A 57,671-nucleotide genomic window follows, 5' to 3' on the forward strand; every position below is an offset into this window, starting at 1 on the left:
TTGCGGGGTTAAGGCCCCCTACAGACCATGGGGTTGATAGGCCAGAACTGTACGCACAGCAATGTGTTCAGGTGACTGGTACTAATCGGCCGAGGACTTACCAACAACACCCACAACATCACCAAACAACAGGTTTTGGTGTGTTCGCATCCACTATGCATCTTCTGAGACAACACACAACAAACAAACAAACCGTTGTGGATTGTTTCATAAAGTTACGGCGGCCATAGCGGAGGGGAAACGCCCGGCCCCATTCCGAACCCGGAAGCTAAGCCTCCAGCGCCAATGGTACTGCACCTTAATCAGTGTGGGAGAGTAGGACACCGCCGAACACAACATCCCATTGTGGCCCTACACGAGTAATCGTGTAGGCCACAATGCATTCCACACCTATCCCGGCCCACCAGCGGTAGAAACACTACGCCGACAACCCGTACCACTCCCACACCATCCCGGTGCCGGCGGCAGAATCAGTGGGTGCTCTTCGGCACCACGATGATCGGGACCGAAACAGCTCGGAGTATCTTCGCGGCGGTGGTCCCCAGGAACAACGTGTTCGGGGCGGCCAGCCGGCTCGAACCGACCATCACCAGATCGCCGTCGTGCCACTCGAGTGACTCCACCGCTTCCTCGATGGTGGAGCCCTGTGCGACCGTCGACGTCACCGGGAAGTCCTCCGGCAGTTGGGTTCTCGCCTCATCAAGGGCCCGCTGGGCGTGTGCTCGGGCAGATTCGACAGCGGTGTCCTCAGGGACGTTCCGCCAGGGCTGCATGTCGTCGATTGCGAGAATCGACACCAGCCGGATAGGCCGATGTGCGCGGATGCCACTGCGGATCGCGGTTTCGAACAACAGTGGCGCACCCGGACGGTCGCCGATGGTCACCGTGATCTCGCGTACCTCGTCGGCGCCGAGATGTGCGAAGCCGGGCGGCGCGAGGGCCACCGGGATCGGTGATGAGTGCAGGATGTCGTTCACGACGGTCCCCAGAGTGTGCCGGCCGCGGATGCCACCGCCGGCTCCGCCGATGACGAGGATGTCGGAATCGGTGCGTCGGGCCTCGATGATCAGCCCCTCGGCGGGGTTGGCGTGTTCGGCGATCGTCGTCGTGGTCTCGATGTCGTCGGGCAGTCGGGCGGCCGCCTCGTCGAGCCAGCGACGAGCGGCGCTGTCGAGGGCATCGGAGAGTCTCTCCACCGCGTCGTCGGCCCCGGCCGGCTCGGGTGGGATGACGATGCAGATCTCGAGCTCGGCGTCGAAGGTGCGTGCCAGGCACGCACCCAGGGCCACCGCGTCCTCGCCCCCGGAAGTGGCGATGTATGCGACGAGCAGCTTCATCAGTGCTCCCAACTGTCTCCTCGGGGCGAACACAATCAGGCACCAGCCTAGTCACGTCTGTGCCGAATCCACGGCTGTTGTGTGCTCCGTCGCGTCACCCGCCGCGTCGGCTACCCGATCACCGCTGGACACGCTTAGATTGCCCCATGGAATCCCTTGTCGACGGCTACCTGCGCCACATCATGGACGAAGTCCGGGGCGACCGGTCGGGCGACGTCGCCGACTACATCCCGGAACTGGCCGTCGTCGATCCCGAGGGCTTCGGATTGTCGCTGTGCGTCCATGACGGATACATGTACTCGCATGGGCACTCCACCGAGACCTTCACCATCCAGTCCGTGTCCAAGCCGCTGACCTACGCGATGGCACTGCGCAAGCACGGTGTGGCCGCGGTCGACGCCAGGATCGGCGTCGAACCGTCCGGTGAGGCGTTCAACGAGATCAGCGTCGACGACCGGCGTCGTCCGAAGAACCCCATGATCAACGCCGGTGCCATCTTCGCGGCGTCCATGCTCCTGCCCGCCTCGCGCGACGTGAGTCGCGACGACGTCGACGCGGCCTTCGCCGAGATCGTCGAGTTCTATTCGGGTTGTGCGGGCCGGCGCCTCACCATGGACGAGGAGGTGTACGCCTCCGAATCCGCGACCGGATCGCGCAACCGTGCGATTGCCTACATGCTCGACAGCTTCGGCGCATTCGACACCGATCCGGACGCCGCGATCGACCTGTACTACCGCCAGTGTTCGATCCGGGTGACGACCGACGACCTGGCCGGTATCGGTGCGACCATCGCCAACGGCGGCCTGAACCCACGCACGGGCCGCGTGGTCTTCTCCTCCGAGATCGCGCAGCGTCTGCTCAGCGTGATGACCACCTGCGGGATGTACGACGGGGCGGGGGACTGGGTCACCTCGGTCGGACTGCCGGCCAAGAGCGGCGTCGGCGGCGGAATCCTCGCCGTCCTCCCCGGACAGCTGGGCATCGGCGTGTACTCGCCGCGACTCGACGAACACGGCAACAGCGTTCGCGGCGTCGAGACCTGCCGGCACCTGTCGAAGGACCTCGGGCTACACATGTTCAACGTGACCCGCGAGAGTCGGGTGACGATCCGCGCGGTCCACGACCTCGCCGACACCCCGGTGAGTGCCGAATGGAGTGAACGTGAGCGCAGCTATCTCCGGACCTGCCGCGACAAGATCCGTGTCTACGAGCTCCAGGGCGATCTGACGTTCGCCGGAGCCGAGAGCGTGCAACGACGCCTCGAGGTTGACCTCGACGACTACACGGTGGTCATCGTCGAGATATCGCGTATCGGTGTCATCGACGCGGTCGCCCGGACAATGGTTCTCAGCATCAAGCGGTTGCTCGACGACAGTGGACGCCGGGCAGCACTCGTCGATCCCGATGGTGTGGTGCGGGCCAGTGTGATCCGCCATCGAGCCGACGGTACCGCGCCCGATCTCGACGCGCCGGCAGACCTGAAGGGCTTCGATCCGGCGCTGCCGCACGTGCACGCCACGATGGAGGATGCCGTCATCGACGCGGAGACGTTCATGCTCAAGCACTACTACGACCAGTGAGTCCGGACGCTCCTCAGGGATCACACGACCCCCGGCGCGGGGGCGTGAGAACGGTGCAGCCGATGCCCTAGGGTGGGCTCGTGCGTCTCGTCATCGCGGAGTGTCAGGTCGATTACGTCGGGCGGCTGACCGCCCATCTGCCCATGGCCAAGCGGCTGCTCCTGGTCAAGTCCGACGGGTCGGTGAGCGTCCACGCCGACGACCGCGCCTACAAGCCCCTGAACTGGATGAGCCCGCCGTGCTGGCTCACCGAAGCCGCCGTGCCCGAGGGCACCGAGGCGGAGGCCTACTGGGTCGTCACCAACAAGGCCGGCGAGGAACTGCTCATCACCATCGCCTCGATCGAGCACGACTCGCAGCATGAACTCGGTATCGACCCAGGTCTGGTCAAGGACGGTGTCGAGGCGCACCTGCAGGAACTGCTCGCCGAACACGTGGAGACCCTCGGGCCCGGCCACACCCTCATCCGCCGCGAGTACATGACGGCGATCGGACCGGTCGACCTGCTCTGCCGCGACGCCACGGGCGCCACCGTCGCCGTGGAGATCAAACGGCGCGGGGAGATCGACGGAGTCGAGCAGCTCACGCGCTACCTGGAACTGCTCAACCGCGACACCACACTGGCCCCGGTGGCAGGCGTCTTCGCCGCGCAGCAGATCAAGCCGCAGGCCCGGACCCTCGCCGAAGACCGTGGAATCCGTTGCGTCGTACTGGATTACGAAGCGCTGCGCGGTGCGGAGAGCACGGAGTTCCGGCTCTTCTGAGCCGGACGCAGAGTCCTGACCCGTAGAACGCCGCTCAGGCGTTGGCGCGGGCCTCCGGCGACAACTTGCGATTGAGCAGCTCGAGATCGTCGGTGTCGGAAAGCACCGCGTACTCGGAGTCCTCCGGCTGGGCCAGCAACTCGGGCAGTCCGGCGAGCTTGTCGCGGAGCTGACCCAGGTTGGCCGCGATCTCCTGACGCGCACGGTCGGCCGCTTGCGCCATCTCGCGCGATCGGTTGAGGCGTTCGCCGGCGATGTCGAGCGCGGTCTGCCGGATGTGGTTCGCCTCGTCGAGGGCACGCTCACGCTGGTCGGCGAGTTCGGCATCGTGACGTTCGCGTTCGGCGGCGCGTTCACGGGCGCTGACGGCCTCGAGTTCGGCGACCTCCGACTTCGCCTTCTCGACGATGCGACGAGCCTCGTCGTTGGCTGCCTTCATCGTCTTGGTGTGCTCGGCCGCCATTGCCGCGGTGCGCTCGGCGATGAGGCGTGCAGACTCGGACTCGTTGGCCGCGGCGGTCTCCTTGACCTGGCGGGCGCGGGCCGAGGCCTCGTCGACCAGCTTCTTCGCCGCCGCCTGCGCCTCGCTCCGGATCCGCTCGGCCTCGGCGGACGCGTCGGAGCGCATGTCGGCGGCTTCCTGGCGTGCGATCGAGAGGGTCTCGGCGGCTTCGGCCGAGGCCTCGGCACGCATCTCCGAGGCCTCGTCGGACGCGAGTTGGAGCATGCGGGAAAGGCGCTCGCTCATTCCCTGGGCGGTGGTGGGGGGCACCGAGAGCTTGTCGATCTCGCGCCGGAGTTCGGCGATCTCGTCGCGCGCCTCTTCGAGATGAGAGGCGAGCTCGTGGGCGTTGGCGGTGGCGGCGTCGCGATCGGCGGCGAGAACCCGCAACTCGGCGTCGAGTCGCTGAAGATGGTCGGCGACCTGCTCACGGTCGTAACCGCGCATCACGATCGCGAAGGGCAATTGCCGTGCGGGACCTGGCATGCGGGCCAGTGTATCGGAGACGTTCGGAGGTCGAAGCTCGGTCGAGCGACGTAGGACCGCGGTGTCGGCGTTATCGGCGACGAGGCCCCCGGCGGCGGCGCGTGGGCGACCACTCGGGTGTCCACGCGCCGGCACCGGCGTTCGCACCGGAGTGCCGGCCGGGTGCGAACGGAGGGGATTTTATCAAGCGCCCGAACGGTTTTCGGTTCGGGCAGAGCGGTCCGAGATCAGTGTGCGGCGTCGGCGGCCGGCTCGACGAGTTCGAGGAGGACGCCACCCGCATCCTTGGGATGGACGAAGTTGATGCGCGAGTTCGCGGTGCCTCGTTTCGCGGCGGGGTAGAGGACGCGGACGCCGGCCTCGGTGAGGCGGGTCATGACGGCGTCGACGTCGGTCACGCGTACCGCGAGCTGCTGCAGTCCGGGGCCGTTGCGACCGATGAACTTCGCGATCGTCGACTCCTCGTTCAGTGGCGCGAGAAGCTGGATGACGGCGCCACCGCCGGCGGGGCCGACCATGGCCTCCTCGACACCCTGCTCGGCATTGGTCTCCTGATGGAGCGTCTCGAAGCCGAGATGTGTCGCATACCACTCTTTGGCGGCGTCCAGGTCCGGAACGGCGATACCGACGTGGTCGATCGCGACGACCAGGTCGGAGATCAGGGCGGTCGCGCCGGCAGAAGTGCTGGGGTCAGATGCAGAGGTGCTCATGTCACAACGGTAGCGTTGAGGGTCAGAGCGCACAGAGCGGGCGCTCGGTAGCCCCCCGCACGACCCACCCCCGGAGGTTCCTTTCCATGTCCTCGACTGCTGACAACACGACGGTCATCGTCGCCGGTGCACGCACGCCTTTCGGCCGTCTCCTCGGTTCGCTGAAGGACTTCAGCGGCGTCGACCTGGGTGCGGTGGCCATCAAGGGCGCACTCGAGAAGTCCGGTGTCCCGGCTTCGGAGGTCCAGTACGTGATCATGGGCCAGGTTCTGACCGCGGGGGCAGGTCAGATGCCGGCTCGTCAGGCCGCGATCAAGGCCGGCATCGGTTGGGACGTCCGACCCTGACCATCAACAAGATGTGCCTCTCGGGCATCGACGCCATCGCGCTCGCCGACCAGCTCATCCGCGCCGGTGAGTTCGACGTCGTCGTCGCCGGCGGCCAGGAGTCGATGACCCAGGCCCCGCACCTGCTGCCCAACAGCCGCGGTGGCTTCAAGTACGGCAACACCGAGCTCGTCGACCACATGGCCTTCGACGGTCTGCACGACGCCTTCACCGATCAGCCGATGGGTGCGCTGACCGAGCAGGGCAACGACAAGGACGGCTTCACCCGCGAACAGCAGGACGAGTTCGCCGCCCGCAGTCATCAGCTCGCCGCCGCCGCGTGGAAGAACGGCGTGTTCGACGACGAGGTCGTGCCGGTGTCGATCCCGCAGCGCAAGGGTGACCCGATCCAGTTCGCCGAGGACGAGGGCATCCGCGCCAACACCACCGCCGAGTCGCTCTCGGGCCTGCGTCCGGCCTTCCGCAAGGACGGCACCATCACCGCGGGCAACTCCTCCCAGATCTCCGACGGTGCGGCCGCGGTCGTCGTGATGTCCAAGGCCAAGGCGGAGGAGCTGGGCGTGACCTGGCTCGCCGAGATCGGCGCCCACGGCGTCGTCGCAGGTCCGGACTCCAGCCTGCAGGCGCAGCCGGCCAACGCGATCGCCAAGGCCTGCGCCCGTGAGGGCATCGCCCCGGCCGACCTCGACCTCATCGAGATCAACGAGGCCTTCGCCGCGGTCGGCCTGGCCTCGGCGCAACAGCTCGGTGTCGACGAGGGCAAGATCAACGTCAACGGTGGAGCGATCGCCGTCGGCCACCCGATCGGTACCTCCGGCGCCCGAATCACCCTGCACCTCGCCCTCGAGCTGCAGCGCCGTGGCGGTGGCGTCGGCGCGGCCGCGCTGTGCGGTGCCGGCGGCCAGGGCGATGCCCTGATCGTCCGCGTCCCGAAGGCCTGACACACCCGCTGAAGGAGACTTCTACGACACTTTGTCGTAGAAGTCTCCGCCGGCAGGCAGAATGGTGAACATGCTGTCTTTCTTCGACCTGACCACGCCCGCCAAGCGCTTCCGCCTCGTCGCCGTGGCGGAGGCGATCACCTGGGCGTGGCTGATCGTCGGGATGATCCTCAAGCGCGTCAACGACGACCCCGAGGCCATCGCGCTTCCCGGCGCCACCCACGGTGCCGTCTTCGTGATCTTCGTGATCGTCGCCCTGATCACCGCGTTCCAGCTCAAGTGGAATTCCGTGAAGTGGGAGATCCCGCTCGGCGGGCGACGCATCGGCATCCCGATCGTCACCCTGCTGGCGCTCGCGTCGAGCGTTCCGCCGTTCGGCACGATCGTCTTCGAGTGGTGGGCCAAGCGCAACGGCCACCTCGCCGAGTTGTCGGCCGAACAGTCGCCGCAGCAGGCCACCGCCTGATCCCGGAGGTGGTCCCCTGATCGTCGCATTCAGCCTCACGCCCTCGGGCGGAACCGCCGTCGACGCCGACGGCGGGATGAGTGCGGCGGTCGCGGCCGCCGTCGAGGTGGTACGTGCCTCCGGGCTCCCGCATCAGACCACGTCGATGTTCACCTACCTCGAGGGCGACTGGGACGAGGTGATAGCGGTCGTCAAGGCCGCCACCGATGCCGTCGCCGCCCATGCGCCACGCGTGGGACTCGTGCTCAAGGCCGACATCCGTCCCGGGCACACCGGCGAACTGACCGGCAAGGTCGAGCGGGTGGAACGCCACCTGGGTTCGGGCTCCTGAGTGCAGGTGCACCCCGCGACCGAACCTCGCCGCTCTCGGCGGGCGGTCGCCACGATCTTTGCTCTCAACGGCTTCCTCGCCGCCATGTGGGTGGCGCACATCCCGGTCATCAGCGGCCGCACCGACGTCGGACACGACGAGCTCGGCGGCCTGTTGCTCCTCCTGGGTGGTTCCGCCTTCGTCGGCATGCAACTGTGCGGCCCGCTGATCGACCGCTGGGGTTCCCGGCCGCTCACCGTCTTCGCCGCATCGCTGCTCTCGGCTGTCATCATCACGCCGGTGCTGGCCGTCGACACTCTCACCCTCGGCGCCGCCCTCGCGGCCTTCGGCTTCGCGAACGGGTGCCTCGATGTGTCGATGAACGCCCAGGCCGTCGCGGTGGAGCGCGCCTACCGCCGGCCGATCATGTCCTCCTTCCACGGCTTCTTCTCCGCGGGAAGCCTCGTCGGGTCCGGCGTGGTCGCGGCGACGCTGTGGGCCGACGCCGGGGTCGTGCCGACCGTCGCCTGCGCGGCCTTCGCGGGCTTCCTGGTCGTCGCCGCGGTCGCGCGCCAACTCACCGGAGACGACAAGGCGCCGGCGGGCCCGGCGCCGGACACATCGTCTGACATCGGCGCCGGCTCGTGGTGGCACGGCATCGACCGGCGCCGGCTCGTGCTCCTGGCGGTCGTCGCCTTCGGACTGATGCTCGCCGAGGGCACCGCCTACGACTGGAGCGCCCTGCACATCGTCGAGAGCCACGGGACCAGCGAGGCGATCGGCGCGATCGCCTTCGGTGCCTTCAGCGCGACCATGACGGTCGCGAGATTCGTCATCGACCCGGTGGTCGCCGCGGTGGGTGCGGTTCGCGTGCTCAGGGTCGGCGCGCTCGTCGGCATGGCCGGTATGGCGATCGCGATCGCCTCGCCGATACCCGCACTCGCGGTCGCCGGGTGGGCGGTCTTCGGCCTGGGACTCGCCGGCCTCATCCCGCAGATCTTCACCGCCGCGGGCAACCTCACCGACTCCGCGGGTGGCCGGACGATCTCGGTCGTCGTCGGCTGCGGGTATCTCGGCATGCTCGCCGGTCCCGCCGTCGTCGGGTTCATCAGCAGCCGAACGAGTCTCGACATCGGACTTCTCGCGGCACTGGCCGCGCTGTTGCTCGCCGTGTTCTTCGCCGGGGTCGTCCGCCCTCGCGAACAACCGGTGTCCGCGCTCGGCGAACCTAGGTCAACGAGCCCGTGTGGTCGTGCCACACTAGAGGAGTGACGCGACCAACCAATCGTCAGCAGGCCGCCGCGGCGGCCCGTCAGCAGGCTGCCGCCGCCATGGCCATGACCGGTGCCGTCGATCTCGGCGGGATCAAGGAGCGGGCCGAAGCCCAACGCGCCCATGCGCAGCGGGCCCAGGCCACCCAGCGCGCCCAGGCGCAACCCGACGAGGCTTCCGGGCCCGGCGCGCCGCCCCCGCCCCCGCCCCCGGCTCCGGCCGGTGCGAGCGTCATCGATGTCACCGAGGAGACGTTCGAGGCCGAGGTCCTCAACCGGTCGATGCAGCAGCTCGTCGTCGTCGACCTCTGGGCCGAGTGGTGCGGGCCGTGCAAGCAGCTCTCGCCGGTCCTCGAGCGTCTCGCCGCCGAGTCCGGTGGCCGCTGGGTGCTCGCCAAGGTCGACGTCGACGCGAATCCCCGTATCTCGCAGGCCTTCCGCGTGCAGTCGATCCCGATGGTCGTCGCGATCGTGCAGGGACAGCCCGTCACCGCGTTCAACGGCGTCCGGTCCGAGGCCGAGATCACCGCGTGGATCGATGAGATCTTCGCGCAGGTCGGCGACGCGCTGCCGGACGCCCCTGCCGGTGCGGCGCCCGAGACGGAGCAGACCGATCCGCGCATGCTCGCCGCCGAGGAGAAGCTCAACGACGGCGACTTCGATGGAGCGCTGGCCGCGTACCGCGCCGTTGCGGAAGCCGAACCCGAGAACGTCGAGGCGGTGTCGGCGGCGCGGAACCTCGAGTTCATCCTGCGCGCGCAGGCGCACGACCCGAACATCGTCGAGACCGCGTCACCGCGCGACATCGACGCCCAGCTCGCGGCCGCGGACGTCCTGCTGCTGTCGCAGCAGCCCGAGGCGGCCTTCGATCGGATCATCGACGTGGTCCGCGTGACCAACGGCGAGGAACGCACCCGCGCCCGGACCCGGCTGCTCGAGCTGTTCGAGCTGTTCGATCCGGCCGAACCGTTCGTTGTGTCCGCTCGACGGAAGCTGGCCAGCGCGCTCTACTGATCCGCAGAATCTCCACTTTTCGGCAAACCCAGCACCTCCGAGGTGCTGGGTTTGCGCATCGAGGGGGGTTACGGGCTGCGGGGAGCCAGCCAGATGGCGGAGTTCGCCGGCAGCATGACCCGCGCCGAGGTGGGGCGCCCGTGATACGACGGCCCGTCGGCGGTCACCGCGCCCAGGTTGCCGCGGCCGGCACCGCTGTAGGCGTCGGCGTCGGTGTTGAGGATCTCCTCCCACACCCCGCCCTGCGGCAGGCCGACCTGGTAGTCGACGCGATCCGAGCCGGAGAAGTTGAAGACGCACGCGACGACCGATCCGTCCTCCCCGAACCGCAGGAAGCTGATCACGTTGTTCGCGGTGTCGTTGGCGTCGATCCACTCGTAGCCGAGCGGCGTGATGTCCTGGGTGTGGAGGGCAGGGGAAGCCCGGTAGATCCGGTTCAGGTCGGTGACCAGCGCCGAGATCCCGGAATGCAGTTCACCCTCCCAGCCCTCGAGCTGATGCCAGTCGAGGCTGCGATTGTCGGCCCACTCGCCTGTCTGGCCGAACTCCTGGCCCATGAACAGCAACTGCTTGCCGGGATGCGACCACATGTACGCGAGGTAGACGCGCGCACCGGCGGCCTTGGTGAAGGAGTCACCGGGCATCCGTGTCCAGAGCGTGCCCTTGCCGTGGACGACCTCGTCGTGCGAGAGCGGCAACACGAAGTTCTCGCTCCAAGCGTACATCAGCGAGAAGGTGATCTCGTGGTGGTGGAAGCTGCGGTGGATCTGATCACGAGACAGGTAGTCGAGGCTGTCGTGCATCCAGCCCATGTTCCATTTGAAGCTGAAACCGAGACCGCCGAGATCGGTCATCCGGGTGACGCCCGGCCAGGCGGTGGACTCCTCGGCGACGGTGATGACGCCGGGGAAGTGCTTGTGGACCGTGGCGTTGGTCTCCTGCAGGAACTGCACCGCCTCGAGGTTCTCGCGGCCGCCGTGGATGTTGGGTCGCCACTGTCCGTCGGGACGTGAGTAGTCGAGGTACAGCATCGACGCGACGGCGTCGACGCGCAGCCCGTCGATGTGGAACTCGCTGAACCAGAACAGCGCGTTGGCGACCAGGAAGTTGCGGACCTCGTGGCGTCCGAAGTCGAAGACGTAGGTGCCCCAGTCGAGTTGCTCGCCGCGCATCGGGTCGGCGTGCTCGTAGAGTGGCGTGCCGTCGAAGCGGGCCAGGGCCCACTCGTCCTTCGGGAAGTGGGCGGGGACCCAGTCGACGATCACCGCGATGCCACGCGAATGCAGATGGTCGACGAGGTACCGGAAGTCGTCGGGGGTGCCGAAGCGGGCCGTCGGCGCGTAGTACGACGTCACCTGGTAGCCCCAGGAACCGCCGAAGGGGTGTTCGGCCACCGGCAGGAACTCGACGTGTGTGAAGCCCTTCTCGACGACATAGTCGGCGAGCTGGTGGGCGAGTTCGCGGTAGCCCAGACCCTGACGCCACGACGCCAGGTGGACCTCGTAGATGCTCATCGGCTCGCGCTCGGGCGAGGAGGCCTCCCGTCGCGCGATCCAGGCGTCGTCGGACCAGACGTACCGCGACTGTGTGACGACCGACGCGGTCGACGGCGGGGGTGTGGTCCGGTAGGCCATCGGGTCTGCCTTGTCGCGGATCACGCCGTCGGCGCCGTGCACCCGGAACTTGTAGTGCGCGCCGTCGCCGACGTCGGGGACGAACACCTCCCAGACACCGCTGACCCCGACCTTGCGCATGGGAGCCACGCGGCCGGTCCAGTGGTCGAAGTCCCCGATGACGGCCACTCCGTGCGCGTTGGGCGCCCAGACCGAGAACGCGGTGCCGGCGACCTCGCCGTCGGCCGTCGTGTACGAGACGACGCGGGCTCCGAGTGCCTCCCACAGCGTCTCGTGCCGGCCTTCGCTGAACAGGTGGATGTCGACGTCGCCGAGGCTCGGCAGGAAGCGATAACCGTCGGCGACGACGAACTCGGCGGTGCCGCCCGAGCCGTCGGGATAGACGATCCGGTAGCGGTAGTCCATCAGGTCGGCGATCGGCACGGTGACGACCCACAGGTCGTCGGTCTGGCGGGTCATCGGGTGATCGACGCCGCCGATGACCGCGGACACCGACAGCGCGTCGGGTCGCAGGGTGCGCAGGATCGTGGAACTTCCCGGAGCGTCGTGCGCCCCGAGAAACGCGTGCGGTTCGGGGTGGGTCAGCGCGTCGAGCCGACGCAGATCGTGATCGGACGCCTTCGGGTCGGGGAGGGACTCGAGATCGGTCACGGGCACCTCACTGGATTCGATAGGCGAGTCGCGCTGCGGCAGCGGGGTCGAGTGGCGGCAGGGCCAGAATGTGGGCGACCGCGCGCCACGGCTCGAGCCGGACGTAGTTGTCCTGCCCCCACCAGTACTCCTCCCCGGACACCTCGTCGCGGACCGAGAAGTGGTCGTACCACTCGAATCCGAGTGCGGGGAGATCGAGCCACACGGTCGATTCCTCAGCGGCGTACGGGTTGAGGTTGATGACCACCACGACACGGTCGCCGGTCACCGGATCGATCTTCGAGTACGCGATGAGCGACGGGTTGTCGACGTGGTGGAAGTGGATGTTCCGCAACTGCTGCAGGGCGGGATGCCGGCGGCGGATCTCGTTGAGCGAGGTGATCCACGGTTCCAGAGACTCGCCGCGGCTCGTCGCCGCCTTGTAGTCGCGCGGGCGCAGTTCGTACTTCTCGGAGTCCAGGTACTCCTCGCTGCCCTCGGCGACCGCCACGTGTTCGTAGAGTTCGTAACCGCTGTAGACGCCCCAGGTCGGGGCGAGGGTCGCGGCCAGGGCGGCGCGCAACGCGAACATGCCCGGGCCGCCGTGCTGCAGGCTCTCGTGGAGGATGTCCGGGGTGTTCACGAACAGGTTGGGGCGCGCCTCGTCGGCGTGCTCGGCCAGCTCGCGACCGAACTGCTCGAGCTCCCACTTCTCCGTTTTCCAGGTGAAGTACGTGTAGGACTGGGTGAACCCGAGGCGGGCGAGACCGTAGAGACGTGCCGGTCGGGTGAAGGACTCGGACAGGAACAGCACGTCCGGGTTCCGTTTCTTGACCTCGCTGATCAGCCACTCCCAGAAATTCGGGGGCTTGGTGTGCGGGTTGTCGACGCGAAAGATGTCGACGCCCAGACCGACCCAGTGCAGGACCACCTTCAGCACGGCTCGGTAGATGCCGTTGCGGTCGTCGTCGAAGTTGAGCGGGTAGATGTCCTGGTACTTCTTCGGCGGGTTCTCCGCGTAGGCGATCGTGCCGTCGGGCTGGATGATGAACCAGTCGGGGTGTTCGGTCGCCCAGGGATGGTCGGGTGCGCACTGCAGTGCGAGGTCGAGGGCGACTTCGAGACCCAGCTCCCGCGCCCGTCCGACGAAGTACTCGAAGTCCTCCTCGGAACCCAGCTGCGGGTGGATCGCGTCGTGGCCGCCGTCCTTCGACCCGATGGCCCACGGCGAGCCGACGTCGTCGGGCCCGGCGACGAGCGTGTTGTTGCGTCCCTTGCGGTTGACCTCGCCGATGGGGTGGATCGGCGGGAGGTAGACGACGTCGAATCCCATCCCGGCGACGCGGGGCAGATCCTCGGCTGCGGTGAGGAAGGTGCCGTGCACCGGGTTGCCCTCGCCGTCCCAGCCGCCGGTGGACCGGGGAAAGAACTCGTACCAGGACCCGAAGAGGGCGCGGGTGCGGTCGACCCACACGCGGTAGGTGCGGCTCTTGGTGACGAGTTCGCGGACCGGGTTGTCGTGGAGCAGTTCGACGACCTCCTCGGAGATCGCCAGACTCACCCGGTTCTCGACACGGCGGCGTCGGGCGCGGAGCAGACGAACCGCGTCGAGCAGGAGTTCACGGTTCTCGTCGACGATGCCCTCGGCGGCGCGCTCGAGGATTCGGGCGCCGGTCTCGAGGTCGTTGGCCAGGTCGGCGGCGCCCTGACCGGCGTCGAGTTTCTTGATGACCGCCGATCGCCAGGTGGTGTACGGGTCGCTCCAGGCCTCGATGCGGTACGACCAGAACCCGACCGTGTCGGGGACGAACGCCGCGTTGAACGTGTCCGGTTCGGGCGCCGGCGTCATGCGGATGTCGAGGACCCCGCGTCGCGGTGCCTCGATGTGCAAGGTGACGCCGATCGCGTCGTGACCTTCGCGCCATGCGGTGGTGCTGATCGGGAAAAACTCTCCCACAACGGCTTTCGCGGGCTGCTGCCCTGCGGAGACGAGGGGTGCGATGTCATCGATACCCATGCGCCCGATCACTCGAAGCCTCCTCTCGTCAGCTCCCGCGACTGGCCAGGGTGCGTTGTCGGTCTCGCCTGCGTTGGTATCACCGCTACCCAACCTAGTGCCCCGCGTACGCGATTGTCTTGTCGTACGCGGTCCTCGTGTCGGGTGTCTCCTCGCGGGCCGATCAGCCCACCGGACGGGGTGCCGCGGTGAGCCGGCTGAGCGCAGAGCGGACGACCGCGGGGTCGGTGGTCCGCCACATCGGCGGCAGCGAGGCGAGCAGATAGCCCCCGTAACCGGCTGTGGCCAGCCGGGAGTCCAGCACCGCGACGACGCCGCGGTCGTCGACCGAACGCAGCAATCGGCCGGCGCCCTGCGCGAGCAGCAGCGCCGCGTGGTTGGCGGCCACGGACAGGAAGCCGTTGCCGCCCCGCGCGTCGACCGCGCGTTGCCGCGCGGTGAGCAGCGGGTCGTCGGGGCGGGGGAACGGGATGCGGTCGATGAGCACCAGACTCAGCGAAGGCCCGGGTACGTCGACGCCCTGCCAGAGCGACAGCGTGCCGAACAGGCACGTCTCGGGGTCTTCGGCAAAGCGTTTGACCAGCGTCGAGGTGGTGTCGTCGCCCTGGCACAACACCGGATGATCACACCGTTCGCGGATGGCCTCGGCCGCCTCGCGCGCGGCGCGCATCGACGAGAAGAGTCCCAGGGTGCGCCCGCCGGCGGCGTCGACGAGGTTCGCGATCTCGTCCATCGTCCGCGGCGCTATACCCGACCGATCGGGCCGGGGAAGGTGCCGAGCGACGTAGAGGATCGCCGACTTCGGATAGTCGAACGGAGAGCCGGCGTCCAAGCCCGTCCACCGTGCCGAACCCGAATCCGAGGGCACCGCTTTGCCGCTGGCCGTGATGTTGCGCGAGGCCGCCGGGTCGGGACCTGGTTCATCGGTTCCCGGTTCGTCGGCGGCCGGACGATCGGTGCCGCGTCCGGACGCGGGCAGACCCCACGTCGCGGCCAAGGCGTCGAACGAACCACCGATCGTCAGGGTCGCGGAGGTGAGGATCACCGTCGAATTGGCGAACAGCGACGCCCGCAGCAGGCCCCCGACCGACAGCGGTGCGATGTGCAGCACCGGTCGGGGTTCGGCACCGCGCCGGGAGGTGTCGAGGCCGACCCACACCACGTCCCGGCGTTTGGACTCGTCGGGTTCGTCGAAGGCGCCGAGGACGCGCACGACCGTGTCGTGCATGTCGTCGAGCGAGGTGAGGGCCGCCGACCGGGCAGCGGCCGCGCCGTCGTCGCCTGCGCCGGGAGCGCGCACCGGGCCGATCGCGGTACGGGTCTGCCACAACCGGTCACGCAACATCACCAGCACGGAGGTCGCGTCGGGAGGCAGCTGGTTCCACTGCGTCTTCGGGGCGGTTTCCAGCAGCTCGCCGAGTTGCTCCCCGGCGCCGAGGAGCGCGTCGGCGGTCTCCTCGTCGACGAGCTTGCCGACGCGCCGGGAGACGAGCGCGATCGACGACGCGGACAGTTCGTCGGTGGCCACCGAGGTCATCCGATCGACGAGCTCGTGGGCCTCGTCGATGATCACGACGTCGTGCTCGGGGAGCACGTTGGCGGGACTCGTCGCGTTGATCGCCAGCAGCGCGTGGTTGGTGACCACCACGTCGACCTTGCCGGACCGGCGGCGGGCCTGCTCGGCGAAACAGTCCTCGCCGTAGGAACAGTTGGCGGCGCCGAGGCATTCGCGCGCGGACACGCTGACCTGTCGCCAGGCGCGGTCGGCGACACCGGGAACGAGGTCGTCGCGGTCGCCGGTCTCGGTGTCGCTGCTCCACTCCCGCAACCGGGTGACATCGCGTCCGGTGCGGGACAGCTCGAACGGATCGAACAACTCGGTGTCCGGCTCGTCGGCGGTACCCGAATGGATCTTGTTGAGGCACAGATAGTTACCGCGACCCTTGAGAATCGCGAAGGTCGGCTTGCGGCCGATCGGCTTGGCGAGGGCGCCGGCGAGACGGGGGAGATCGCGCTCGATCAGCTGCCGCTGCAGTGCGATCGTCGCCGTCGACACCACGACGGTCCGGCCGGTCTCCACCGCGTGGCGGATCGCCGGTACGAGGTACGCCAGCGATTTTCCGGTGCCGGTGCCGGCCTGCACGGCGAGATGTTCGCCGGTGTCGATCGCGTGTGCGACGGCGGACGCCATGGCGACCTGACCGTCACGTCGACGACCGCCGAGCGCGGAGACCGCGGTGTCGAGCAGTTCGGTCACCGGGGGAGTGTTCGGCATGTGGTGTTCCGGGGTCCTCGTTCGAGATGGTGCGAGATGGGGTGTGTGAGTTTCAGACGGATCAGCGGGCTCTGCGGTTCCCTCGGGGACTAACCCGTGCCGTAGGAGCCGTCGTAGAGCAGATCGCCCACGAGTTCGACCCCGGCCTCACGCATGCTCGACAATGCGTCGGACGTGGTCTCCGCGCCGACGCCCGCGGTGAAGTTGAGCAGCACCCGGGTCGTGAAGCCCGCCTTCACCGCGTCGAGCGCGGTGGCGAGGACACAGTGATCGGTGGTCAGGCCCGCGATGTCGATCGACGAGATCTTGTGATCGCGCAGCCACTGCTCGAGCGTGGTCCCGTCGTCGGCGATGCCCTCGAAACCCGAGTACGCGGCGTCGTACTCGCCCTTGGAGAAGACCTCTTGCGCTGCGGCGTAATCGAATTCGGGATGGAACGCGACGCCGTCGGTGCCGACCACGCAATGCGGCGGCCAGGTGTCGACGTAGTCGGGGTCGTCGGAGAAGTGAGCGCCGGGATCGATGTGGTGATCGCGTGTCGCGACGACGGTCCGGTACTCGCCGAGGATCTTGGTGATCGCACGGGCGACCGCGGCACCGCCGTTGACCGCGAGGGAGCCGCCCTCGCAGAAATCGTTCTGGACGTCGACGACGACCAACGCGTCGGCCGGCTTGGTGCCGTCGTTGCGTTCGCTGCTCATCAGGTACTCCCTGGCGGATCGAAGGATGTGCTCGTCAGCCGAGCTGGTAGCGGGTCGGCACCGCTGGGTCTCCGTGAGAGAGGCCGAGGCCCTCCCACGGCAGGCTCACCAGCCCCGCCGCGAGGTGGGCGCGCGCGTCGGTCAGCGATGGCAGGGATGCCACCGGCTCCCCGCCGCGGACCAGCGGGATCTGCAGATCCCGGAGGTGGAGACCACCGTCGGCATCAGGGCGCGGCCCGTCGGCTCGGTAGACGATCTCCTCCACGATCGTCCCACTGCCCCGCGCGGCCCGCACGGCCGCCTTCGCGCCGCCGCGCGATTCCTTGTGGCTCGACCGCTTGGCGACGGGCAGACCGTCCACCTCGACGAGCTTGTAGACCATACCCGCGGTCGGTGCGCCGCTCCCGGTGACCAGCGAGGTCCCGACACCGTAGGTGTCCACCGGCTCGGCGCGCAGCGAGGCGATCGCGTACTCGTCGAGGTCGCCGGACACCACGATCTTGGTGTTCGTCGCCCCGAGGTCGTCGAGCTGAGTGCGCACCTGACGCGCGAGCACACCGAGATCCCCCGAGTCGATGCGCACCGCACCGAGTGCGGGGCCGGCGACCTCGATCGCGTTGCGGACGCCCTGGGTGATGTCGTAGGTGTCGACGAGCAGTGTGGTGCCGACTCCGAGGGCCTCGATCTGCGCGGCGAAGGCCGCCTTCTCGTCGGGGCCGTCGGGTCCGGTGAAACCGAGGGTGAAGGCATGGGCGGCGGTGCCCGCGCTGGGCACGCCGAAACGACGATTCGCCTCGAGGTTCGACGTCGCGGCGACACCGGCGAGGTAGGCGGCGCGGGCACACGCGACGGCGGCCCGCTCGTGGGTGCGTCGGGAGCCCATCTCGATGATCGGGCGGGAACCGGCCGCGCTGACCATCCGGGCGGCGGCCGAGGCGATGGCGCTGTCGTGGTTGAGGATCGACAGGATCAACGTCTCGAGGAGAACCGCCTCGGCGAACGGTGCCCGAACCGTGAGGATCGGGGAACCGGGGAAGTAGAGCTCGCCCTCGCGGTAGCCGTCGATGTCCCCGGCGAAGCGATAGTCGCGCAGCCATGCGACGGTCTCGGCGTCGAGGAACTGCTCCACGACGGCGATCTCCTCGTCGCCGAAACGGAACCCCGCGAGCTCGGCGAGGACACGTCCGGTACCCGCGACGACGCCGTACCGACGACCGTCGGGGAGTCGGCGGGCGAACACCTCGAACACGCACGGCCGGTGCGCGACCGGGTGCCGGAGAGCCGCTGCGACCATGGTCAGTTCGTACTGGTCGGTCAGCAGCGCAGTGTTGTCGATGCTCACTATCGCGTTACCCTTGTCCTCATGGCGCCTGACGAAACTCGTGCGCACGAGGCTACCCCCGGCGGTACCGCGGTTGCCGAACCCGCGGTGGCCGACGGCGCGGCGGATCTCGACAAACCCTGGATGACCGTCGTGTGGGACGACCCCGTCAATCTGATGCGGTACGTGACCTTCGTCTTCCAGAAGATCTTCGGCTACTCGGAGTCGCATGCCAATCAGCTCATGATGCAGGTGCACACCGAGGGCAAGGCCGTGGTCTCCAGCGGCGATCGGGACAAGGTCGAGGCAGACGTGCGCAAACTGCACGCGGCCGGCCTGTGGGCCACCATGCAGCGCGATTCATGACCGGGACAGAGATGCTGCGGCCGGGGACCGGACCGTCGTCGACGGTGGGGAGACACTGAGGCGTGCGCACCTGGAAACGCAAGGGCCGCGGCGAGTCGATCCGGATCACCTCCCAGCTCGACTCGCACGAGGCCGAGTTGCTCGCGTCGCTGGTCTCCTCGATGTGTGAGCTCCTCGCCGAACGCGCCGACACCGCGCCGAGCGACGCGCTGTCGGAGGTCACCGGCATCCGCATCGGCCACTCCGACGCGCCGGACGACGCCACCCTCGGCCGCCTGCTGCCGGATTTCCATCGGCCGGATCAGGACGAGGAACTTTCCGCGGAGGTGGTCAACGGCCGACTCAACTCCGCGCTGCGCAGCGTCAACGAGCCGAAGATCATCGACGCCAAACTCGCTGCGGCCCACACACTTCTCGACACCCTGCCGGACGGGGGCGGCGACCTCGCGCTCACCGTCGACGAGGCGACCGCATGGCTGACCGCCCTCAACGACGTCCGTCTCGCGCTCGGGGCGATGCTCGGCATCTCGGAGGACACCCCGGATCGGCTGCCGCCCGACCATCCGCACGCCGCGCATCTCGACGTCTATCACTGGCTGACCGTGATGCAGGATCTGCTCGTGGAAGCGGTGATGTGACCTACGATCCTCGTTGACGCAGCTCCTTTCGGGAGTTTTGTCCGAGTTCGGAGTTCCGGTCGGGGATCGACGAGAGCAGAGGTGCACGTGACGACCATCGGACGACCCGCCCGCCCGGGTGACCGCATCACCGACGTCGTCGGGATCACTGTCGGGCACAGTCACCGCGTCGACGCCGACGCCGAGGTCTCCGGCACCGCTGAGACGCCCGACGGCCACGGCTGGGCCACCGGTACGACGGTGGTCCGGATCTCGGGGCCGGGCGCGATCGCGGCGGTCGACGTGCGCGGCGGAGGCCCGGGCACCCGGGAGACCGATCTCCTCGATCCGTCGAACACCGTGCAGACCGCGCATGCCATCGTGCTCAGCGGCGGCAGCGCCTACGGCCTCGCGACGGCCGACGGTGCGATGCGCGCGCTCGAGGCCGAGGGGGTCGGCCTGCCCCTGGACACCAGGGGGCACGTGGTGCCCATCGTGCCGGCGGCGGTGATCTTCGATCTGCCGGTCGGCGCGTGGGATCACCGGCCCGACGCCGACTTCGGTGCCGAGGCGGTCCGCGTGGCCGGGACCGACTTCGCGGTCGGCAGTGTGGGAGCGGGAGCCGGTGCCCGGGCCGGTGCGCTGAAAGGCGGCGTGGGCACCGCCTCGGTGACGATCGAGACGGGTCCGGCGGCCGGTGTCACGGTCGGTGCGCTGATGGTCGCCAACCCGGTCGGCGCCGTCATCGACCCGACCACCGGGCTGCCGTGGGACCTCGGCGAGAGCGAGCTCGCCGAACTGGGCCTGACGCGTCCCGAGGCCGCCGACATCGCGCACCTGGCCGAACTCGCGGAGAAACACACCGTTCTGAACACCACGATCGGGGTCGTCGCCACCGATGCCGCACTCGATGCGGCGATGACCCGCCGGATCGCCATGGCCGGTCACGACGGCCTGGGTCGCGCCATCCGCCCGGCCCACTCGCCGCTCGACGGCGACACCATCTTCGCTGTCTCCACCGGGGCGGTCCGGCCGGAGTCGACCGATCCGGCGACCGCCTCGCCGCCCGGCATGCACGCGGACGCGGCGATCATCGCCGAGGTCTCCCGATGTGCGGCCGACGTCGTCCAGCGGGCGATCGTCGACGCCGTGCTGGCCGCCGAGTCGGTGGCCTCGATCCCCACGTACGCCGACGCCGCACCGTCGGCTTTCGCCTGACCTGCTCGTACCGGTCACCCGCCGGTGACGCCGGTCATAACCGGTTTCGGAATAGGCGTTCACGGGCCGGCGTTCCCATCAGACAAGTGCGACGACCGGTCGCCGAACCGACGTGCCCGTAACGGGCCCCGCGTCTGCGAAGGAGAACGGGACACCGATGCTCGAGATCGATCAGGAACTCGTCGACGCGATGGTCGCGCACGCCCGCGCCGATCATCCGGACGAGGCGTGCGGCGTGATCGCCGGGCCGGAGGGTTCCGACGACCCGCAGCGGTTCATCCCGATGGTCAACGCCGAACGGTCGCCCACGTTCTACCGATTCGACTCCGCCGAGCAGCTGTCCGTGTGGCGCGAGATGGATCGTCGCGACGAGGAGCCGGTGGTGATCTACCACTCGCACACCGCGACCGAGGCCTACCCGAGCCGCACCGACATCTCCTACGCCGGTGAGCCCGGCGCCCACTATGTGCTGGTGTCCACCCGGGACCCGGAGACCGTCGAGATCCGTAGCTATCGCATCGTCGACGGCACGGTCACCGAAGAAGAGATCGAGATCAGGAGCTGAATATGCCCGTCACCGTGTCCATCCCGACGATCCTGCGGACCCACACCGGCGGCGCCAAGCGCGTCGAGGGTTCCGGTGCGACGCTCGCCGCGCTGATCGACGACCTGGAGTCAGGCAACCCCGGACTCAAGGAGCGCCTGGTCGCACCCGATGAGAAGGGCACCGCAAAGCTGCACCGGTTCGTCAACGTCTACGTCAACGACGAGGACGTCCGGTTCTCCGGCGGTCTCGACACCTCCATCGACGACGGTGACGAGGTGACCATCCTGCCCGCGGTCGCCGGCGGCTGCTGAGCGTGGCGCGCTACGACTCACTCATCGACTCGGTCGGCCACACCCCGCTGATCGGGCTGCAGAGGCTCTCCCCGCGCTGGGACGACTCGGCCGACGGACCGCACGTGCGGCTCTGGGCCAAGCTCGAGGACCGCAACCCGACGGGCTCCATCAAGGACCGTCCGGCGCTGCGCATGATCGAGCAGGCCGAACGCGACGGGCTCCTGCACGTGGGTTCGACGATCCTCGAACCCACCAGCGGCAACACCGGGATCTCGCTGGCGATGGCCGCGAAACTCAAGGGCTACCAACTGATCTGCGTGATGCCCGAGAACACCTCCGAGGAGCGCCGGTCGCTGCTGCGGATGTTCGGCGCGAAGGTGATCTCCTCGCCGGCCGCGGGCGGGTCGAACACCGCGGTGGCCGTGGCCAAGAAGCTGGCGTCGGAGAACCCCGACTGGGTGATGCTCTACCAGTACGGCAACGCCGCCAATGTCGCCGCCCACTACGAGGGCACCGGCCCGGAGCTCTACGCCGACCTGCCGGAGATCACCCACTTCGTCGCGGGCCTGGGCACCACTGGGACGCTCATGGGCGTCGGACGTTTTCTGCGCGAACGCAATCCCGAGATCGAGATCGTCGCGGCCGAACCCCGCTACGGCGACGAGGTGTACGGCCTGCGCAACATCGACGAGGGCTTCATCCCGGAGCTCTACGACGACTCGGTGCTCACCCGCCGGTTCTCGGTGACCGGCGTCGACGCGGTCGCCCGCGTGCGCGAGCTGATCGACCTCGAAGGCATCTTCGCGGGCATCTCCACCGGCGCGATCCTGCAGGCCGCACGCGGCATCGGGCGCCGGGCGATGAAGGACGGCATCCGTGCCGACATCGGCTTCGTGGTTCCCGACGCGGGGTGGAAGTATCTCTCGACCGGGGTCTACGAAGGTAGCCTGGACGACGCGGAGCAGGCACTCGAAGGTCAGCTCTGGGCGTGACCGGCAGTGCCCGAACGTCACCTGAGAAGAGTCGAGACCCGAAGAGAAACTGGCCATGACGTCGTACACCCCACCGGTCGGGCAGGAACAGCCGCGGCGCTCGCGCCCGCTCTGGCTGCGTTCGCTGATCACCACCGTGTGCATCATCGCGGCGCTGTTCGTCGTCGAACTGATCGACGCGGCCACCCGATATGACCTCGACCAGAACGGCATCGAACCCCGCCAGGTCGACGGACTCGACGGCATCCTCTGGGCGCCGATGCTGCACGCCGACTGGGAACACCTGTTCGCCAACCTCATGCCCGGGGCGGTGCTCTGCTTCCTGGTGCTGATGACGCAGCGGTTCCTCATCGTCACCGGCATCATCTGGGTGATCTCCGGGGTAGGGGTGTGGTTGTTCGCCGCGCCCTACTCGATCACGGTCGGCGCGTCGGGCATCATCTTCGGCTGGCTCACCTTTCTCATCGTGCGTGGTCTGTTCAACCGCGACCTGTGGCAGATCCTCGGCGGCGTCGTGCTCTTCCTGATCTACGGTTCGATCCTCTGGGGCGTGCTGCCGAGCAATCCCGTGGTCTCCTGGCAGGCGCATCTGTTCGGCGCGATCGCCGGCGTGCTGGCCGCCTGGTTCCTCGCCTCGGGCGACCGCAAACGCAAGCAGCGCACCGCGACCCCGGGGGTGGCGTCATAGCCGCGCAACCCAACGTGCCCGTCTGGACCTCCGATCCCGAGGCACCCATCGGGATCTTCGACTCCGGCGTCGGCGGACTGACCGTGGCGCGCGCCATCATGGACCTGCTGCCCGACGAGGACATCGTCTACATCGGCGACACCGCGAACGGCCCGTACGGTCCGCTGACGATCCCCGAGATCCGCAAGCACGCGCTGGCGATCGGCGACGACCTGGCCGAGCGCGGCGTCAAGGCGATCGTCATCGCCTGCAACACCGCGTCCGCCGCCTGCCTGCGTGACGCCCGGGAACGCTACGCGCCGATCCCGGTGGTCGAGGTCGTGCTCCCCGCGGTGCGTCGAGCGGTGGTCGCCACCAAGAACGGCCGGATCGGCGTGCTCGGCACCGAGGCCACCATCTCCTCACGCGCATACGAGGATTCGTTCGCCGCGGCCCGCGACGCGGTGATCACCGCAGTACCGTGCCCGCGCTTCGTCGACTTCGTCGAACGCGGGATCACCAGCGGCCGCCAGATCCTCGGTCTGGCACAGGGGTACCTCGAACCACTGCAGCAGGCCGGCGTCGACACAGTCGTGCTCGGCTGCACGCACTACCCGTTGCTGACCGGCGTCCTGCAGCTCGCGATGGGCGACGAGGTGACGCTCGTGTCCAGCGCGGAGGAGACGGCCAAGGACCTCTATCGCGTCCTCACCGAGAAGGACCTGCTGCACCCGCACACCGGTCGGGAGGCGTCGCGCGTCTTCCAGGCGACCGGCGACCCGGAGATGTTCGCCAAGCTCTCGAGACGGTTCCTCGGGCCCGTCGTCGGTGCTGTGCAGCACCTTTAGCCGACTCGGGCAATCTTCGCGGCCCACTTGTGACCCGGTAACCCGGCAGCGACTCGCGCGGGCATGGCACAGTAGGGCTTATGCGTCTCACGGTCCTCGGATGTTCGGGCAGTGTGGGCGGACCGGGGGCGGCATGCTCCGGCTACCTGCTCTCTGTCCCCGGCGAACAGCCGGTGCTGGTGGATTGCGGACCGGGTGTCTTCGGAGAACTGCAACGGGTCACCGATCCCTGCGGGGTCTCGGTGGTTCTCAGTCATCTCCATGCCGATCACTGCCTGGATCTGCCCGCGATGTTGGTGTGGCGCCGGTATGCGCCCTCGTCGGCGACGGAACGCGCCCCGCTCTACGGACCCCCGGGAACGGCGCTGCGGATCGGCCACGGGTCGTCTGAATTCCCGGGCCAGGTCGACGACATCTCCGACACCTTCGACGTCCACGAATGGCGGGACGGGGTCGAGGTCACCCTCGGCGGCATGCGGATCAAGTCGGTGAAGGTCAACCATCCACCGCAGACGTACGGGCTGCGCATCACCGGCCCGCAAGGGCAGGTCATCGCCTACAGCGGCGACACCGCCCCCTGCGACGAACTCATCGATCTCGCCGCCGACGCGGACCTGTTCCTGTGCGAGGCGTCGTGGACCCACGCCCCGTCGGAACGTCCGCCGGACCTGCACATGTCCGGTATCGAGGCGGGGGAGGCCGCGACCAAGGCCAACGTGCGTGCGCTCGCGATCACCCACGTCGCGCCGTGGACCGATTCGGCGGAGATCCTCGCCGAGGCACGCAGCACGTTCTCGGGGCCGGTCGATCTCGTACGTCAGGGACAGGTCATCGATCTCGCCTAGCGGGCCGGGGTCGAGCGGGTCACATGCCGTCCGACCACGGTCGTTACAGTTGGAGCCGTGACCACACGAGCTGACGGCCGAGCCGACGACGAACTGCGTCCCATCTCCTTCACCCGTGGCTTCACCAGCCACCCCGCGGGATCGGTGCTGGTGGAGTTCGGACAGACCCGCGTGATGTGCACCGCGAGTGTCACCGAGGGCGTCCCGCCGTGGCGTCGTGGTTCGGGCCTGGGCTGGCTCACCGCCGAGTACTCGATGCTCCCTGCCGCGACGCACGAGCGGAACAAGCGCGAATCGGTCAAGGGCAAGATCGGTGGCCGAACCCACGAGATCAGCCGGCTCGTCGGCCGGTCGCTGCGCGCCTGCATCGACCTCGCCGCCCTGGGGGAGAACACCATCGCGCTCGACTGCGACGTCCTGCAGGCCGACGGCGGCACCCGCACCGCCGCGATCACCGGCGCCTACGTGGCGCTCGCCGACGCGGTGACCTACCTGCGTGCCGCCGGCAAACTGGCCGACCCGCAACCGCTTTCGTGCGCGATCGCCGCGGTGAGCGTGGGCGTCGTCGACGGCCGGGTGCGTCTCGACCTTCCGTACGAAGAGGACTCGCGGGCTGAGGTCGACATGAACGTCGTCGCCACCGACGCCGGCACCCTCGTCGAGGTGCAGGGCACCGGCGAGGGCGCGACCTTCGCACGGTCGACCCTCGACGCGCTCCTCGACGTCGCTGCGATCGGTACCCAGAAGCTGTTCGAGGCGCAGCGCGCCGTGCTCGCCGAGCCGTACCCGGGTCAGCTGCCGGGCAACGCCTGATGTCGAAGGTCCTGCTCGCGAGCCGCAATCGCAAGAAGCTCGCCGAGCTGCAGCGTGTCGTCGACGCCGCCGGGATCACCGGCCTGGAGATCCTCGGCCTCGACGCCGTGCCCGAGTACCCGGAGGAGCCCGAGGACGGCGCGACCTTCGAGGAGAACGCGCTGATCAAGGCGCGCTCGGGTGCACGCGCCACCGGATTGCCCTGTCTCGCGGATGATTCCGGGATCTCGGTGGACGCACTGAACGGGATGCCCGGGGTGCTGTCGGCGCGCTGGTCGGGTGCTCACGGCGACGATCCGGCCAACAACACGCTGTTGCTGGCGCAGCTGTCGGACACCCCCGACGAACGACGCGGCGCGGCATTCGTGTCGGCGTGCGCGTTGGTGCTGCCGGACGGGACCGAGACGGTCGTGCGCGGGGAGTGGCGCGGACGGGTGCTGCGCGCCGAGCGCGGACCGAACGGCTTCGGCTACGACCCGCTGTTCGCGCCCGACGACGAGCTCGCGGCCGGCCGGTCGTCGGCCGAACTCACGCCGGAGGAGAAGGATTCGCTGAGCCACCGCGGCAAGGCGCTGGCGCAACTGGTGCCGGCGCTGCGGGAGCTCGCCGCTAGAGGTTGAACTGCGCCTTCACTTCCTGGGTGCGCTTGTGCTCGAACCAGAAGGACAGGAACGGAATGGTGCCGGCGATCGCGGTGATGATCGTCTTGCTCGCGGGCCAGCGCACCTTGATCGCCAGGTCGACCGCCATGATCAGGTAGACGAAGTAGACCCAGCCGTGGACGATCGGCACGAAGTCGAGCGCCTTGTTGTCGAATCCGTACGCCAGGATCAGCTCGGCGACGAGCAGTAGCAGCCAGATACCGGTGATCCAGGCCAGGACGCGGTACCTCAACAGGGCCCCGCGGACCTTCTCCACCGGTGCGGTGGGAGCAGAAGCGGTGGATGCGGTCTCGGTCACTGCGGGCCTTTCGATGACGGGGCGTCGGGGGTGTCTGCCGATCTGAGCTCGGCCAGGTAGCGGTTGTATTCGATGAGCGCCGCGTCCTTGACCGGGTCGTGATCGTTGATCAACGACGCCGCGCTCGGCGTCGTCGGGCGCTCGGGGAGGATGCCCTCGGGGATCTCGGCCGCGGCGCGGGCGTCCGCGGCGGCCTTGCGTGCCTCCTCCGGGTCGCTCTCGAGGACGACGAAGCGTCGGTAGGCGTAGATGACCGCGACCGCGAAGGCCGGCCACTGCAGCGCGTAGCCGAGGTTCTGGCCGCTGCCGGAGGCCGACTCGAAGCGCGACCACTGCCACCAGGCGAGGACCAGGCACGCCACCGCGGCGACCACGGTCAGCACCACGAGCGCCGGCCGATGTGTGCGACGGGGGGACGAGGACATACCTTTCAAGGTACCTGGCCTGCGATGATCAAAACGCGGCCGGTAGGGTGGTCGCGGTTACAGTGCGGAGCCCGGTTCCACGTCGGGAACGCACCGAGCGCGAGTGGCGGAATTGGCAGACGCGCTGGATTTAGGTTCCAGTGTCTACGGACGTGGGGGTTCAAGTCCCCCCTCGCGCACCGGATCTCGTGGAAATTGTGCGCAAGTGGCGCACAACTTGTTCTACGAAACGCTCAGGAGCTCGACGGCATCGTCGTCGGCGAAGACGATGTCGTGATCGTCGGTCGAGATCGCCCAGCGCCGCAAGCGGGCGATGTGATCCTCGTCAATCCGTGCCTCGACGGTCTGGTCGCCGGGAGCGAGGTCGGCGAAGTCGTCGACGATCTCCCCTCACGCGTGGTGCCGTCCTCGAGAGTGACACGAACCCGCGACGACACGTGCAGACCTTCGAGGTCCGCGGCGTCGGCGAGTTCTCCGTGGGTGTCGGCCTCTATGGGCTTGTCGAGAGTTTCCTCGTCAAGCGGGGCTTCTTCGACCGGGGCCGCATCGTCGACGGCGGCGGTTTCCTCGACCGCAACGTCTTCGGCAGCGACATCCTCGGCGGAGTCTTCTACAGCGGGCTCCTCGGCGGAGTCCTCTGTGGCGACGACCTCGTCGGGGGAGATCTCGACGGCGGCGTCCTCGTCCTCCAGGGCGTCGACCTCGACCGTCGCGTCCTCGTCGGCGGCCCGCAGATCGGCATCTACGGCGTCGTTCTCCGTGTCCACCGCGTCGATCTCGCGATCGGCGCTGCTCTCCGGTGCGCTCATGGCGTTGCCGTCCTTCCGGTCAGGGAGTGTGATCTCCGGGCGGCCGGACGCACCCAAGTGGCACGTTTGACCCGGTCGTAGGGGTGATCATACTGAACCGGAGGGTTGTCATCCCGAATGGGACCGAATCGTTGCCACCCCGGGATTGTCGTTCCGAAATCGTTAGGTGTCGGCGCCTCGGCTCCGGAAACGCCGACGACCCGCGAGCCACCACCGGCGAACCTCGCTTCGACCTGCAGACTTCGGCCGACGTCTGCAGGTCGAAGCGAGGTTCGCCAGTCACCGGGCACGTCGGCTCGGTGTCGGGGACGCGTGCAACGATGCCGGGGTGAGACGTCGGGCGGTGCTGCCGGGAATCGGAGTGGTCGTTCTGCTTGCCGTGCTCGGTGCACTCGGTCTGCTCCAATCGGAATCGGCTCCGGAGACAGCGCCCGCCCCGGGTGCGGCTTCGGTTCCGTCGCTTCCGTTCTCGACGCCGTCGTCGACGCCGGCGCCGGTGAACCGGGCCCACGCCGATCTGGACTCGCTGGCGGTGAAGGGTCGGGCGCCGAAGACGGGATACTCGCGCTCGGAGTTCGGCTCGGCCTGGGACGACGCCGTCGATGTGGAGTTCGGCCGCAACGGGTGTCGGACCCGGGAGGACATCCTGCGCCGTGACCTCGTCGACGTCACCCTGCACGCCGACGGGTGTCGCGTGCTGTCGGGGACCCTCGTCGACGCCTACTCCGGCACGACCCTGCCGTTCACCCGCGGCCAGGACACGTCGGCGCTCGTTCAGATCGACCACGTCGTCGCGCTGTCGGACGCCTGGCAGAAGGGCGCGGCGCAGTGGGATGCGCGTCGCCGTCTCGAGTTCGCCAACGACCCGCGGAATCTGCAGGCGGTCGACGGAACGGTGAACCAGCGCAAGGGCGCCGGCGATGCGGCCACCTGGCTGCCTCCGAACAAGGCGTATCGATGCACCTACGTCAGCCGTCAGATCGAGGTCAAGAAGGCCTACGGTCTCTGGGTCACTGCGGCGGAACGGGACGCGATGTCCCGAGTGCTGTCCGACTGCTGACGCGAGGGACGGAGCGATCCCGGCCAGTCACGGTGAGTAGCCTCAGGTGCGTGACGGCGCCACATTCCACCCTTCATCCGCTGACCGACGATTCCGTCGTCGACGCCCTGGGCGCCGACCTCCGCGCCGCGGCCTATACGACCGACGGTGTCACCGAACTCCTCGGTGACGAGGTCCACGCCGCCCTGCTGCGCGGCGTGTGGTGGCCCGCGTCGGCCGCGACTGCGGAGGAACAGCGCGACGGCGACGAGGGCGAGTCGCGACTCGCCACCCTCATCAGGCTCTTCCTGCTCGGGTCGGACGAACCCGAAAACCTCGTCGCGCAGGCGTTTCCGACAGCCGGCGTCGACGCACTCGTCGCCCAGGGAGTACTCACCCGGATCGACGAGGGAGCGATCCGCGCGAGCCTCGACATCCGTCCGCACGCCGACGAAACCCACGACTTCCTCGTCGTCGCCGACCAGGACGCCGCCATGCGATCGGGTCCCGTCGCCCGCGACCACGTACTCGGAATCGGTGGGGCCTCGATGTCTCTCGCACGCGCGATCATTCGTGAACCAGCACGACGCGCCCTCGACATCGGCACGGGGTGGGCATCCAGGCGCTGCACCTGAACTCGCACTGCGACGAGATCGTCGCCACCGACACCAACGAGCGGGCACTGGCGCTGGCCCGGGCGACCGCGCGCCTGAACGGGATGTCGTGGGATCTGCGGGCGGGCAGCATGTTCGAGCCCGTGACGGGGGAGCGCTTCGACCTCATCGTGTCCAACCCGCCGTTCGTCGTCGGGACCGGCAGCCAGGACTACATCTATCGTGACTCGGGTGTCGTCGGAGATGCGCTGTGCGAGCAGCTCATCCGCGAGTTGCCTGCTCACCTGAACCCGGGCGGCACCGCCCAGATCCTGGCCAACTGGATCATCACCGACGGTGCGGACTGGCGTGACCGGGTGGGCGGCTGGCTGGACGGGACGGGTCTCGACGCCTGGGTCGTCCAGCGGGAGGCGGCTGATCCGATCAGCTATGTGTCGCTGTGGCTCTCCGATGCCGGCGAGGACGAGGCTGCCGCTGCCCGGCGCGGGGAGCAGTGGCTGGAGTGGTTCGACGACAACGACATCGTCGCGATCGGCATGGGCTCCATCACCGTTCGCGCGCCGGAGGCGGGGGAGGACCGGGAGCCCGACGTCGTCATCGAAGAGATCACCGGAGCGGGCGAAGAGGTCACCGGTCCCGAGGCGCAGGCCTTCCTGGCCCGCCGCCGGTACCTACGCGAGACCTCCGACGCGGAGCTGCTGGACAAGCGGCTCTCGGTCGCGCCGGTGATGCTCGAAGAACATTCGCTACCCGGCGAGGACGGCTGGCAACAGGTCGGTGCCGCCGTGCGCCGCCCCGGAGGTCCGGGCGCGGTCCTCGGCGTCGACGAGGTGTCCCGCGCATTACTCGCCGGATGTCGCGGACAGGTTCCCCTGCAGACCTTGATCGAGTTGCTCGCCGACTTTCACGGCGTCGACGCCGAGGCGTTGGCCACCGCCGCACTGCCGGTGGTCCGGGAGGCCATCGGACGCGGAATCCTCTACGAGGCGGACTGAGGACCGGCGGTCACATCCGTGCGTACCGGGTGAGCCAGTAGCAATACACGCCGTAGCCGGCGATACCTATCGCGGCCAGGATCATCAGCACCTGCCCCGCGGGGAGGGCGGCCAGGGACTTGACCGTGCCGTCGATCCCGCTCGCCTTCGACGGGTCCGAGGTGGCCACCGCGACGAGAACCAGGATGCCGGTGCCGACGAGCACGAGGCCCTTGCCGCAGTAACCGACCACCCCGGCGATGGTCGCCGCGCGGTCGTGGGTCTTGAGGTCGTCGAGGAAGTTCCGGCTCGCACCCTTGTACACGTGGTAGACACCGACGCCGATGATGATCAGGCCGGCGACCACCACGACGAACTTGCCGGCACCGGATTCCATCAGACGAGCGGTGAGTCCGGTATTCTGCTGGCCACTCGACTGGCCGCTGCCCATCGCGAATCGCACTGCCGTCCAGGCGAATCCGGCGTAGACGACGGCCAGCGACAATGCCTTACCGCGGTCGAGCCAGTCCTCTGCGCCGTCGTTGTCCCGGCCGGGTTCGGTGGCGTGCGGGCCGACGATGGCCTCGGCGACTCGCCACAGGGCGAGTGCCACGAAGGCGACGGCCGCGATCCAGAGCACGATGCGGCCCCCGGTGTTCCCGGCGAAGATGCCCAGGGCCCCGGACTGGTCGGCGTTTCCGCCCTCGCCGAAGGCGAGCCGAACGACGATGTACGCGATGAGCAGGTGGACGAGTCCGCTGACGGCGTGCCCGGCGCGTGCCCCGCGCTGGAACCACGGACTGTCGGTGGCGCGATCGACCGCGCCGGTTACCTGGTTGCCTGACATCCTCGCCGCCTCCCGTCGGCGGTGAGCGCCGACGTTTCGAACGATACGCGCGCTCAGTCGCCGTCCGGGAACGTTGCGTCGAGAGCCCGGGAGATGTCGGCGATCAGGTCATCGGCGTCCTCCAGGCCGACGGAGAAACGGAGATGGCCCCACTGCCGGAACGGTTCCGGATATGCCGCCACCCGCGGGCCGTCGGGTCCGACGTGGACGATCAGCGACTCGTCGTGGCCGAGCGACACCGCCGACGTGATCACCTGCAGCGCCCCGACGAAACGGTTCTGGGTCGCCGAGTCCCCGCGCACGGCGAACGCCATCATCGCGCCGAACCCGCGTCCGCCGAACTGGTGAACCGCCAAGTCGTGCTCGGGATGGGAGGCGAGGCCGGGGTAGCGCACGAAGGCGACACGCGGATCCCCGTCGAGGAAGGTGGCGACGCGTTCGGCGGTGCGCTGGTGCTGGGCGAGCCGCAGCGGCAGGGTGATGGCACCACGGGCGATCAGCCACGCGTTGAACGGTGAGATCACGCCGCCGACGTCGACCATCGCCTGCTCCTTGATGCGGCCGATCAGGTCGGAGCGGCCGAGCACCGCGCCGCCCATCGCGTCACCGTGACCGTTGATGTACTTGGTCAGCGAATGCACGACGAGGTCGGCGCCGTCGCCGAGTGGCCGGTACAGCGGCGGCGGGGTGAAGGTCGAGTCGACGAGCAGCAGGGCGTCGGCGGTGTGGGCGATGTCGGCCAGCGCCGCGATGTCCCCGACCTTGGTCGTCGGATTCGCGATCGTCTCGACGGCCACGAGTCGCGTGTCGGGACGCAGCGCCGCGCGGACGTTCTCGGGGTCGGTGATGTCGACGAAGGTCGCCTCGATTCCGTACTTCTTCGGCAACAGCTCCGCCCACAGCTTCCACGTCGCCTCGTAGGTGGTGTCCGAGACGACGACGTGGTCGCCGGTGGAGAGGAAGGTGAAGAAGACCGCGTGCAGCGCGGCGACACCGGAGGCCAGGACGACCGCGTCCTCGGCCTCCTCGAGCGCGGCGAGCTTGTCCTGCAGGGCAACCTGGTTGGCGCCGGTGTTGCGGGTGTAGAAGAGCTGCTCGGTACCCGACCAGCTGATCTGTTCCGGCTCGGGCGGCAGGTGATACGAGTTCGCCATCGTGATGGGCGTGCGCACCGACGGACCCGACGAGTCGTTCCCGGCGTGCACGCTGCGTGTCATCTCCCCGGGCTGCACTTCTCCGGTCATGCGCGGGCTCCTATCGGTTGCGGCTGCTCGCCGGTCGGCACACCGGGTTCGACGTCGACGTCGAGAGCGGACCCGTCGCCGAACCCCGGCGCGGTGTTGTCGCGGCCTGGCAGGACACCTCGGGCGACCCGTCCAGGGACCTTGTGCAGCTTGTCGATGTGCGTGAAGTACCGGAACTCCGCCCACACCCAGCAGATGCCGAAAACCAGCAGCGCGACGGCCTGCATCGTGAGCGTGTCCCACGGCCGGTGCGCGATGTGAATCGGGACGATGACCAGCGCGATCGCCTGGATGACGTAGGAGTCGAGGCTTCGGGTGCCGGTCATGACCAGCGGGCGCAGCCAGTCGTGATGCCACCAGCGCAGCAACAAGCGGAACATCCCGTAGAGGGCGGGGATCACCAGGTAGGCGCCGATGGCACGCGCGGGCCGGAAGTCCAGCTTGTCGGCGAAGGCGGGTTCGAGGTGCGCCCACGGGCCGGCGGCGATGCCGTAGTGGAAGAACAGTGCGACCGTCACCGCCACGGCGACGATGACGACGAGCCAGCGGTCGACGAACTCGGGGACACTCCATCGCGACCAGTTCCAGCCGATGACCACCGACGGGATGAACATGATCTGCCATCCCGCGACGTTCTGGATGTGCGGGGCCGCCTGGTAGGCGCTGAGGTAGAACCAGTCGGGCGACCAGACCAGCGAAACCGCGTACAACGTCAGCGACGCGGCGAGGATCCACGCCCACCAGCCGCGCTGCAGAAGCGGGAACAGGGCGAACGCGGACATCATCAGCACCATGTAGAGGAGCAGGATGTTCCCGCCGCTCGGCAGGTACTGCATCGTGACCGACAGCCAGATCCCGTCGGCCCAGCCGTCGACCGGGAGCAGGAGCGTCAGCCAGCGGTGGCCCTCGAGCGCGGCCGCGACGGCGACGAGCGCGATCGTCAGCTGACAGACGTAGAGGACCGCGATGCGCTTGGCCAGGCGGACGTAGGCGTACCGCAGCCCGTGACGGGTGACCCAGCGCTGGTACACGAGGCCCAGCACGATGCCCGAGAGCATGACGAACGCCGACATCCCGTCCACGTACGGAAAGGCGTGTGTGGGCGAGGCCAACGGGGAATCGGTGGCGAAGTGTGCGGTGACCATGCTCCAGATCGCCACTCCTCGCGTGGCGTCGATGGCGAGATCTCGGTTTCCCGACACTCGGTTCCCAGACCCTGTGTGTGAAGACATTGATCTGAAGATAGAACTCACCGCGACCCGGAGTCATCCCGGGCCGCGGTGAGTCGTGACCTGAATCGCCTCGAGGCGGCGCTTCTATGTGTAGAGGTCGGCGATCGCCTGCTTGTGCGCGTCGTGGATGACGTTGCGCTTGAGCTTCAGCGTCGGCGTCAGCTCACCGGTCTCGATCGAGAAGTCGGTGTCGAGGATGGTGAACTTCTTGATCGCCTCGGCGTTGGAGACCTTCGAGTTGGCCTCCTTGACCGCCGCGTCGATCTCGGCCTTGAGATCCTCGTTCTCGATCAGCTCCGAGAGCGGGGTGTCGGCGGGCAGGTTGTGACGCTCCAGCCAGCCCGGCACGGCCTCGGGGTCGATGGTGATCAGCGCGGCGATGAACGGCTTGTTGTCGCCGACCACCAGGCACTGGCTGACCATCGGATGGGCGCGGATCGAGTCCTCGAGCTGAGCGGGGGAGACGTTCTTGCCGCCCGCGGTCACGATCAGTTCCTTCTTGCGGCCGGTGATGAAGAGGTAGCCGTCGTCGAGGGTGCCGATGTCACCGGTGTGGAACCAGCCGTCGCGGATCGCATCCGCGGTCGCGGCCTCGTTGCGCCAGTAGCCGCTGAAGACCACGGGTCCCTTGAGCAGGATCTCGCCGTCGTCGGCGATCGCGACGGTCACACCGGGAACGGGGCGTCCGACCGAACCGACCTTCTGGTTCTCCTCGTTGTTGGCGGTGACCGCCGCGGTGGTCTCCGACAGGCCGTAACCCTCGTAGACGGGGATGCCGACACCGCGGAAGAAGTGGCCGAGCCGGGCGCCGAGCGGGGCTCCGCCGGAGATCGCACCCTCACACTGCCCGCCGAGGGCGGCGCGGAGCTTGCCGTAGACCAGCTTGTCGAACAGCGCGTGGCGGAGCTTCAGACCGAGGCCGACCTTGCCGCTCTCCATGGCCTTGCTGTACTCGATGGCGGTATCGGTGGCCTTCTCGAAGATCGAGCCCTTGCCGCCGTCGTAGGCCTTCTGCTTGGCCGAGTTGTAGACCTTCTCGAACACGCGCGGCACCGACAGCACGTAGTGCGGCTTGAACACCGCGAAGTCGTTGACGAGGTTCGTGATGTCGTTGGTGTGACCCAGGATGACCCCGTTCTCCACGCTGGCCACCGCGATGATGCGCGCCAAGACGTGCGCGAGCGGCAGGAACAGGAGGGTGGTCTTGCCCTCGGCCAGGCCGGCGCCGACCGCATCGCGGGTGGCGGCACACTCGGCCATGAAGTTGGCGTGGGTGAGCAGGACACCCTTCGGGCGGCCGGTGGTTCCCGAGGTGTAGATCAGGGTCGCGGCATCGGTGGACAGCGAGTTCGCATGGCGGCGATCGAGCTCGTCGTCGGCGACGGTCGCGCCGCGCTTGGTCAGCGTCGGGAATGCGTGGTCATCGATGACCAGGGTCTCCTTGAGCGTCGGCGTCTCGTCGATCACCCGGATGTGCTTGGTGTAGTGCTCGTGGTTCTCGACGATGAGGAGCTTGGCCGCCGAATCCTCGAGGATCCACTGCACCTGGTCGGGGGCCGAGGTCTCGTAGATGGCGACGGTGCATGCCCCTGCACGCCAGATGGCGTAGTCGAGGACGGTCCACTCGTACCGCGTCGACGCCAGGATCGCCACGCGGTCCCCGGGCTCCACGCCCGAGGCGATGAGTCCCTTGGCCACCGCGTCGACCTCGTCCGCGAAGTGCTTCGCCGTGACGTTGATCCACTGATTGTGGGAGCGCTTGCGGAAAAGAGGCATCGTGGGTCGCTCGGTCCGATACTTGAGGATCGAGTCGACGAGGTTCGCCTTGTCGTCGATCGTGAGATCGGACGGGGTGGCGTACTGCTGCTGCATGGCACTCCTGAGACGGACTTGCTGATCTGGACATATCCGGCGCCGACTACCCGGTGACCGGGGACGACGCCATTTGAGTGGCACTGACAGTACCAGTATTCGTGTGATGCATCACACGCGCTCATCGTAGTGCTGTATTACCAGTTCAGCTGCCAGTTGTGACGCGGTCATGGCACGATGCCTACTTTCCGGGGTCGGGCGATTACAGTTGAGTGCGATGAATGAGACCCGCGCATGAGTACTTCCGAACAAGGCGAGCACGGCGCGCCGGCTGACACCCCTGCACAAGACATCCCCGGCGATTCTTTCGACGACCTGGAGATCGAGTCACGAGTCCGTGCCGCGATCACCGACGTCGGCTACGAAACCCCCTCGCCGATCCAGGCCGCCACGATCCCGCCGCTGATGGCCGGCCGCGACGTCGTCGGCCTCGCGCAGACCGGTACCGGCAAGACCGCGGCCTTCGCGATCCCGATCCTCTCCAGGCTCGACACCTCTGCGCGCACACCGCAGGCGCTGATCCTCGCACCGACGCGTGAGCTCGCCCTGCAGGTGTCGGAGGCCTTCGGCCGCTACTCCGCGCACATGCCCGAGGTCAAGGTCCTGCCGATCTACGGCGGACAGTCCTACGGTGTGCAGCTCGCGGGTCTGCGCCGCGGTGCTCAGGTGATCGTGGGTACGCCCGGTCGAGTGATCGACCACCTCGACAAGAAGACCCTCGACATCTCCGGACTCGAGTTCCTCGTGCTCGACGAGGCCGACGAGATGCTCACGATGGGCTTCGCCGAGGACGTCGAACGCATCCTCGCCGAGACTCCGGACACCAAGCAGGTCGCGCTGTTCTCCGCGACCATGCCCAGCTCGATCCGCCGGCTCGCCCAGCGCTACCTGAAGTCACCGCAAGAGATCACGGTCAAGTCCAAGACGGCGACCGCGCAGAACATCACACAGCGCTATCTGCAGGTGTCCCACCAGCGCAAACTCGACGCGCTGACCCGATTCCTCGAGGTCGAGGAATTCGACGCGATGATCGTGTTCGTCCGTACCAAGCAGGCGACCGAGGAACTCGCGGAGAAGCTCCGTTCACGCGGACTCTCCGCGGTCGCCATCAACGGTGACCTCGCGCAGGCACAGCGTGAGCGGACCATCAACCAGCTCAAGAACGGCTCGATCGACATCCTCGTGGCAACCGACGTGGCCGCCCGCGGCCTCGACGTCGACCGCATCTCGCATGTCGTCAACTACGACATCCCGCACGACACCGAGTCGTACGTGCACCGGATCGGACGCACCGGCCGCGCCGGCCGTTCGGGCAACGCGCTGCTGTTCGTCTCGCCGCGTGAGCGCCACCTGCTACGGGCGATCGAGCGGGCGACGCGCCAGGAGCTCACCGAGATCGGGCTGCCCAGCGTCGACGACGTGAACGCGCAGCGTGTCGCGAAGTTCGGCGAGTCGATCACCCAGAACCTGTCCTCGGACAACCTGGACCTGTTCCGCGGACTCATCGAGAACTACGCCCGCGACAACGATGTGGCCATGGCCGACATCGCCGCCGCGCTGGCCCTCGAGACGCGCGACGGCGGGTTCCTGCTGACCCCGGATCCGCCGGAGTCGGAGAAGCGGGCGAACCGTGAACAGCGGGAGCGCACCCCGCGTCGTCCCGGCGCGAGCTTCGCCACCTATCGCATCGCGGTCGGCCGCAAGCACAAGGTCTCCCCGGGAGCGATCGTCGGTGCGATCGCCAACGAGGGCGGTCTCACCCGCGCGGACTTCGGCAACATCAGCATCCGCGACGACTTCAGCCTCGTCGAGTTGCCCGACGATCTCGACAACGAGACGCTGTCCCAGCTCCGCCACACCAAGATCGGGAAGAACCCGATCGACATCCGCAAGGACATGGGTGCGCCGCGGGGTCGCGGGGGCAAGCGTGGCGGGCCGCAGGGTGGCCGCGACGGTCGTCGCGACAACTTCGGCGGCAAGCGGCCTTCGCCGCGGGTCGCCGGACGCGGTCGCCGGTCCTGATCGCCGTATCGACCTGAGTCGGTTTCGCTCGCCGTGCGTGCCGCAATGTGGTGACGGAACTTGTCAAACCGAGATCATTCCGTAACCTTGGAGACGGGGGTCTTCAAGGTGTCCATTTCGTGCGTGCGGGTATCCGCCGACCGAGGGGCACGAAAATTACGAGTGAGCACAGGATTGGTGAGTCACCAGTGTCCTTGGTGAGTGCGATTTCAGCAGCAGAAGCAATCGACCACAGCCGCGCCGGAAACGCGGTCATGGTGGATGCCCGCCCGCAGGTGGTGCGCCACCAGGGCAGCCTTCCGGGCGCCTACGTGGTCGAACCCAGTGAGCTACCGAACCTCCTGAGTCCCACCCCGACCGGCACCTTCCCCGTCATCCGCGACGCCGAGCAGCCCAGGAAGATCGCGCGCGACACCGAGATCGCCGTGGTGTCGGTGAGTTCGGAGGCACCGCGGATCGCCGAGCAGATCGCGGGCCTCGGCTACACCAACGTCCGCTACGTCGACGGTGGTTACCGAGCACTGCGTTCCTCCACCTGAGCGCATCACGTGAGCGCGACGCCGCTCACCGGCCGACGTGGTCTCCTTGACATACGGTGCGGCAGTTCCGCTTTCCTGACCAGCGGCTTGATAGCGTAGGAACGCCGGCGACGAGAGGAACCCATCGGATGCAGGATGACACTCGCGAGACACTGCGAGACCAGGTCACCCGGCTGATGGCGTTCCTGAGGGACGTCGTCCGCTCGCGCTCCGGTGATGTCCGGGACATCGACGAACACGCAGGCCACGTCTGGGTGGGCGCCTCGACGCCCATCTCGGTGCGGGCGTCGGCCGCGCCGGGGCAGGTCGTCGTCGAGATCGATCCCGCCGACACCGCACACGCCGATGTCGCCCGCCTCGTCGACGAGCTGACCGAGAGCCCCGAGACCCTCGAACTCGTCCTGGCCAACGCCCTCGTCACCGTCCACGACGACGCCGGCTCCGAACCTCTCGTCCGCGAGCATCTCCTCACACAGGCAGTGGTCGCCGACCGCGACGAGTCGGGCGCCATCCGCGTGTCCCTCGGCGCGGGCTCCGCGCCGACCATGCACGACACCCATCTGCTCGCCGCGGTCGACGGACTCGAACTCGCCGGCGCGATGAAGACCCGGACCCGACTCGCCGAGCAGCCGTCGGTCGTCGCCGGCAAGGTCACCGATCTCGTGGGCGAGTGGCTGGGGGAAATCGAGATCGACGCCGACCGCGCCACCCTCTCGCTCGACATGCGACCGGCGATCGTCCTGCGACGCCGCGGTGTCGAGAACTCGCTCGCCTTCTACGACGCGATCATCGACGACCTGCGCGACGAGGATGCGAGCGTGCCCGTCGGCCTGGCCCAGCTGGTCAAACCGATCGACGCCGAGGATCGGCTGGGCGCGCTCGACGCGCCGGCCGTGCTCTCACCCGAACGTCTCATCGCCGACGCGCTCTTCCCGCTGCCCTCGAACGTCGAGCAACGCGACGTGCTCGTGCGGCTGGGCCACGACAGCGGCGTCGTGGTCGAGGGGCCGCCCGGTACGGGCAAGACGCACACCATCGCGAACGTGACGTCCGCGCTGCTCGCCAAGGGGCAGCGCGTGCTGGTCGTCAGCGAGAAGGCGCATGCGCTCCACGTGCTGCGCGACATGCTCCCGCCCGCGCTGCGCGAACTCACGGTGTCCATCGCCGACATCTCCCAGGACCATGCCGAGACGATCGTGTCGGTGGTCGAGAACCTCGCCGCGCGCAAGGCCGCGTTCTCGGTGTCCGTCGCCGACGCCGAGATCGCCGACCTCGAGGCCCGCCGCGACCACGCCCTGACCCAGCGCGACCAGCTCATGCGCGAGCTGTGGGATCTGCGCGCCGGCGAGACCGAGGTCCACGAGTGGGTGGCGGGGGACTATCGGGGTACCCCGGCGGACATCGTGCGGCAGGTCAAGCGCGACGCCGAGCGCTTCGACTGGATGCCGCCGGGACTCGAGGGTGCGGTCCCGCCCCTGGATTCCTCGGAGTTCGCCCGGCTCGTCGAACTCCTCCAGGTGACCGGCGGCGACCGCGGCCGTCTCACCCAGCGGTTCCCCGAGCTCGCCGATCATCTGCCGGAGCCCGGCGACATGGACACGATCTGCGCGCGGATCGCCGCCCGACCAAAGGAAACCCACGGCGGCACGGGAGCGCTGCTCCCGTCTCTCGACGGCGTCGACAGCGAACGACTTCTCACCATCAAGGAGATCTGCGAACAGCTGGGCGTGGCCGCGGGCGAGGTGGCGTCCTTTCCGGCGCCGATGGTCGACATGGCCGATCGGCTGCTGGCCGGCAACGCGTCCCACCTGTGGTCCCGCGTGACGACCCTGTCCCCGGTGATCGCCGAGGCTGCCCGGCGCGACCGCGACCTGGGCGCCCACACGGTTCTCGTCGAGGGGGACCGCCCGGGCGATGCGGCGCTGTTCGACGCAGCCGCCGAACATCTGGCGGAGGGTGGCCAATGGCGCGGCCGGCTGCGCCGCTCCCCGCAGCAGCGCGCGGTCGAGGAGTCGCAAGTACGGGCGACCGTCGACGGTCGGGTCCCGACGGACGAGGTGTCGTTGCGAAGGGTGGCCGACCACCTGACGGTCGTCGACGCCGTCCACCAGGTCCATCGCATCCTGGCCGACCTCCACGTGCCGATCGATGCCTCCGGATCCCGGTCCGCACAGGTCGATCGGCTCGTCAGGCTGGACGCGCAGCTCGCGTGGATCTCGCGTCTGGTCACCGGGCGCGATCATCTCGTCCACGAACTCGAGGCGATCAGCCCCGGTGGCCCGCGCCCCCGCAGCGTCGCGGAGATCGCCGAGGTGGCCGGGCAGGCGGGTTCGATCGCCGCCGCCAACGACGCGGCCCTGGCCGAACGGGAACTGGCCGACTGCACCTACGGGCTGGCCGCCGAACTCGACAAGGGCCCGTCATCCGAAGGTGATGCACTACTCGCCGCGCTCGGCACCGCCGACGCCGCCGGGATCCGCACGGCCCGCCGAGCCTTCCTCAAGGCCCAGGAGCAGGCGAATGCGGAGAACGCGCTCGATCTCCTCGAACTGCGACTCAAGAGCCGCGCTCCGGAACTGGTCCGGACGATCTGGGCGACGCCGCGCGATCCGATCTGGTCCGAACGCGCGCGGGAGATGGCTGCCGCCTGGGCGTGGCGGTACGCCCACACGTGGGTGTCCGAACGCAGCGACGTGCATTCCGAAACCCGGATCTCGGCCGACCTCGATGCCATCGAGGTCGACGTCGCGCAGCTGACCACCCGTCTCGCCTCGGCGCGTGCCTGGCGGGAGTTGCTCGGGCGCACCACGACCGGCGAGATCCAGGCGCTGCAGTCCTACCGCGACCACATGATCAACCTCGGCAAGGGGTCGGGCAAGCACGCCAACCGGTTCCGGCGTGCCGCGCGTGAGGCGATGGCCGTGGCGCAGAACGCGATCCCGGCCTGGATCATGTCGATCAACCAGGTCGCCGAGACGCTCCCGCCGCGCCGGCACTCCTTCGATGTCGTCATCGTCGACGAGGCGTCACAGGCGGACATCACCAGTTCCTTCCTGCTGTGGCTCGCGCCCCGGATCATCGTCGTGGGCGACGACAAGCAGTGTGCGCCAGTGGGGCTGGCGGGTACCACGCTCGACGACGCCTTCGCCGAACTCGACGCCGCGCTCCCGGACCTACCGACCTACCTCCGCGACGGACTCACCCCGCGGTCGAGTCTGTTCTCGCTGCTCCGCAGCAGGTTCGGCAACGTCGTCGGGTTGCGCGAGCACTTCCGGTCGATGCCGGAGATCATCGAGTTCTCGTCGCGGCAGTTCTACGGCAAGGCGCCGCTGATCCCGGTGCGGCAGTACGGCTCCGACCGACTCGAGCCGTTGCGCACGGTTGCGGTCGACGGCGAGGCCACCGGCAGCGGGTCGGGCCTCGTGAACGACGGCGAGGTGGAGGCGATCCTCGGGGCGCTGCGCGACTGTCTGGCCGATCCGGCCTACGACGGCCGGGACTTCGGCGTGATCGCGCTGCAGGGCACCAAACAGGCGGAGGCCTTGGAACGGGCCCTACGCAACGGGCTCGATGCCGAGGCGTGGCGCACCCGTCGTATCCGGGTGGGCACCCCGCCGGACTTCCAGGGCGACGAGCGCCGCGTCATCTTCCTGTCCATGGTCGTCTCCGATCCGACGGCCATCTCGGCACTGACGCGCGCAGAATCGCAGCGACGGATCAACGTCGCGGCCACCCGCGCGATGGACCAGGTCTGGCTGTTCCATTCGATCGGACCAGAAGACTTGCGGCACAACGACATCCGGTACTCGCTGCTGTCCTACTTCACCGCCAACGAGGGTCTCGCGATCAGTCCGATGCCGACCGACGTGCCCGACGACCTCCGCGTCGAGCCGTTCGACAACCTACTCGAACAGCGGGTGTTCAACCGTCTCGCGGCACTGGGCTACCACGTGACCCCGAAGGTCACCGTCAACAACCGGATCATCGACCTGGTGGTCCTCGGTGCCGACGCCCGGATGGCCGTCGAATGCGATCCCGACGCGTTCCCCGGGACCGGACGCCAGGCCCGCTCGGATCTCGAGCGCGAGCGTGAATTGCGGCGCTGCGGTTGGGAATTCGCCCGGGTCCGGGAGTCGGAGTTCGAACTCGACCCGGATCGGGTGATCGATGCGGTCGCCGCGGCCCTCGAGGCGCGTGGCTGCAAGCCCGGATCGCTCACGGCACGTCCGGCCGCAGAGGTCGCCCCGACGTGGACGCCGATCGACCTGACCGCCGGGGAGTGACGCGCGGGGGAGTGGCGAGTGGACCGTCAGCCCAGCGCGCGGAGCAGAGCCGGTAGGCCCTCGGCGGCCGACACCCGCAGGCTGTGCGTGGCGAAGTCGGTCACCGACGACTCGGCAGGGTTGAACTCGATCACCGGAATGCCCTCGCGGACAGCGCGTTCGGGGAGTGATGCGGCCGGGTACACGATTCCGCTGGTGCCGACGACGATGACCACCTCGCTCGCGCGGAACGCCTGATCGGCCCGCTGCCAGTCGTCGGTCGGCAGCGACTCCCCGAACCAGACGACGCCGGGGCGGACGTCGCCGCCGCACCTCGGACAGGTCGGCGGAGTGACCCGGGGCTCCACGTGCTCGGTGTCCGGATCGGTTGCCGACGGCCGCGCATCCGGACCGTCGTACGGGGTGTGGCACACCGAGCAGCGCGGCGCGAAGAGACTGCCGTGGAGGTGGCTGACCACGTCGCTTCCGGCACGCTCGTGCAGGTCGTCGACGTTCTGGGTGACGACCATGACGGTGCGCGAGGCGCCGAGCTCGGCCAGTGCTCGGTGTCCGGTGTTCGGTTCGGCGGCGAGCACCTCGCGGGCTCGCCACCGGTACCAGCCCCAGACCAGTGCGGGGTCGCGTTCCCATGCCTCCGGGGTGGCGAGTTCGGCGGGATCGAATGTCTCCCACAGTCCGGTCTGCACGTCGCGGAAGGTCGCGATCCCGCTCTCGGCCGACACGCCGGCCCCGCTGAAGACGGTGATCCAGTCCGCGTCTCGGACGAGGTCGATCACGGCCTCGGGGATGGTCGGCCCGGTCATCCCGCGGCCTCGAGGGAGGCGCGCACCAGGTCGGCGGTCTCGTCGGGGTCCGGATCGCGACGCACGACCAGACCCTTGGCGAAACTGAGCTTGTCGCCTGCGTGGCGGGGCACGACGTGCAGATGGGTGTGGAAGACGGTCTGGAACGCGGCGCGGCCGTCGTTGAGGGCGAGGTTGACCCCGTCCGCGGACATCGGCCCGGCCTTCAGCGCCGATCCGACGCGTTGTCCGGCGGCGAAGAGGGCCGCCCCGAGTGTCGGGTCGAGGTCGTCGAGCCCGGATGAGTGGACTCGGGGGACGAGCAAGGTGTGCCCGCGGGTGACCGGTCGGATGTCGAGGAAGCCGACGACGTCGTCGTCGGAATAGACGATCCGGCCCGGAGCCGTGCCCGCGATGATGGCGCAGAAGATGCAACTGCTCATGGGGCGACTCTAGGGCACGGGCGGAGCGCGTCCGGGCACCGTGCGAACGCCGCGGACCCGCCGTCGGACCGGAAAGTGGTCCGCATCACATCACGGTTTCATAACGGTTGACCGAGCGCGCGTTCGGCGGCCGACATACCCTCGGGTACGTTGTCTGGCCAGCATGTTTTGCAACCCTTCGGATGGTTGTTGACATGGTCTTTCAAGTTACCCGCGGGGTTACTGATGGGTATACCGGCAGGTCACCCGGAAACATGAGGAATCCCTCACTTTCGTGTGTCATCATGGGTGTCACGTTCACGTCGTAAGCGACTCCTCCATGAGCCGGGGAGCGCCGATGTCCTTGTGTGGCAGGCGTGTTCATCAGTTGTACCAAGTAGTTCGAATCAGGCAGGGCTGCCGCTCTCGTTTCCGCCTGCGATGCCCCGGTGTCGTGGGCGACCCCCCGTTCTCACCGACGAGGAATCGCCGGCGCTCCCGCCTGCACCCAAGACACCCGCCGGCGCGCGCGCCGGCACCAAGACACTCCGCCGACCACCGAGACCGACCACCACAGAGGAGTACTCGTGACCGTCGACCAGTTCCGCACCGGCTCGCAGGGCGCCGCCAACGCAGAGCGCCCCACCACCACACTCATTGACCGGCTCGCCCAGGGCGAGCCCTACGCGATCAGTTTCGGCGGTCAGGGTGGCGCGTGGCTGCCGACGCTGGCCGAACTGGTCGTCGACGCCGACCTCGAACACCGCATCGGCGGGATCGTAGAGGCCGCAGAACGGCTCGTCGCACCCGTCGCCGACGACCTCGTCGTCGCGCGCGCCGACGGCTTCCACCCCCTCGCGTGGGTCCACGCGCACGACGCGGGCGAAGAGGTGCCCACCGAGGCCGCTCTCGCCGACTTCACCCTCTCGGGTCCCGGGGTCCTGCTGACCCAGCTGGCCGCCATCGAGGCGTTACGCAAGCAGGGTCTCGACACCGCGAGCATCCCGCCCAGCGCCGTCATCGGACACTCGCAGGGCTCGCTGGCCACCGACGCGGTCGGAGCCGAGGGGAACGCCGCGGAAGCCGGAGAGGGCCTGCTGCTCGCCGTCGCCCACCTCATCGGTGCCGCTGGTTCGCTCATCGCGCGTCGCCGCGGCCTCGGGGTCACCACCGACGGCACGCCGATGCTGGCGGTCAACAACGTCACCCCGGCACGCGTCGACGAGGTCCTCGCCCAGTACCGCGCGACCCTGCCAGAGAGCGACCTGGCCACCGCGCCCGTCGTCTCGATCAAGAACAGCCGCAACGCACTCGTGCTCTCCGGCGCCCCGCGTCACCTCGCCGGTTTCGTCGCGCTCTGCGAGCGGATCGCCGCCGCCGAAGCCGACGAGCGCAAGCGCAAGCTGACCGGCGGCGCACCGTTCGCCCCGAAGTTCGACCACCTGCAGGTGTCGGTCGCCTTCCACCACCCGAACATGGCCGAGGCCGTCGAACTCGTCGGCGCTTGGGCCGACCGCTGCGGCATCGACCGTGAGCTCGCCACCCGTCACGCCCACGACATCCTCGTCGCACACGTCGACTGGGTCTCCTCGGTCGACGAGGTCGTCGCCGGCGGTGCCAAGTGGATCCTCGACTTCGGTCCGGGCGACATCGCCACCCGTCTCACCTCATCGCTCGTCCGCGGCCAGGGTGTCGGCCTCGTCCCCGCCGCCCTGCGCGTCGGACAGCGCAACCTCTTCAGCCCGGGCGGGGTGCCCGAGGTCGCCACCCCGTGGTCCCAGTTCGCCCCGACCCTCGTCGAGCTGCCCGACGGCCGGACCGTCGTCGAGACCGCGTTCACGCGTCTCACCGGACGTTCGCCGATGCTGCTCGCGGGCATGACCCCGACCACCGTCGACCCGGCGATCGTCGCCGCCGCGGCCAACGCCGGCCACTGGGCCGAGCTCGCCGGTGGAGGCCAGGTCACCGAGGACATCTTCGCCCGCAACATCGCCACTCTCACCGACCTGCTCGAGCCGGGTCGCGAGGCGCAGTTCAACGCGCTGTTCCTCGACCCGTACCTGTGGAAGCTGCAGCTCGGTGGCAAACGCCTCGTGCAGAAGGCCCGTGCCCAGGGCGCGCCGCTCGACGGCGTGATCGTCTCCGCCGGCATCCCCGAACTCGAGGACGCGGTCGCCCTCGTCGACGAGTTCGTCGAGGCCGGACTCCGCTTCGTCGCCTTCAAGCCGGGCACCGTGGAGCAGATCCGTTCGGTTGTGCGGATCGCCAACGAGGTCCCGCACCATCCGGTCATCGTCCAGATCGAGGGCGGCCGCGCCGGTGGCCACCACTCGTGGGAGGACCTCGACGACCTGCTGCTCGCCACCTACGGCGAACTCCGCGCCCGACCCAACGTGGTCATCTGCGTCGGCGGCGGCGTCGGTACCCCGGAGCGTGCCAGCGAATACCTGACCGGCGTCTGGTCGAGCGGCTACGGCTATCCGCTGATGCCGCTCGACGGCATCCTCATCGGCACCGCGGCGATGGCCGCCAAGGAGGCCACCACCACTCCCGAGGTCAAGCAGCTCCTCGTCGACACCGTCGGTATCGACGAGTGGATCGGTGCAGGCCACGCGACCGCCGGAATGGCTTCGGGCCGTTCGCAGCTCGGCGCCGACATCCACGAGGTCGACAACACCGCGTCCCGCTGCGGCCGTCTGCTGGACGAGGTCGCCGGTGACGCCGAGGCCGTCGCCGCACGCCGCGACGAGATCATCGCGGCGATGGCGGACACCGCCAAGCCGTACTTCGGCGACGTCGCCGAGATGACCTACCGCGAATGGCTCGACCGCTACGCCACCCTCGCGGTCGGCGACGCCAACGGCGATCAGCACCCGTGGGCCGACATCACCTGGCAGCAGCGCTTCGTCGAGATGCTGCAGCGCACCGAGGCCCGCATGCACCCGCAGGACTCGGGTCCCATCCCGACGATGTTCGCCGAGCTGTCGTCCACCGACGACCCGCACGCCGCGATCGACGCGCTGGGCAGCGTCTACCGCGAGATCGACACCGACGTCCTGCATCCCGCGGACGTCGCGTTCTTCTTGGAGCAGTGCCGCACCCCGGGCAAGCCGGTCAACTTCGTGCCGGTCATCGACAAGGACGTGCGCCGCTGGTGGCGCAGTGACTCGCTGTGGCAGGCCCACGACACGCGCTACGGCGCCGACGCCGTGTGCGTCATCCCCGGTCCGGTCGCCGTTGCCGGCATCACCCGCGTCGACGAGCCGGTCGGCGAGTTGCTGGACCGCTTCGAGGCGCAGGTCGTCACCGACCTGCTGACCGCAGGTGTGCGTTCGGTGGAGGTTGCCTCGCGACACCGTGCCGGACTGGTCGAGGACGCCGGCGTCCTGACTGCTGTTCTGGAATCCGACGACGTCAGCTGGGCGGGACGGATCGTCCCGAGCCCGGTCGCCCTCCTCGGTGATCGCGCCGCCTGGTCGATCGTCGCCCCCGAGCGTGCCGAGCACGAGCCCACCGGCGCCGTCATCGAGCAGGCCGGTACCGAGAACGGCGTCGTCCGTTTCGATCTCGTCGTCCCGATCTCCGGTGCGGCCGTGCGCATCCCGCTGCTCGCCGGTCTCGGCGTGCGCGACGGCGGATCGCCGGTCGTCGGACTCGACGAGGCAGCCGGCGCGATGACCGAGATCCTCACGGTCGCCGCGGGCGGCGAACTCGCCGAGGTGACCGACGGCACCGCGACCACCACCATCACCTGGCAGCCCGACTCGGTGGCCGACCATGCATCGGTGACCGGCTTCTCCCTGCCCGCGCACCTGCGTCCGACCACCCCGACCGAGCCCTTCGGCTTCGCCGTCCCCGACACCCTGGTCGGCGCCTGCTGGCCCAGCGTGTTCAGCGTGATAGGTGCCGCCCGCACCGAGACCGGCGCACCGGTCGTCGAGGGTCTGCTCGACCTGGTCCACCTCGACCATGCGATCGCTCTCACCGGTGAGATCCCCACGGAGACCGCCGAACTGACGGTGACCGCCCGTGCCGGCGCGGTCCGCGACTCCGACGTGGGCCGTGTCGTCGAGGTCTCGGTGGAGATCGCCGGGACTGCCGGCCCGATCGCCACCCTCGACGAGCGCTTCGCCATCCGCGGACGCCTCGGTGCCGCCGAGCTCACCGACCCGCTCCGCGCGGGCGGTGCCCCGAAGGCCGAGCAGTCGGCCACCCGCAAGCTGCTCCGTTCGGCCACCATCACCGCGCCGAACCGCATGCACGGCTTCGCCGTCGTCTCCGGTGACCGCAATCCGATCCACACCGACGCCTCGGCAGCCAAGCTGGCCGGACTCGGCGACCCGATCGTGCACGGCATGTGGCTGTCGGCTGCCGCGCAGCAGGTCGTCACCGCGACCGACTCGAAGAACCCGACCCCGTCGCCGCGACCGCTGATCGGCTGGACTGCACGCTATCTGGGGATGGTCCGCCTCGGCGACACCATCACCGTGCGCGTCGACCGTGTCGGCCTCGACAACGGCCGTGAGGTCGTCGAGGTCAGCGCCAAGGTCGGCGACAACCTCGTCATGAGCGCCACCGGCCTCCTGGCCGCGCCGCGCACCGTCTACGCCTTCCCGGGGCAGGGCATCCAGAGCAAGGGCATGGGCCTCGACGCCCGGTCGCGGTCCAAGGCAGCCCGTGAGATCTGGGATCGCGCCGACAAGCACACGCGCAAGGCGCTCGGCTTCTCGATCCTGGCCGTCGTGCGGGACAACCCGACGACCCTGGTCGCCAACGGCACCACCTACAACCATCCCGACGGCGTGCTGTACCTGACGCAGTTCACCCAGGTCGCGATGGCGACCCTCGGTGTCGCGCAGATCGCCGAACTCAAGGAGGCCGGCGGCTTCGTCGAGGGCGCCATCACCTGTGGTCACTCCGTCGGCGAGTACAACGCTCTCGCCGCCTGCGCCGGCGTCCTGCCGCTCGAGGCGGTCCTCGAGGTCGTGTTCCAGCGCGGCGAGGCCATGCACCATCTCGTTCCGCGAGATGAGCAGGGCCGCAGCGACTATCGCATGGCCGCGATCCGGCCGAGCCAGTTCGGTCTCGCCGACGCCGATGTGACCGGCTTCGTCTCCGGCCTGGGTGCGGAGATCGGTGAGTTCCTCGAGGTCGTCAACCTCAACCTGCTCGGCTCGCAGTACGCGATCGCCGGCACGGTCCGGGGCCTGGAGCACCTCGAGGCCGAGATCGACCGTCGCCGTGCCGAGTTCGGTGGCAAGCGGGCGTTCATCCTCATCCCGGGTATCGACGTCCCGTTCCACTCCAGCGTCCTGCGCGCCGGTGTGCCGGAGTTCCGCGGCAAGCTCGAGGAGCTGCTGCCCGCCGACATCGACATCGACATCCTGATCGGCCGCTACATTCCGAACCTGGTGCCGCGCCTGTTCAACCTCGGACGCGATTTCGTCGAGGAGATCGCGGCGCTCGTGCCGTCCGATCCGCTGAACGAGGTCCTCGCCGACTGGGACAACTGGACCGCCAAGCCCACCGAGCTGGCCCGCGTTCTCCTGATCGAGCTCCTCGCCTGGCAGTTCGCGAGCCCGGTGCGCTGGATCGAGACCCAGGACCTGCTGTTCAGCGGTCCGGAGCGCGATGGTCTCGCCGTGCAGCGTTTCGTCGAGATCGGTCTGAAGGGTGCGCCGACCCTGACGGGTCTGGCCAACAACACCCTCAAGCTCGACGACTACGCCTCGGCCACCACCGAGGTGGTGAACGTCGAACGCGACTCCGACGTGATCCTGGCCAAGGATGCCGGTCACGAGCCGGAAGAGGACGAGATCGACGCTCCCGCAGAGTCGGCCGCCGCTCCGGCGGACGCTGCCCCCGCGGCGGCGGCACCGGCTCCGGCCGCTCCCGCCGGCGGCCCGCGTCCCGACGACATCACGTTCACCCCGTCGGATGCGGTGAAGTCCGTGATCGCCCTGTGGACCAAGATGCGCGTCGACCAGATCGGTGCGGCCGACACCATCGAGGCGCTGTGCGACGGTGTGTCCTCACGCCGCAACCAGCTCCTGCTCGACATCGGCGGCGAGCTCGGACTCGGCGCCATCGACGGTGCGGCCGAGGCCGACATGGTCGCGCTGTCGTCGACCGTCGAGACACTCGCCCGCGGTTACCGGCCGCTGGGTGCGGTGCTCACCGACGCGGTCAGCGACCAGGTCCGCAAGGTCCTCGGCCCGCTGGGCAAGCGCCAGAACTACATCACCGACCGCGTCAGCAGCGTGTGGCAGCTCGGCCCCGGCTGGGGACTGCACACGACCGTGGCACTCGCACTGGGCACGCGGGACGGGGCCTCGGTCCGCGGTGAGGCACTGGGCAACCTGCTCGACGGCCCGGTCGCCAACGCCGACGCGCTCGACGCGTTGATCGACAAGGCGGTCACCGCCGTGGGTGCCGAGAAGGGCATCGCGGTGGGCAAGCCCGCCGCCGAATCCGGCGGTGGGGCAACGGTCGACGCGGCTGCTCTCGGCGAGTTCACCGAGCAGATCACCGGCCGGTCGGGTGCGCTCGCCTCGGCGGCGTACACGGTGCTGGAGAAGCTGGGACTCGCCGAGGTCGCCGACCTCGCCGAGGCCGCGGCCGATCCCAACGCCGAGCTGGCCGAGCTGGTCAGTGCCGAACTCGGATCAGACTGGGCGCGCACTGTCGCGCCGGCGTTCGACGACGCCAAGGTCGTGCTCATCGACGACCGGTGGGCAACCGCCCGTGAGGATCTCGTCCGTCTCTGGTTGGCCGACGAGCAGGAGCTCGACGCCGACTTCGAGAAGGTCGTCGGCGGGTTCGCCGGAGCCGGCGACACCGTCGCCGAACACGCCACCTGGTGGCAGGGCAAGGCCCTCGCGAACGGGAACGCCGTGCACGGCCGCGTCTTCGGTGCCATCGCGCACGCCGCCGAGAACCCCGAGAAGGGGATCTACAGCCGCGAGATCGCCGTCGTCACCGGCGCCAGCAAGGGCTCGATCGCCGCAGGTGTGGTGGCCGGCCTCCTCGCCGGCGGTGCGACCGTCATCGCGACCACCTCGCGACTGAACTCCGAGCGTCTCGCCTTCTACAAGAAGCTCTATCGCGAGAACGCCCGCACCGGTGCCGCGCTGTGGATCGCCCCGGCGAACATGGCGTCGTACACCGACGTCGACGACCTGGTCGAGTGGGTGGCCGCGGAGCAGACCGAGAACCTCGGCGGCACGATCGCGGTGGTGAAGCCGGCCATGAAGCCGACGATGCTGTTCCCGTTCGCCGCTCCGCGGGTGGCCGGTGACCTCACCGACGCCGGCGCTCGCGCCGAGCTGGAGATGAAGGTCCTGCTGTGGTCGGTCGAGCGGCTGATCGCCGGGCTGGCGGAGGTCCACTCCGACCACGACATCGCGGCCCGCCTCCACGTGGTGCTGCCGGGTTCCCCGAACCGCGGCATGTTCGGTGGCGACGGCGCCTACGGCGAGAGCAAGGCCGCCCTCGACGCGCTCGTGACCCGCTGGTCGGCCGAGGAGTCGTGGGGCTCGAAGACCACGCTGGCCCACGCCCTCATCGGCTGGGTGCGCGGCACCGGGCTGATGGGCCACAACGACGGCATGGTCGACGCGGTCGAGGCTGCGGGTGTCCGCACCTGGAGCACCGAGGAGATGGCCGCCAACCTGCTGACGCTGTGCACCCCCGAGCAGCGTGAGTCCGCGGCCACCGCTCCGGTCCTGGCCGACTTCACCGGCGGGCTCGACGCCTCGACCGACCTCAAGGCGCTCGCGGCCACCGCCGCAGCGGCTGCCGAGGCCGGCGAGGATGCCGACGAGGCATCGGCGACGACCACCGTCGCCGCACTCCCGGCGCCCGCCCGCGCTCCGCGCAGCATGCGTCCGGAATGGCCGACGATCGACGCGCGTCCCGAGGACCTGGTGGTCATCGTGGGTGCCGGCGAGCTCGGGCCGTACGGTTCGGCGCGTACCCGCTTCGAAATGGAGGTCGACGAGAAGCTATCGGCGGCAGGCGTTCTCGAGCTGGCCTGGAACACCGGTCTGATCCACTGGGATTCGGCTCCGAAGCCGGGCTGGTATGACACCGAGTCCGGTGATCCGGTGCCGGAGAGTGAGATCGCCGAGCGCTACCACGACGAGGTCGTGTCGCGGTGCGGCATTCGTCGCTACGCCGACGACGGCGCGATGGTCGACAACACCTCGCCGCTGCTCACCTCGGTGTTCCTCGACGAGGACCTGACCTTCACGGTCAACTCCGAGGCCGAGGCCCGTGCGTTCGCGAGTGCCAACCCCGAGAAGACGCGGGTCACGCAGAATCCCGACGGCGACTGGCAGGTCACGCGCCTGGCCGGCACGGAGATCCGTGTGCCGCGCAAGTTCTCGCTGACCCGTACCGTCGGCGGCCAGATCCCGACCGGCTTCGACCCGACCCGCTGGGGCGTCAGCCCCGACATGGTCGAGGCGATCGACCGGGTGGCCCTGTGGAACCTGGTCGCGACCGTCGATGCGTTCCTGTCGTCCGGCTTCACGCCGAGCGAGCTGATGCGTTGGGTACACCCCGGCCTCGTCGCCAACACCCAGGGCACCGGTATGGGTGGCATGGCCTCGATGCGGGACCTTTACATCAACACCCTGCTCGGTGAGGCCAACGCCAACGACATCCTGCAGGAGGCCCTGCCGAACATCGTTGCCGCGCACGTCGTCCAGTCGTACGTGGGCTCCTACGGCGCGATGATCCACCCGGTCGCGGCCTGCGCCACGGCAGCGGTGTCGGTCGAGGAGGGCGTCGACAAGATCCGTCTCGGCAAGGCGCTGTTCGCGGTGGCCGGCGGCTTCGACGACCTCGGCATCGAGGGCATCGTCGGCTTCGGTGCGATGTCGGCGACCGCCGACTCGGCGAAGATGACCGCACGCGGCATCGACGACCGCCGGTTCTCGCGGGCCAACGACCGCCGACGCGGCGGGTTCGTCGAGTCGGCCGGTGGTGGCACGATCCTGCTCGCCCGCGGCGACGTGGCGGCGCAGATGGGTCTGCCGGTCCTCGGTGTGGTGGCGTGGGCGCAGAGCTTCGGCGACGGCGTGCACACCTCGATCCCGGCTCCGGGACTCGGTGCCCTGGGTGCAGCCCGCGGTGCGCTGTCCTCGCCGCTGGCCAACGCCCTGAACTCGCTCGGTGTCACCGCCGACGACGTCGCGCTGGTGTCCAAGCACGACACGTCGACGAAGGCCAACGACCCCAACGAGTCCGAGCTGCACGAGCGCCTCGCCGAGGCGATCGGACGCAACACCGGCGCCCCGCTGTTCGTGGTGTCGCAGAAGTCGCTCACCGGCCACGCCAAGGGCGGTGCCGCGGCCTTCCAGCTGATCGGCCTGTGCCAGATGCTCCGCGACGGGGTCATCCCGCCGAACCGCAGCCTCGACTGCGTCGACGAGAAGATGAAGGAGTACCCGCACCTGGTGTGGCCGCGCGAGACGCTGCAGCTGGGGGAGCGGTTCCCGCTCAAGGCCGGTCTGCTGACCAGCCTCGGCTTCGGTCACGTGTCCGGGCTCATCGCGGTCGTCCACCCGGAGGCCTTCATCGCCTCCCTGGCACCCGAGGAGCGGGAGACCTACCGGAAGCGGGCTGATGAGCGTGCGCGCCTGGGCAGCCAGCGCTTCCTGCAGTCGATCTGCGGGGGCGAGCCGGCCTACCAGCGGCCGCCGAACCGCCGCTTCGACGAGTCGGTCGACGAGCACGACGCCGAGGCGGGCATGCTCCTCGACCCGTCGGTGCGCCTCGACGCGGCGGACGTGTACGGGTCCGGTCCGGTTCCGGAAACCCGGTGACGGCAGCGGATTCGAGCAGTGAGGCGAAGCCGGAAGAGATGAGCGTTCTCGGAGTGGGGATCGACATCGTGTCGATCCCGGAGTTCGCCGAGCAGCTCCGGCAGCCGGGAACGACGTTCGCCGACCGGTTCACGGTCGGCGAACGGCGGGACTCGGCTGCCGGAACCGGCGACGACGCACGGCATCTCGCCGCGCGCTGGGCGGCGAAGGAAGCCGTCGTGAAAGCCTGGTCGGTGAGCCGGTTCTCGCGGTCCCCGTTGCTGCCGCTGATCCGGCACAGCGACATCGAGGTCGTCACCGACAACTGGGGCAGGCCGGCGATCCGGCTGTCCGGCGAGATCGGCAATCACCTGCGCGACACCGTCGTCCACGTGTCCCTGACGCACGACGGGGACACCGCGGCGGCGGTAGCGATCCTCGAGGGCAGATAGGCCCCACACCCTCAGGGCCGCCACGACCCTCAGACCGTCGTCGACTCCTCGAGCAGCAGATAGCCCGCGAGCATCCGCTTGAGTTCGGCGACGGTCTCGTCGTGGTCGTGGCCGTCCTGCACCGAGAAACTGAGCAACGAGTACGCCGTGTGCACCAGCACCTGCGACATCATCTCGCGACGTTCACGCTGAGAAGGCGTGAGCGGTGCGATGATCCGTGCGACCTGTTCTGCGAGCACGCGTTCGTTCTCCGACGCGGTCGCACGCGTGGCGGGCGTCGACTGCACCGCCAGCCACACCGCACGCCGTGACGGGTCGGTGCGCCACAGTGCCGCGAGATGGTCGAGGAACTTCTCGAGCAGGCTGGGCCACTCGAGCGACGGCACCTCGGTGGCGAACGCGGTCAGCTCCTCGCGGACGTCGACGGTGTCCTGCCGGTCGAGTTCGCAGACGATGACGTATTTGTTCGCGAAGTACTGGTACAGCGTCCCGATCGGGACCTCGGCGCGCGCCGCGATCTCCTCACACGTCAGCGATTCGAAACCGACGTCGATCAGCAGTTCGCGGGCCGCCTCGAGCATCGCCTGGAACTTGCGTTTGCTTCGTTCCTGCGTGGGCCGCTTGCGCGGCATCAGCGGTTCGGCGGACTCGGTCATCGGAGGTGGATCTCAGACGGACAGGTCGCGGCGCAGCTTGGCCACGTGTCCGGTGGCGCGGACGTTGTACTGCGCGAGCGCGATGGTGCCGTCGGTGTCGACGAGAAACGTGGAGCGGATGACGCCGGTGACGGTCTTGCCGTACATCTTCTTCTCGCCGAAGGCGCCCCACTCGGTGAGCACCTTCTTCTCGGGGTCGCTCAGCAGGGGGAAGGTCAGCCCTTCCTTCTCGACGAACTTGGCCAGCTTGGCCGGCTTGTCCGGGGAGATGCCGAGCACCGTCAGGCCGGCGTCGTTCAGCTCGGCGAGATTGTCGCGAAAATCACACGCCTGCTTGGTGCAGCCGGGCGTCGACGCCGCCGGGTAGAAGTAGACGATGACCTTCCGTCCGGCATAGTCGGACAACGACACCGGATTCTCGTTCGCGTCGGGCAGGGTGAACGCGGGTGCGCGATCACCGACGGACAAACGCTGTGCCTCCACCGGGGGAGTGACCTCTGCCATGACAGTCAGGCTAGTGCATGGTCACATGCCGCGACGGGAGGATGTCGTAGCATCGAACCGCCGCCGTCCGGCGGCGATCTGGACAGTCAATGACAACGCGTGAGCAGTGACGACGCGTAACTAGAGCGAGAAGCGCCGGAAGGATGCAACGTGGCCGGAGACACCGAACGTATCGAGCAGGAGATCGCCAAGGCCCGTGAGGACCTTGCCAGCACGCTCGACGCGCTCGCCGAACGTGCCAACCCGCAGCGCCTCGCCGACGACGCCAAATCCAAGGCTCTGGCGACGCTGCAGAAGCCCGCGGTCATGTACTCCATCGCCGGCGTGGGGGCACTCGTGCTCGTGCTCGTGGTCCGCAAGATCACCAGCTGACCCACGCCGCTGCCGGCACCCCGGGAAGCGACGGCCTCAAACCCGCGCAAACCCGCTCCGACCAGGCGATTTCACAACTGGGGATGGTGTCATGTAATGTTCCTTCTCGCCGCCGGGAGGTACTCCGGAGGCGAAAAAGGCAAGCGCCATTAGCTCAATTGGCAGAGCAGCTGACTCTTAATCAGCGGGTTCGGGGTTCGAGTCCCTGATGGCGCACAGAGTTTCACAAGACGCCTCGCAGCAATTGCGAGGCGTCTTGTGGCATATCAGGGTTTGTGACGCAGTGGCCTGCGGAGGTCGGTGTCGCGGGCGGTGCGCAGGACACGCCGCCGAACGGACGACACACAGCGGAGCTCACAGACCGGGTTCTCGTACACTGGTGCGAGATTCGGGGAGGCATTCGGCCGACCGGTCATCAGAGTCGGGCGTGACAGGCGGGAGAGAGATGGGGATCGGTCGTTCTTCACGACGGATGCCACTGATCATCAGTGGTGTGTTGCTTGCGATCATCGCACTCGTGACATCGTGCTCACAGGAGGCGGCGTACTCCGACAACGTCACCAGTTCGAGCCTCTTCGACGATCTGCTCAAGCCCGCCGTCGACATCACCGAACTCAACGATCAGCCGCTGAGTGACAACACGGTCGGCGTCCAGCCGGGTGCACCCATCAAGGTCACCACGAGCGAGGGCACGCTCAGCCGGGTTCTCATCACCAAGTCGGACGGGACCCCGCTCAAGGGCACCTTCACCGACAACGACACCGTCTGGGTCAGCAACGAGGCGCTCGGCTACAACCGCACCTACACGCTGGAGACCGACGCGGTCGGCATCGGCGGCGCGGTCACCAAGAAGGTCACCTTCACGACCAGCAGCCCCAACAACCTGACGCAGGCCTACCTGACCCCCAACCCGGGTGAGACCGTCGGCGTCGGACAGCCGATCGCGGTGAAGTTCGACGAGCCGATCCCGAACCGTCGAGCCGCGCAGAAGGCGATCCGGGTCATCACCGATCCGCCGGTCGAGGGCGCGTTCTACTGGATCAGCGACAGCGAGGTCCGGTGGCGTCCCAAGGAGTACTGGAAGCCCGGCACCAAGGTGCGGGTCGCCGTCAACACCTATGGCATCGACCTCGGTGACGGCCTGTACGGCCAGGAGAACGTCCGCACCAACTTCACGGTCGGCCGCCGGATGGTGATCACCGCCGACGACAACACCAAGCAGGTCGTGTTCGAGCGCGACGGCCAGGTCATCAAGAGCATGCCGACGTCGATGGGCAAGCCGGGCGACGAGACCGACAACGGCATCTACCTGATCGCCGACAAGCACGACCACATCATCATGGACTCGTCGACGTACGGCGTCCCGATCAACTCGTCCAACGGTTACCGCACCCCCGTCGACTACGCGACGCGGATGTCCTACAGCGGCATCTTCTTCCACTCGGCGCCCTGGTCGGTGTGGGCCCAAGGCAACACCAACACGAGCCACGGCTGCCTCAACCTCAGCCCGGAGAACGCGCTCTGGGTCATGAACAACACGCTGCGCGGCGACCCGGTGGTCGTCAAGAACACCACGGGCGGCACGCTCTCCGGCACCGACGGCCTCGGTGACTGGAACATCCCGTGGTCGGAGTGGCGCAAGGGCAACGCGGACAACTCCTGACCCATGAACAGTCCATCCGAGAGCCGCACACACGGTTCTCGTATGGGCTCTTTCCGGATCGGCAGGCTGCGATGGTTCGTCCCGGTCTGCGCGATCGTGGTCGCCGGAACCGCGCTCGGGGGCTCCGCCGCGGTTGTGCACGCAGCACCGTCGGACGTGTTGCCGAGTTCGGGGTGTGAGGCGGATCTGCCGCCGAAACCGAAGAAGGGTCCGGTCGACCCGCGTGACCTGATCCCGCGGCTGCCCGACCGGTTCAGCATCCCGCTGCCGTACCCGCGGATCCTGCCGGTGCCCGAACCGGCTCCGGAGAAGCCGGTGGTCCGCATCCCGTCGGAGAAGCCGCCGAAGGACCCGTGCTCGGACCCGTGCCCGGACATCACCGACCCACCCAAGCCGAAACCCGACGCCGGCGGTCCCGCGTTGAGCATCGAGTTCCCGAAGATCACCTTCGATCCGGCGCCCAAGAACATCCCTGTTCCGGTGCCCAACCCGAACCCGCCGGAGCTTCCTCCGCCACCTGCGGCCGTCGCCCCGGGTGTCGACGCCGGACCGGTCGCATCCAAGCCGACGCGTCCGCGGGTGTCGGGCGTCGAACTCGTCAGCACGCTCACCGGTAAGGGTTCGACGAGCCGTACCGAC

45 protein-coding genes, 2 tRNA genes, 2 rRNA genes and 2 pseudogenes (1 of these 51 running past the window's edge) are annotated in these 57,671 nt (G+C 68.6%); 33 read left to right on the forward strand and 18 right to left on the reverse strand.

Annotated elements, in window-relative coordinates; all coding sequences use genetic code 11:
- Positions 1–105, forward strand: a 23S ribosomal RNA gene (locus tag BJF87_RS10735); the annotation flags it as partial.
- Positions 106–216: 111 nt separating this feature from the next.
- Positions 217–332: ribosomal RNA gene (rrf, locus tag BJF87_RS10740) — 5S ribosomal RNA — on the forward strand.
- Positions 333–470: 138 nt separating this feature from the next.
- Here rrf and BJF87_RS10745 read toward each other — a convergent pair.
- Positions 471–1,337 carry a universal stress protein gene (locus BJF87_RS10745; RefSeq protein ID WP_006359595.1) on the reverse strand — a complete coding sequence of 289 codons (867 nt, stop codon included), beginning with the start codon at positions 1,335–1,337 and terminating at the stop codon, positions 471–473.
- A gap of 146 nt (positions 1,338–1,483) precedes the next feature.
- On the opposite strand from BJF87_RS10745, the gene glsA reads away from it, so the two are divergent.
- Together glsA and nucS are read left to right on the forward strand one after the other, a co-directional pair.
- A complete protein-coding gene (gene glsA / locus BJF87_RS10750; protein WP_035750797.1) occupies positions 1,484–2,917 on the forward strand; it encodes a glutaminase A in 1,434 nt (477 codons plus the stop codon).
- Between the two features lie 80 nt (positions 2,918–2,997).
- Positions 2,998–3,681, forward strand: a complete 684-nt coding sequence (gene nucS, locus BJF87_RS10755) for an endonuclease NucS (RefSeq protein WP_035750798.1) — start codon at positions 2,998–3,000, stop codon at positions 3,679–3,681.
- A 34-nt stretch (positions 3,682–3,715) separates the two neighbouring features.
- Here nucS and BJF87_RS10760 read toward each other — a convergent pair whose 3' ends face one another.
- Entirely contained in the window at positions 3,716–4,669 is a 954-nt protein-coding gene (locus BJF87_RS10760; protein WP_075863108.1) for a hypothetical protein, read from the reverse strand.
- A 227-nt stretch (positions 4,670–4,896) separates the two neighbouring features.
- Positions 4,897–5,379 (reverse strand): methylmalonyl-CoA epimerase, encoded by a 483-nt coding sequence (gene mce, locus BJF87_RS10765; RefSeq protein WP_006359591.1) that lies wholly within the window; start codon positions 5,377–5,379, stop codon positions 4,897–4,899.
- A gap of 86 nt (positions 5,380–5,465) precedes the next feature.
- Between mce and BJF87_RS10770 the strand changes: the two are divergent.
- The 5 genes and pseudogenes from BJF87_RS10770 to BJF87_RS10790 all read left to right on the forward strand — a co-directional run bounded on the left by BJF87_RS10770 (position 5,466) and on the right by BJF87_RS10790 (position 9,728).
- Positions 5,466–6,667 (forward strand): annotated as a pseudogene (locus tag BJF87_RS10770) (acetyl-CoA C-acetyltransferase).
- Positions 6,668–6,737: 70 nt separating this feature from the next.
- A complete protein-coding gene (locus BJF87_RS10775; protein ID WP_006359589.1) occupies positions 6,738–7,133 on the forward strand; it encodes a DUF3817 domain-containing protein in 396 nt (131 codons plus the stop codon).
- Positions 7,134–7,149: 16 nt separating this feature from the next.
- On the forward strand, positions 7,150–7,464 hold the full coding sequence (locus BJF87_RS10780; protein ID WP_040004226.1) for a thiamine-binding protein: 315 nt from the start codon (positions 7,150–7,152) through the stop codon (positions 7,462–7,464).
- Positions 7,465–8,715 carry an MFS transporter gene (locus tag BJF87_RS10785; protein ID WP_035750807.1) on the forward strand — a complete coding sequence of 417 codons (1,251 nt, stop codon included), beginning with the start codon at positions 7,465–7,467 and terminating at the stop codon, positions 8,713–8,715.
- Positions 8,716–8,774: 59 nt separating this feature from the next.
- Positions 8,775–9,728 (forward strand): tetratricopeptide repeat protein, encoded by a 954-nt coding sequence (locus BJF87_RS10790; protein WP_081724776.1) that lies wholly within the window; start codon positions 8,775–8,777, stop codon positions 9,726–9,728.
- A gap of 68 nt (positions 9,729–9,796) precedes the next feature.
- Here the strand turns inward: BJF87_RS10790 and glgB are convergent, their stop codons facing one another.
- From glgB to BJF87_RS10815, 5 genes are all read right to left on the reverse strand, one after another.
- Positions 9,797–12,019: a 1,4-alpha-glucan branching protein GlgB gene (gene glgB, locus BJF87_RS10795; protein WP_035750809.1), complete on the reverse strand. Its 2,223-nt coding sequence runs from the start codon at positions 12,017–12,019 to the stop codon at positions 9,797–9,799.
- 1 nt (position 12,020) lies between these two features.
- Positions 12,021–14,021 carry a maltotransferase domain-containing protein gene (locus tag BJF87_RS10800; protein WP_035750812.1) on the reverse strand — a complete coding sequence of 667 codons (2,001 nt, stop codon included), beginning with the start codon at positions 14,019–14,021 and terminating at the stop codon, positions 12,021–12,023.
- Positions 14,022–14,172: 151 nt separating this feature from the next.
- Complete coding sequence (locus tag BJF87_RS10805) at positions 14,173–16,284, reverse strand: ATP-dependent DNA helicase (RefSeq protein WP_006359583.1); 2,112 nt, start codon at positions 16,282–16,284, stop codon at positions 14,173–14,175.
- A gap of 89 nt (positions 16,285–16,373) precedes the next feature.
- Entirely contained in the window at positions 16,374–16,985 is a 612-nt protein-coding gene (locus tag BJF87_RS10810; protein ID WP_006359582.1) for an isochorismatase family protein, read from the reverse strand.
- A gap of 34 nt (positions 16,986–17,019) precedes the next feature.
- Positions 17,020–18,327 carry a nicotinate phosphoribosyltransferase gene (locus tag BJF87_RS10815; protein WP_035750816.1) on the reverse strand — a complete coding sequence of 436 codons (1,308 nt, stop codon included), beginning with the start codon at positions 18,325–18,327 and terminating at the stop codon, positions 17,020–17,022.
- Positions 18,328–18,348: 21 nt separating this feature from the next.
- Between BJF87_RS10815 and clpS the strand changes: the two genes are divergently transcribed.
- The 11 genes from clpS to rdgB all read left to right on the forward strand — a co-directional run bounded on the left by clpS (position 18,349) and on the right by rdgB (position 26,132).
- A complete protein-coding gene (gene clpS, locus BJF87_RS10820; protein WP_006359580.1) occupies positions 18,349–18,672 on the forward strand; it encodes an ATP-dependent Clp protease adapter ClpS in 324 nt (107 codons plus the stop codon).
- A 62-nt stretch (positions 18,673–18,734) separates the two neighbouring features.
- Positions 18,735–19,310: a DUF2017 domain-containing protein gene (locus tag BJF87_RS10825; RefSeq protein WP_075863109.1), complete on the forward strand. Its 576-nt coding sequence runs from the start codon at positions 18,735–18,737 to the stop codon at positions 19,308–19,310.
- Positions 19,311–19,397: 87 nt separating this feature from the next.
- Complete coding sequence (locus BJF87_RS10830) at positions 19,398–20,507, forward strand: P1 family peptidase (protein ID WP_040004228.1); 1,110 nt, start codon at positions 19,398–19,400, stop codon at positions 20,505–20,507.
- 157 nt (positions 20,508–20,664) lie between these two features.
- Positions 20,665–21,072 (forward strand): Mov34/MPN/PAD-1 family protein, encoded by a 408-nt coding sequence (locus tag BJF87_RS10835; protein ID WP_006359577.1) that lies wholly within the window; start codon positions 20,665–20,667, stop codon positions 21,070–21,072.
- 2 nt (positions 21,073–21,074) lie between these two features.
- Positions 21,075–21,365: a MoaD/ThiS family protein gene (locus BJF87_RS10840; protein WP_006359576.1), complete on the forward strand. Its 291-nt coding sequence runs from the start codon at positions 21,075–21,077 to the stop codon at positions 21,363–21,365.
- Between the two features lie 2 nt (positions 21,366–21,367).
- The gene (locus tag BJF87_RS10845) at positions 21,368–22,339 is read left to right on the forward strand and encodes a PLP-dependent cysteine synthase family protein (protein ID WP_006359575.1); all 972 of its coding nucleotides are present in this window, start codon (positions 21,368–21,370) and stop codon (positions 22,337–22,339) included.
- 55 nt (positions 22,340–22,394) lie between these two features.
- Positions 22,395–23,027 (forward strand): rhomboid family intramembrane serine protease, encoded by a 633-nt coding sequence (locus BJF87_RS10850; protein ID WP_006359574.1) that lies wholly within the window; start codon positions 22,395–22,397, stop codon positions 23,025–23,027.
- A 14-nt stretch (positions 23,028–23,041) separates the two neighbouring features.
- Positions 23,042–23,854, forward strand: coding sequence for a glutamate racemase (gene murI / locus BJF87_RS10855; RefSeq protein WP_035750830.1), 813 nt, complete (start codon positions 23,042–23,044; stop codon positions 23,852–23,854).
- An 80-nt stretch (positions 23,855–23,934) separates the two neighbouring features.
- Positions 23,935–24,699 carry a cyclic nucleotide-degrading phosphodiesterase gene (locus tag BJF87_RS10860; RefSeq protein ID WP_035750833.1) on the forward strand — a complete coding sequence of 255 codons (765 nt, stop codon included), beginning with the start codon at positions 23,935–23,937 and terminating at the stop codon, positions 24,697–24,699.
- A gap of 57 nt (positions 24,700–24,756) precedes the next feature.
- A complete protein-coding gene (gene rph, locus BJF87_RS10865; RefSeq protein ID WP_006357329.1) occupies positions 24,757–25,512 on the forward strand; it encodes a ribonuclease PH in 756 nt (251 codons plus the stop codon).
- Positions 25,512–26,132, forward strand: a complete 621-nt coding sequence (rdgB, locus tag BJF87_RS10870; protein WP_006357330.1) for an RdgB/HAM1 family non-canonical purine NTP pyrophosphatase — start codon at positions 25,512–25,514, stop codon at positions 26,130–26,132. The genes rph and rdgB overlap by 1 nt, the downstream gene beginning before the upstream one ends.
- Here rdgB and BJF87_RS10875 read toward each other — a convergent pair.
- The gene (locus BJF87_RS10875; RefSeq protein ID WP_075863110.1) at positions 26,122–26,472 is read right to left on the reverse strand and encodes a DUF3817 domain-containing protein; all 351 of its coding nucleotides are present in this window, start codon (positions 26,470–26,472) and stop codon (positions 26,122–26,124) included. The genes rdgB and BJF87_RS10875 overlap by 11 nt on opposite strands.
- On the reverse strand, positions 26,469–26,897 hold the full coding sequence (locus BJF87_RS10880) for a glucitol operon activator (protein ID WP_035750838.1): 429 nt from the start codon (positions 26,895–26,897) through the stop codon (positions 26,469–26,471). The genes BJF87_RS10875 and BJF87_RS10880 overlap by 4 nt, the downstream gene beginning before the upstream one ends.
- A 97-nt stretch (positions 26,898–26,994) precedes the next feature.
- Here BJF87_RS10880 and BJF87_RS10885 point away from each other — a divergent pair.
- The 4 genes and pseudogenes from BJF87_RS10885 to BJF87_RS10900 all read left to right on the forward strand — a co-directional run bounded on the left by BJF87_RS10885 (position 26,995) and on the right by BJF87_RS10900 (position 30,354).
- A tRNA-Leu gene (locus BJF87_RS10885) sits at positions 26,995–27,076 on the forward strand.
- A gap of 258 nt (positions 27,077–27,334) precedes the next feature.
- Positions 27,335–27,787 (forward strand): hypothetical protein, encoded by a 453-nt coding sequence (locus BJF87_RS26075; protein ID WP_158037491.1) that lies wholly within the window; start codon positions 27,335–27,337, stop codon positions 27,785–27,787.
- A 262-nt stretch (positions 27,788–28,049) separates the two neighbouring features.
- Positions 28,050–28,766: an HNH endonuclease family protein gene (locus BJF87_RS10895; protein ID WP_075863111.1), complete on the forward strand. Its 717-nt coding sequence runs from the start codon at positions 28,050–28,052 to the stop codon at positions 28,764–28,766.
- Between the two features lie 50 nt (positions 28,767–28,816).
- Positions 28,817–30,354 (forward strand): annotated as a pseudogene (locus tag BJF87_RS10900) (methyltransferase).
- A 10-nt stretch (positions 30,355–30,364) separates the two neighbouring features.
- On the opposite strand, the gene BJF87_RS10905 reads toward BJF87_RS10900, so the two are convergent.
- The 4 genes from BJF87_RS10905 to BJF87_RS10920 form a co-directional block, all read right to left on the reverse strand.
- Positions 30,365–31,180: a DUF1206 domain-containing protein gene (locus BJF87_RS10905; protein ID WP_006357336.1), complete on the reverse strand. Its 816-nt coding sequence runs from the start codon at positions 31,178–31,180 to the stop codon at positions 30,365–30,367.
- Positions 31,181–31,233: 53 nt separating this feature from the next.
- Positions 31,234–32,424, reverse strand: a complete 1,191-nt coding sequence (locus tag BJF87_RS10910) for a PLP-dependent aspartate aminotransferase family protein (RefSeq protein WP_006357337.1) — start codon at positions 32,422–32,424, stop codon at positions 31,234–31,236.
- Complete coding sequence (gene opgC, locus BJF87_RS10915; protein ID WP_006357338.1) at positions 32,421–33,569, reverse strand: OpgC domain-containing protein; 1,149 nt, start codon at positions 33,567–33,569, stop codon at positions 32,421–32,423. Before opgC ends, BJF87_RS10910 begins: the two co-directional genes overlap by 4 nt.
- 171 nt (positions 33,570–33,740) lie before the next feature.
- Positions 33,741–35,528 (reverse strand): long-chain fatty acid--CoA ligase, encoded by a 1,788-nt coding sequence (locus tag BJF87_RS10920; RefSeq protein WP_006357339.1) that lies wholly within the window; start codon positions 35,526–35,528, stop codon positions 33,741–33,743.
- A gap of 234 nt (positions 35,529–35,762) precedes the next feature.
- On the opposite strand from BJF87_RS10920, the gene BJF87_RS10925 reads away from it, so the two are divergent.
- From BJF87_RS10925 to BJF87_RS10935, 3 genes are all read left to right on the forward strand, one after another.
- On the forward strand, positions 35,763–37,550 hold the full coding sequence (locus BJF87_RS10925; protein WP_006357340.1) for a DEAD/DEAH box helicase: 1,788 nt from the start codon (positions 35,763–35,765) through the stop codon (positions 37,548–37,550).
- A 188-nt stretch (positions 37,551–37,738) separates the two neighbouring features.
- On the forward strand, positions 37,739–38,089 hold the full coding sequence (locus BJF87_RS10930; protein ID WP_075863112.1) for a rhodanese-like domain-containing protein: 351 nt from the start codon (positions 37,739–37,741) through the stop codon (positions 38,087–38,089).
- Between the two features lie 128 nt (positions 38,090–38,217).
- Positions 38,218–42,372 carry an AAA domain-containing protein gene (locus tag BJF87_RS10935; protein ID WP_042377734.1) on the forward strand — a complete coding sequence of 1,385 codons (4,155 nt, stop codon included), beginning with the start codon at positions 38,218–38,220 and terminating at the stop codon, positions 42,370–42,372.
- Between the two features lie 26 nt (positions 42,373–42,398).
- Here BJF87_RS10935 and BJF87_RS10940 read toward each other — a convergent pair whose 3' ends face one another.
- Complete coding sequence (locus BJF87_RS10940; RefSeq protein ID WP_006357343.1) at positions 42,399–43,175, reverse strand: NAD-dependent deacylase; 777 nt, start codon at positions 43,173–43,175, stop codon at positions 42,399–42,401.
- Entirely contained in the window at positions 43,172–43,597 is a 426-nt protein-coding gene (locus BJF87_RS10945; protein WP_006357344.1) for an HIT family protein, read from the reverse strand. Before BJF87_RS10945 ends, BJF87_RS10940 begins: the two co-directional genes overlap by 4 nt.
- A 566-nt stretch (positions 43,598–44,163) precedes the next feature.
- On the opposite strand from BJF87_RS10945, the gene BJF87_RS10950 reads away from it, so the two are divergent.
- Together BJF87_RS10950 and BJF87_RS10955 are read left to right on the forward strand one after the other, a co-directional pair.
- On the forward strand, positions 44,164–53,406 hold the full coding sequence (locus BJF87_RS10950) for a type I polyketide synthase (RefSeq protein WP_035750847.1): 9,243 nt from the start codon (positions 44,164–44,166) through the stop codon (positions 53,404–53,406).
- Between the two features lie 38 nt (positions 53,407–53,444).
- A complete protein-coding gene (locus BJF87_RS10955; RefSeq protein WP_006868104.1) occupies positions 53,445–53,837 on the forward strand; it encodes a holo-ACP synthase in 393 nt (130 codons plus the stop codon).
- Between the two features lie 29 nt (positions 53,838–53,866).
- On the opposite strand, the gene BJF87_RS10960 is transcribed toward BJF87_RS10955, so the two are convergent.
- Both BJF87_RS10960 and bcp read right to left on the reverse strand, forming a co-directional pair.
- Positions 53,867–54,493, reverse strand: a complete 627-nt coding sequence (locus BJF87_RS10960) for a TetR family transcriptional regulator (RefSeq protein ID WP_006357347.1) — start codon at positions 54,491–54,493, stop codon at positions 53,867–53,869.
- A 12-nt stretch (positions 54,494–54,505) separates the two neighbouring features.
- On the reverse strand, positions 54,506–54,997 hold the full coding sequence (gene bcp, locus BJF87_RS10965) for a thioredoxin-dependent thiol peroxidase (RefSeq protein WP_006357348.1): 492 nt from the start codon (positions 54,995–54,997) through the stop codon (positions 54,506–54,508).
- 150 nt (positions 54,998–55,147) lie between these two features.
- On the opposite strand from bcp, the gene BJF87_RS10970 reads away from it, so the two are divergent.
- The 4 genes from BJF87_RS10970 to BJF87_RS10985 all read left to right on the forward strand — a co-directional run.
- A complete protein-coding gene (locus tag BJF87_RS10970) occupies positions 55,148–55,369 on the forward strand; it encodes a DUF3618 domain-containing protein (protein WP_006357349.1) in 222 nt (73 codons plus the stop codon).
- A 143-nt stretch (positions 55,370–55,512) separates the two neighbouring features.
- Positions 55,513–55,585 (forward strand) — tRNA-Lys (locus BJF87_RS10975).
- Positions 55,586–55,841: 256 nt separating this feature from the next.
- Positions 55,842–57,032, forward strand: coding sequence for an Ig-like domain-containing protein (locus BJF87_RS10980; RefSeq protein WP_006357350.1), 1,191 nt, complete (start codon positions 55,842–55,844; stop codon positions 57,030–57,032).
- Positions 57,033–57,074: 42 nt separating this feature from the next.
- Positions 57,075–57,671 carry the start of a DUF4185 domain-containing protein gene (locus tag BJF87_RS10985; protein ID WP_006357351.1) on the forward strand. The gene runs 918 nt beyond the window's last position, so only the first 597 of its 1,515 coding nucleotides appear in the window; it begins with the start codon at positions 57,075–57,077; its stop codon lies beyond the right edge, outside the window.

Origin of the sequence: Gordonia sp. CNJ-863 (assembly GCF_001942325.1) — a bacterium.
GTDB lineage: Bacteria > Actinomycetota > Actinomycetes > Mycobacteriales > Mycobacteriaceae > Gordonia > Gordonia alkanivorans.

What these genes read in the sequence shown, in the direction of transcription:
- BJF87_RS10745 (WP_006359595.1), bottom strand. Translation starts at nt 1,337, where the DNA reads ATGAAGCTGCTCGTCGCATACATCGCCACTTCCGGGGGCGAGGACGCG.
- glsA (WP_035750797.1), top strand. Translation starts at nt 1,484, where the DNA reads ATGGAATCCCTTGTCGACGGCTACCTGCGCCACATCATGGACGAAGTC.
- BJF87_RS10760 (WP_075863108.1), bottom strand. Translation starts at nt 4,669, where the DNA reads ATGCCAGGTCCCGCACGGCAATTGCCCTTCGCGATCGTGATGCGCGGT.
- mce (WP_006359591.1), bottom strand. Translation starts at nt 5,379, where the DNA reads ATGAGCACCTCTGCATCTGACCCCAGCACTTCTGCCGGCGCGACCGCC.
- BJF87_RS10775 (WP_006359589.1), top strand. Translation starts at nt 6,738, where the DNA reads ATGCTGTCTTTCTTCGACCTGACCACGCCCGCCAAGCGCTTCCGCCTC.
- BJF87_RS10790 (WP_081724776.1), top strand. Translation starts at nt 8,775, where the DNA reads ATGGCCATGACCGGTGCCGTCGATCTCGGCGGGATCAAGGAGCGGGCC.
- BJF87_RS10805 (WP_006359583.1), bottom strand. Translation starts at nt 16,284, where the DNA reads ATGCCGAACACTCCCCCGGTGACCGAACTGCTCGACACCGCGGTCTCC.
- BJF87_RS10810 (WP_006359582.1), bottom strand. Translation starts at nt 16,985, where the DNA reads ATGAGCAGCGAACGCAACGACGGCACCAAGCCGGCCGACGCGTTGGTC.
- clpS (WP_006359580.1), top strand. Translation starts at nt 18,349, where the DNA reads ATGGCGCCTGACGAAACTCGTGCGCACGAGGCTACCCCCGGCGGTACC.
- BJF87_RS10835 (WP_006359577.1), top strand. Translation starts at nt 20,665, where the DNA reads ATGCTCGAGATCGATCAGGAACTCGTCGACGCGATGGTCGCGCACGCC.
- BJF87_RS10840 (WP_006359576.1), top strand. Translation starts at nt 21,075, where the DNA reads ATGCCCGTCACCGTGTCCATCCCGACGATCCTGCGGACCCACACCGGC.
- BJF87_RS10850 (WP_006359574.1), top strand. Translation starts at nt 22,395, where the DNA reads ATGACGTCGTACACCCCACCGGTCGGGCAGGAACAGCCGCGGCGCTCG.
- BJF87_RS10860 (WP_035750833.1), top strand. Translation starts at nt 23,935, where the DNA reads ATGCGTCTCACGGTCCTCGGATGTTCGGGCAGTGTGGGCGGACCGGGG.
- rdgB (WP_006357330.1), top strand. Translation starts at nt 25,512, where the DNA reads ATGTCGAAGGTCCTGCTCGCGAGCCGCAATCGCAAGAAGCTCGCCGAG.
- BJF87_RS10880 (WP_035750838.1), bottom strand. Translation starts at nt 26,897, where the DNA reads ATGTCCTCGTCCCCCCGTCGCACACATCGGCCGGCGCTCGTGGTGCTG.
- BJF87_RS10905 (WP_006357336.1), bottom strand. Translation starts at nt 31,180, where the DNA reads ATGTCAGGCAACCAGGTAACCGGCGCGGTCGATCGCGCCACCGACAGT.
- BJF87_RS10910 (WP_006357337.1), bottom strand. Translation starts at nt 32,424, where the DNA reads ATGACCGGAGAAGTGCAGCCCGGGGAGATGACACGCAGCGTGCACGCC.
- opgC (WP_006357338.1), bottom strand. Translation starts at nt 33,569, where the DNA reads ATGGTCACCGCACACTTCGCCACCGATTCCCCGTTGGCCTCGCCCACA.
- BJF87_RS10920 (WP_006357339.1), bottom strand. Translation starts at nt 35,528, where the DNA reads ATGCAGCAGCAGTACGCCACCCCGTCCGATCTCACGATCGACGACAAG.
- BJF87_RS10925 (WP_006357340.1), top strand. Translation starts at nt 35,763, where the DNA reads ATGAGTACTTCCGAACAAGGCGAGCACGGCGCGCCGGCTGACACCCCT.
- BJF87_RS10935 (WP_042377734.1), top strand. Translation starts at nt 38,218, where the DNA reads ATGCAGGATGACACTCGCGAGACACTGCGAGACCAGGTCACCCGGCTG.
- BJF87_RS10940 (WP_006357343.1), bottom strand. Translation starts at nt 43,175, where the DNA reads ATGACCGGGCCGACCATCCCCGAGGCCGTGATCGACCTCGTCCGAGAC.
- BJF87_RS10945 (WP_006357344.1), bottom strand. Translation starts at nt 43,597, where the DNA reads ATGAGCAGTTGCATCTTCTGCGCCATCATCGCGGGCACGGCTCCGGGC.
- BJF87_RS10955 (WP_006868104.1), top strand. Translation starts at nt 53,445, where the DNA reads ATGAGCGTTCTCGGAGTGGGGATCGACATCGTGTCGATCCCGGAGTTC.
- BJF87_RS10960 (WP_006357347.1), bottom strand. Translation starts at nt 54,493, where the DNA reads ATGACCGAGTCCGCCGAACCGCTGATGCCGCGCAAGCGGCCCACGCAG.
- bcp (WP_006357348.1), bottom strand. Translation starts at nt 54,997, where the DNA reads ATGGCAGAGGTCACTCCCCCGGTGGAGGCACAGCGTTTGTCCGTCGGT.
- BJF87_RS10980 (WP_006357350.1), top strand. Translation starts at nt 55,842, where the DNA reads ATGCCACTGATCATCAGTGGTGTGTTGCTTGCGATCATCGCACTCGTG.